Source organism: Pseudomonas sp. LBUM1673 (assembly GCF_059695645.1).
Map to the genome: position 1 here is coordinate 1770965 of NZ_CP166780.1, position 56929 is coordinate 1827893.

Below are 56929 nucleotides of genomic sequence, written 5' to 3' on the forward strand. Positions count from 1 at the left end.
TGCGCGGTTGTTGGTGAGTGGGCGCGGGATGCGTACGTAAGGAACGACCGCGTCGCCTGCATCGCGAGCAGGCTCGCTCCCACATTGGTTTTGTGTCGATCGCAAAATAGGTGGGCAACGCCAATCAGTGTGGGAGCGAGCCTGCTCGCGATGGCGTCAGCATAAACACCGCAAAAAGAAACGGCCTCCCAAGCGGAGGCCGTTTTTCATTCTTGCATCCGGCTTTTCTTGCGCCGCTTCCACTGCCTACTCACCCACCAGCGCCAATACATCATCACCAGGCAATAAGCGAGGGCACCCAGCACCAGTCCCGTTACCACCGAACCGAGCAAGAACGGTTGCCACAGGCTCGAGAGTTCGCCGCTGATCCATTCCCAGGTCAGCTCGTCCGGCAGGCTGCGGGCGGGGACGTCCATCAGCCAGGCGCCCGTCTGGTAAGTGCAGAAGAACACCGCAGGCATGGTGATCGGGTTGGTCAGCCAGACCAGGCTGACGGCAATCGGCATGTTGCCGCGCATCACGATGGCAAGGGTGGCCGCCAGCAGCATCTGCAACGGGATGGGCAGGAATGCCGCGAACAGACCGACCGCCATGGCCCGCGCGACGGAGTGGCGATTGAGGTGCCAGAGGTTCGGATCATGCAGCAGGGTGCCGAGAAAGCGTAAGGATTTGTGTTCCCTGATGCTGGTCGGGTCTGGCATGTAACGTTTGAATAAGCGCCGGGGCATAAGGCTTCTCGGTCGGTTCAGGCGGCAAGTATGTCTGGATTCTACGAACCGCCCATTCAGACTTTGTGACAATTGATAACGACGTCCGTGCGACGCACCGGCTAAGCCTAGGAAGGGGACTCTCAAGGACGGGCTTATGCGCAAAGGGATGATGGCGCTGGCGTTGGGTTTGCTGGCCCTGCGTTTTTTACCGGTATTACCGCCGGCAGGGTTGTGGTTGTTGTTGCCGGTAGTGGGTTTGATGTTGTTGCCGTTTCGAACTTTTCCCTTGGCATTTTTTCTGTTCGGTTTCAGTTGGGCATGCGCGAATGCGCAGTGGGCACTGAGTGATCGCCTGGCGCTGAAGCTCGATGGCGAGACTCGCTGGGTCGAAGGTCGTGTGACCGGGTTGCCGCAGCAGGCCGAGGGGGTGGTGCGTTTCGAGCTGACGGACAGTCAGTCGCGTCGCACCAAACTACCTCGACACCTGCGCCTGTCCTGGTATGGCGGGCCGCCTGTCAACAGCGGCGAGCATTGGCGGCTGGCCGTCAAATTGAAGCGTCCTGCCGGGTTGCTCAACCCGCATGCTTTCGATTACGACGCCTGGTTACTGGCCCGGCACATTGGCGCCACCGGGACCGTCAAGGATGGCCAGCGTCTGAGGGACGCGCAGTGGGCCTGGCGCGACGGCATTCGTCAGCGTTTGCAGGCTGTGGATGCCCAAGGGCGAACGGGCGCGCTGACGGCGTTGGTGCTGGGGGATGGCGCCGGGCTGAGTCGTGAGGACTGGCAGGTGCTGCAAGACACCGGCACCGTGCATTTGTTGGTGATTTCCGGGCAGCACGTTGGTTTGCTGGCGGGGCTGGTGTATCTGCTGATCGCCGGGTTGGCGCGTTATGGCTTATGGCCCAAGCGCTTGCCGTGGCTGCCATGGGCGTGCGGACTGGCGTTCGCGGCGGCGCTCGGTTATGGGCTGCTGGCCGGCTTCGAAGTGCCGGTGCGGCGGGCCTGTCTGATGATCGGTCTGGTGCTGTTGTGGCGACTACGGTTTCGTCATCTCGGGGCATGGTGGCCGCTGTTGCTGGCGCTTGACGGCGTTCTGCTGCTGGACCCGCTGGCGAGCCTGCAACCGGGTTTCTGGTTGTCCTTCGCGGCGGTAGCGGTGCTGATTTTCACTTTTGGCGGGCGATTGGGGCCGTGGCGCTGGTGGCAAACCTGGACCCGTGCCCAATGGCTGATCGCGATCGGTCTGTGCCCGCTGCTGTTGGTGCTGGGGTTGCCGATCAGTCTCAGCGGGCCGCTGGCCAACCTGCTGGCGGTGCCCTGGATCAGTCTGGTGGTTTTGCCACCGGCCTTGCTCGGGACACTGTTGTTGCCCGTTCCTTATGTGGGCGAAGGGTTGCTGTGGTTGGCCGGTGGTCTGATCGATCTTTTGTTCATGGGCTTGGCGTCGATGGCCGGGCAATTGCCCGCGTGGGTGCCAGTGGCAGTCCCGTTGTGGGTATGGGCGCTCGGCACACTGGGGGGCTTTCTCCTGTTACTACCGCGAGGCGTGCCATTGCGCCCGTTGGGCTGGCCGATGTTGCTGTTGCTGGTTTTTCCGCCCCGGCAAACGCTGCCTGAAGGCGTGGCCGAGGTCTGGCAGCTGGATGTTGGTCAGGGTTTGGCAATCCTGGTGCGTACCCGCCATCACACCTTGCTGTACGACGCCGGGCCACGGTTCGGCGATATCGACCTGGGTGAGCGGGTGGTGTTGCCGTCATTGCGCAAACTGGGGGTGGACGGACTCGATCTGATGCTGATCAGCCACGCCGATGCCGATCACGCCGGCGGTGCAAGAGCGATTGCCAGGGGCTTGCCGGTGAGGCGGGTACTGAGCGGCGATCCACTGGCCCTGCCCGACGAGCTGCACGCCGAAGGCTGCGAGAGCGGTCAGCAGTGGGCCTGGGACGGCGTGAGGTTCCAACTCTGGCAATGGCCGTTCGCCCGCGAGAGTAATCAGAAATCCTGTGTGCTACAGATCGAAGCCAGCGGCGAACGGTTGCTGCTGACCGGCGATATTGATAGTGCGGCCGAGCGGGCGCTGCTCGACAGTCCATTGGCGGTGCCGACGGATTGGTTGCAGGCCCCGCACCATGGCAGTCGCAGTTCATCTTCGATGGCGTTGCTCAGCGCCTTGCATCCCAAAGCGGTGCTGATTTCCCGTGGCAACGGCAATTCTTTCGGTCATCCCCATCCCACGGTCGTGGCGCGGTATCAAAAGCGCGGTGTGGCGATCTACGACAGCGCCGAGCAGGGTGCCATTCGTCTACAACTGGGACGCTTCGAACCGCCCTGGACGATGCTTCAGGAACGGCGTTTCTGGCGCGATCCGCCACCATTGAGCCAGTAACCTGCGTTATTAAGCCCGACCGGATGCGACATCGCGGTCTTCGGTGCGTCCACCCCCTATGTTAGAGTGGCGCACTTTTTCGAGGGGACTGTCACTGTGTGGGAATTGGTCAAATCCGGCGGCTGGATGATGCTGCCGATCATTCTGAGTTCCATCGCGGCCATGGCGATCGTCGCCGAGCGTCTCTGGACCCTGCGCGCCAGCCGCGTGACCCCGCAGCACTTGCTCGGGCAAGTCTGGGTCTGGATCAAGGACAAGCAACTCAATAAAGAAAAACTCAAGGAACTGCGCGCCAACTCCCCGCTGGGTGAGATTCTGGCCGCCGGTCTGGCGAACTCCAGGCATGGTCGCGAGATCATGAAAGAGTGCATCGAAGAGGCCGCTGCGCGGGTGATTCATGAACTCGAACGCTACATCAATGCCCTGGGCACCATCGCCGCCATGGCTCCGTTGCTGGGGCTGCTGGGTACGGTGCTGGGCATGATCGATATTTTCAGTGCGTTCATGGGCACGGGCATGGGCACTAACGCCGCGGTGCTGGCCGGTGGTATTTCCAAGGCACTGATCACCACTGCCGCAGGCCTGATGGTCGGTATCCCGGCCGTGTTCTTCCACCGCTTCCTGCAACGCCGGATCGATGAACTGGTGGTGGGCATGGAGCAGGAAGCGATCAAGCTGGTGGAGGTAGTGCAGGGCGACCGCGACGTGGACCTGGCCGAGGGCAAAGCGTGAAATTCCGTCGTAAACCGCGGGAAACGGTAGACATCAACCTCGCGTCGCTGATCGACGTGGTGTTTATCCTGCTGCTGTTTTTCGTCGTGACCACCACCTTCACCCGTGAAACCCAGTTGCGCGTCGACCTGCCGGAAGCGGTCAGCGGTTCCCCGGCCGAAGACCAGCAGCTCAAGCAACTGGACATCGCCATCAGCGCGGAGGGGGTGTTCTCGGTCAACAACCAGTTGTTGCCGAAGAACGACCTGACCAGCCTGATGGAAGCGCTACAGAAAGAATCCAACGGCGACACCAACCTGCCGCTGTCGATCAGCGCCGATGGCAAGACCCCTCATCAGTCTGTCATCACTGCCATGGACGCTGCCGGCAAGCTCGGCTTCAGCCACTTGCGCATGACCACTGTCGAGGCGGCGCCGGCGTCCTGATGGCCATGTCCGACCGATTGCTCGCCGCGTGGTATGCCGGTCACCCGGCCTTGAAGCTTTTACAGCCGCTTGAGTGGTTGTATCGGCGTGTGGTCACCGGCAAGCGCAAGCGTTTTCTGGCCGGGGAGGGGGAGATCTACCAACCGCCGGTGCCGCTGATCGTGGTCGGCAACATCACGGTGGGCGGCACCGGCAAAACGCCGCTGATTCTGTGGATGATCCAGCATTGCCAGCGCAGCGGTCTGCGGGTCGGCGTGGTCAGCCGGGGTTATGGCGCCAAACCTGCGCAATTGCCGTGGCGGGTCGAGGCGGATCAACGCGCGGACGTGGCGGGCGATGAGCCGCTGTTGATCGTCCAGCGCACCGGCGTGCCGCTGATGATCGACCCGGACCGCAGCCGCGCGGTCAAAGCCTTGCTGGCGAGTGAGCCGCTGGACCTGATTCTCTCCGACGACGGCATGCAGCATTACCGGCTGGCCCGGGACCTGGAACTGGTGCTGATTGATGCCGCCCGTGGTCTGGGCAACCAGCGTTGCCTGCCTGCCGGGCCGTTGCGCGAACCAATCGAGCGTCTGCAAAGCGTCGATGCGGTGCTTTACAACGGTGCCACTGCCGACCGCACCGACGGTTTTGCCTTCCAGCTGCAACCCACGGCGCTGGTCAATCTGCACAGCGGCGAACGGCGTCCCCTCGACCACTTTCCTGCTGGCCAGGCCCTGCACGCCGTGGCCGGGATCGGCAATCCCCAGCGTTTCTTCACGACCCTCGAAACGCTACACTGGCGACCAGTCCCGCATGCATTTGCCGATCACGCCGAGTACAGCGTGCAAGCCTTGAATTTCACACCGTCATTGCCAGTGGTGATGACGGAAAAGGACGCGGTGAAGTGCCGTGCCTTCGCCGCCGCCGATTGGTGGTACCTGGCGGTCGATGCTGCGCCTTCGCCGGCCTTCGTGGCCTGGTTCGATACGCAGCTGATGCGCCTGTTGCCGGCTCGTCTTTTGCCTTAACTCCGTTTCTATCCAGGGAATGTTCATGGACACCAAATTGCTCGATATCCTCGCTTGCCCGGTCTGCAAAGGCCCGCTCAAGCTCAGCGCCGACAAAACCGAGCTGATCAGCAAGGGCGCCGGTCTCGCGTACCCGATTCGCGACGGCATCCCGGTGATGCTCGAAAGCGAAGCGCGCACCCTGACCACCGACGAGCGCCTGGACAAATGACTACAGCCTTTACCGTTGTCATCCCATCACGTTTTGCCTCCACCCGCCTGCCGGGCAAACCTCTGCTGCTGATCGCCGGCAAGCCGATGATCCAGCACGTCTGGGAACAGGCGAGCAAAAGCAGCGCCCAGCGAATTGTTGTGGCCACCGACGATGCGCGTATCGTCGAGGTCTGCAAAGGCTTTGGTGCCGAAGTGGTGCTGACCCGCGAAGACCACAATTCCGGCACTGACCGTCTGGCCGAAGTTGCGGCGAAACTGGGCCTGGCCCCGGACGCCATCGTGGTCAACGTGCAGGGCGACGAGCCGTTGATTCCGCCGAGCGTGATCGATCAGGTCGCCGCCAACCTGGCCGCCCACACCGAAGCGCGCATGGCCACGCTGGCCGAGCCGATCGAAGACGTGGAAACCCTGTTCAACCCCAACGTGGTCAAAGTGGTCAGCGACCTCAATGGCCTGGCACTGACCTTCAGTCGAGCCACCTTGCCATGGGCCCGGGACGCGTTCGCCAAGAGCCGCGAGCAATTGCCGGAAGGCGTGCCGTATCGCCGCCACATCGGCATCTATGCTTACCGCGCCGGTTTCCTGCAGGACTTCGTCACCTGGGGCCCGTGCTGGCTGGAAAACACCGAGTCTCTGGAACAGCTGCGGGCGCTCTGGCACGGCGTGCGGATTCACGTCGCCGACGCGCTGATCGCACCGCCTACCGGCGTCGACACCGTTGAAGACCTCGAGCGCGTTCGTCGCCTGCTGGAGGCCTGATGCGGGTTCTGTTCGTCTGCCTGGGCAACATCTGCCGTTCCCCCACGGCCGAAGGCGTATTGCGGCACAAACTGCGTGAGGCAGGGCTGGCCGAGCAAGTCGAAGTGGCTTCCGCCGGCACCGGTGACTGGCACGTCGGCAAGGCCCCGGACAAGCGCAGCCAGGCCGCGGCGAAACTGCGCGGCTACGACCTGTCCGCCCAGCGCGCCCAGCAGGTAACCCGCGCCGATTTCGCCACCTACGACCTGATTCTGGCGATGGACAACAGCAACCTGCGCCACCTCCAGGCGCTGCAACCGATCAAGGGCAAGGCCGAGCTGGACCTGTTCCTGCGTCGCTACCAGTCGCAAATCGATGAAGTGCCGGATCCTTATTACGACGGCGACCAGGGCTTCGAGCAGGTGCTGGACCTGATCGAGCGCGCCAGCGATCTGCTGGTGATCGAATTGAAGGGACGGTTATGAGTTTGCAGGTTCAACCCCGGGTTTCGCTCAAACCGTTCAACAGCTTTGGCGTGGACGTTCAGGCCCGGCTGTTTGCCGAGGCCCATAGCGATGCCGACGTGCGCGAAGCTCTGGCCTATGGGTTGGAGCATGATGTGCCCGTGCTGGTGATCGGCGGCGGCAGCAATTTGCTGCTGACCGCCGATATTCAGGCGCTGGTGTTGCGCATGGCCACTCGCGGGATTCGCGTACTGAGCGATGACGGTAACCAGGTGGTGATCGAGGCCGAGGCGGGTGAGCCTTGGCATCCGTTTGTGCAACACACACTGGCACAAGGGTTGTCGGGGCTGGAAAATCTCAGCCTGATTCCCGGCACCGTGGGCGCGGCGCCAATGCAGAACATCGGCGCTTACGGCGTCGAGATAAAAGACGTGTTTGCCGGCCTGACGGCCCTCGATCGCCAGACCGGTGAGCTGCGGGACTTCGCGCTGGCCGAGTGTAACTTCGCCTATCGCGACAGCCTGTTCAAACAGGAACCGGGGCGCTGGTTGATCCTGCGGGTGCGTTTCACCCTCACGCGCACCGCGCATCTGCATCTGGAATACGGCCCGGTTCGCCAGCGGCTGACGTCGCAGGGCATCGATCACCCGACGCCCACCGATGTCGGCCAGGCCATTTGCAGCATTCGCAATGAAAAGCTCCCGGACCCGGCGGTGCTCGGCAATGCCGGCAGCTTCTTCAAGAACCCCTTGGTGCCGGCGACACTGGTGGCGCAACTCAAGGAGCAATACCCGGAGCTGGTGGCCTACGCGCAACCCGACGGGCAAATGAAACTGGCGGCGGGTTGGCTGATCGAACGGGCCGGCTGGAAAGGCTTTCGCGACGGTGATGCCGGTGTGCATAAATTACAGGCGCTGGTGCTGGTCAACTACGGCGCCGCAACGGGTCTGCAATTGCTGAACCTGGCGCAACGCATTCAAAAAGACATTTCAGAACGTTTCCACGTCGACCTGGAAATGGAGCCCAATCGGTATTGAGGCTACGCTTTCAAGGCTGATTCCAAAGCCCTGCACAACCTCCATTGTGCAGGGCTTTTTTGTTAATGCTGGGTTAACTTAGCGACCTAACGATGTAAGCATTTGCTCCATCAAAGGCCCGGTGCAGACGTCGCCGTCCGCAGAAGAGAGCCTATTAGCCTGAGTCGATCTGCGTGTAGTAAACCGCCAACCCCAAGCGGCAGATTGCTCGACCCCATAACCTCTATCACTATGCGGGCGTGCCCATGATTACCCTGAAACTCAATGGTCAAGATCATCAACTCGATGTCACCGAGGACATGCCGCTGCTCTGGGCGATCCGTGACGTGGCGGGTTACAACGGCACCAAATTCGGCTGCGGCATGGGCCTGTGTGGTGCCTGCACCATTCATATCGACGGCGCGCCTGCGCGCAGTTGCATCACGCCAATCGGCTCAGTAGTTGGCCAGAGCGTCACCACCATCGACAACCTGCACGCCGACCCGGTTGGCAAAGTCGTCCAGCAAGCCTGGCTCGACAGCGCCGTGGCCCAGTGCGGTTATTGCCAGGGCGGGCAGATCATGTCGGCCACCGCGTTGCTGAAAACCAACCCGAACCCCAGCGACGAGCAGATAGAAGAGGCGATGGTCGGCAACATTTGCCGTTGCGGCACCTACAACCGGATCAAGACCGCCATCCGTCAGGCATCCACTCACCTGAAGGAGGTCAAGGCATGAGCCAGTTACCGAACGATTTTGCCCTGAGCAACCTCAGCCGCCGCGGTTTCCTCAAAGGCGTGGGCGCCACCAGTGCGCTGGTGCTGGCGGCAAGTTGGGGCTGGCAGGATGCGTTCGCCGCCGAAAAAGAGAAGAAGTTCGGCGCCGAGGGCATGCCCAACGGCTGGATCGATGACCCGAAGGTTTACGTCAGCATCGCCGCCGATGGCAGCGTGACCGTGGTCTGCAACCGCTCGGAAATGGGCCAGGGCGTGCGCACCAGCCTGACCATGGTGGTGGCCGATGAGCTGGACGCCGACTGGGCGCAGGTCAAAGTGCAACAGGCACCAGGCGACGAAGTGCGCTTTGGCAACCAGGACACCGATGGTTCGCGCAGCATGCGTCACTGGTACGAACCGATGCGCCGCTGCGGTGCTGCCGCGCGGACCATGCTTGAACAAGCCGCCGCCGAGCAGTGGAAAGTGCCGGTCAGCGAGTGCCGTGCGCAACTGCATAAAGTCATTCACCAGCCCACCGGTCGTGAACTGGGCTACGGCGCGTTGGCCGCAGCTGCCAGTGCGCTGGCGGTGCCGGCCCGCGACAGTCTGCGGCTCAAGCAGCCAGCGGAATTTCGCTACATCGGCAAAGAAGGCACCAAGGCTATCGACGGTGCGGACATCGTCAACGGCCGCGCGGTCTATGGCGCCGATGTGCATTTCGACGGCATGCTCTTCGCCACCATCGCGCGTCCAGCGGTCTACGGCGGCAAAGTCAAATCCTTCGATGCCAGCGCCGCGATGAAAGTCCCGGGGGTGATCAAGGTTCTGCAAGTCGAAAGCCGTCCATTGCCGTCCGAGTTTCAGCCTCTGGGCGGTGTGGCCGTGGTGGCCAGCAATACCTGGGCCGCGATCAAGGGCCGCGAAGCGTTGAAAATCGAGTGGGATGACGGCCCTCACGCCAGTTACGACTCGATCGCCTACCGCAAAGAGCTTGAGGCGGCGTCCCTCAACCCCGGCAAAGTGGTGCGCAATACCGGCAACATCGACCAGGCCATGAGCAGTGCCGACAGCACCCTCGAAGCCTCTTACTACTTGCCGCACCTGGCGCAATCGCCGATGGAGCCGATGGTCGCCATCGCCCGTTTCAAGGACGGCGTGTGCGAGGCCTGGGCACCAAGCCAGGCGCCGCAGGTCACCCGCGAACGGATTGGCGAACGCCTCGGCATTCCATTCGATAACGTCACGTTTAACGTCACCTTGCTCGGTGGCGGTTTCGGTCGCAAGTCCAAGCCAGACTTCATCATCGAAGCGGCAATCCTGGCCAAGGAGTTCCCGGGCAAGGCGGTGCGGGTGCAATGGACCCGTGAAGACGACATCCACAACTCCTATTTCCACACCGTGTCCGCCGAATACCTGAAGGCCAGCCTGAACAAGGACGGCCTGCCGTCTGGCTGGCTGCATCGCACGGTGGCGCCGAGTATCACCGCGCTGTTTGCGCCGGGCATGAACCATGAGGCGGCTTTCGAGCTGGGCATGGGCTTTACCAACATGGCTTACGCGATCCCCAACGTGCGCCTGGAAAACCCTGAAGCGACGGTCCACACGCGGGTCGGCTGGTATCGCTCGGTCTCGAACATTCCCCACGGCTTTGCGATTCAGAGCTTTGTCGATGAACTGGCCCATAAGGCCGGTCAGGATCCGCTCAAGTACCAGATCAAACTGCTCGGCCCGGACCGTCAGATCGATCCGCGCACCTTGAGTGAAGAGTGGAACTACGGTGAATCCCCCGAGCGTTACCCGATCGATACCGCGCGGATGCGCGCCGTGCTGGAAACTGCCGCCAAAGCGGCCGGTTGGGGGCGTGAGTTGCCCAAGGGCCGGGGCCTGGGCCTGGCGGTGCATTACAGCTTCGTCACTTATGTGGCGGCGGTGATCGAGGTCGAAGTCAAAGACGACGGCAGCTTGATCGTGCACAAGGCCGACATCGCCGTGGACTGCGGCCCGCAGATCAACCCCGAGCGGATTCGCTCGCAGTTTGAAGGTGCCTGCGTCATGGGCCTGGGCAATGCGGTGCTGGGGGAAATCAGCTTCAAGGACGGCAAGGTTCAGCAGGACAATTTCCACATGTACGAGGTGGCGCGCATGTCCCTGGCGCCGAAAGAAATCGCCGTGCACCTGGTCACCCCGCCGGGCAATGTGCCGTTGGGCGGTGTCGGTGAGCCGGGCGTGCCGCCGATTGCGCCAGCGCTGTGCAACGCGATCTTCGCCGCCACCGGCAAGCGCATCCGTAACCTGCCGGTGCGCTATCAGCTGCAAGGCTGGCAAAAGGCGCAAGCCTGATGGACAGCGTCGATCTGAACGTCCTGCGCAGCGTGCTGCAATGGCGCCGCGCCGGTCAGCGGGTGATGTTGTACAGCGTGGTCCAGACCTGGGGCACCGCGCCCCGAGCCCCTGGCGCCATGCTGGCCTTGCGTGAAGACGGCGTGGTGATTGGCTCGGTGTCCGGTGGCTGTGTCGAGGATGACCTGATTGCCCGGCTGCACGATGGCCGTATCCCCATCGATGGGCCGCCGGTGCAGTTGATTACCTATGGCGTCACCCGCGAGGAAGCCGCACGGTTTGGTTTGCCGTGCGGCGGCACACTGCGCCTGACCGAGGAGCGCGTTGGCGATCCGGCGTGGGTCGCGCAATTGCTGGTGCGCTGCGAGGCCCATGAAATCGTTGCGCGTGAGCTGAACCTGGAGACCGGTGATGTGGTTTTGCAGGCGGCGAGCAAAACCGATGCGCTGGTGTTTGACGGGCAGACCTTGCGCGCCATTTATGGTCCGCGCTGGCGGCTGTTGCTGATCGGCGCCGGCCAACTGTCGCGATACGTTGCCGAGATGGCGCGGCTGCTGGATTTCGAAGTGCTGATCTGCGATCCGCGCACCGAGTTCGTCTACGGCTGGGAAGAGCAACATGGTCGCTTCGTCCCGGGCATGCCCGATGAAGCGGTGCTGACCATCCAGACCGACGAGCGCACAGCCATTGTTGCGCTGACCCACGATCCACGCCTGGATGATATGGCGCTGCTCACGGCCCTGGACTCCAAGGCGTTTTATGTCGGTGCGCTGGGGTCGCGGGTCAACAGCCAGAAGCGCCGGGACAACCTGGCTCAGCTAGGCTTGTCACAACAGGCCATCGAGCGTTTGCACGGCCCGATCGGTTTGCACATCGGCAGCCATACACCGGCGGAAATCGCCTTGTCGCTGCTGGCCGAAATTGTGGCGATCAAGAACGGCGTCGAGCTGAAACAGGAGAGGCCGTTGCAGGAGGGCGTATGAGCGACTCCATCGGCGTTATCGTGGTGGCCGCCGGGCAGGGCAGTCGGTTTCGACAGGTGGCGGGTGCCGATAAGGACAAGCTGCTGGCGGACTGCACCGGTCGTGACGGCGTCACCGTGCATTCAGTGATCGAGCAGGTGCTGGTGAATCTGCCGGCCGTGCTTGAGAGGCGCGTGCTGGTGACCACGGCGGACCGCCCGCAAGTCATTCGCATGGCTCAGGCTTATGGTTGCGAGATTGTGCGGATCGAATCGAGCGGCCTGGGCGACAGCATTGCGGCGGGTGTGGCGACGTGCTCGCAGCTCGGTGGTTGGCTGATCATGCTGGGGGATATGCCGTTTATCCTGCCGGCCAGCATTGAGCAGGTCGTTGCCGCCATTGCGGAGGACGCCATCAGCGTGCCGGTGCATGAGGGGCAATATGGGCATCCGGTGGGGTTCGGGCGAAGCTTTGGTCCGGGATTGATGGCGCTGACCGGCGATCATGGCGCCAAGTCGCTGTTTGCACAGGCGAGGGTGGTCGAGGTGGCGGTGGAAGATCCCGGGGTGTTGTGGGATGTGGATGTTCCAGAGAAATTAGTGTTTGCCTGACATACCGTCTTCGCGGGCAAGCCTCGCTCCTACAGGATCTATGTCGTTCGTAGATGCTGTGATCGGCGCAAAACCTGTAGGAGCGAGGCTTGCCCGCGAAGAACGATAACTCGGTCCACCTGCCTGACCGTCGACATAAAAAAAGCCCCGCCTGAATCACCAGGCGGGGCTTTTTAGTGGCCGATGGAATCAGACGAGGGGTTTAGGCTCGTGCTCTTTTTCCTGGGCTTGCTCGTGTTGCTCTACCGCTTCCTGAACGGAGCGCGGTGCTTCGTCGATCACGGATTCAGCCGGCTCGGCAGGGACTTCAGCAGCCGGGGCAGGAGCTGCCTCGACAACGTCAGCAACAACCGGTGCTGGCTCGGCAGCGGCCGGAGCAGCAGCGGCAGCCTGTTCGGCTTCCTTCTGCAGGCGCTCGGCTTCACGCTTGCGGCGACGCACTTCACGTGGGTCGTTCGGCGCACGGCCACTTGGGGTCAGAGCGCTGACTGGGGCGGCTTCAACCACTGGGGCGGCTTCGGCAACAACCGATGCTTCCACCTCCGGAGCAGGTTCGGCAGCAGCAACCACTGGCTCGGAGACCATGGCTTCAGCAACCGGGGCTTCAGCGACGGGCGCTGGAGCTTCGACCGCTACGGGTGGCTCGGCAACCCAGTTGAACGCGGTTTGTTCTTCGCGAACTTCCCGTGCCGGTTCAGCCACTGGCGCTTCAGCCACAGGCTCAGCGGATACAGCAGGCTCGGAAGCACCGGCCGATTCAGCGCCAGCTTCAACTTCAACTTCAGGCTGTGCTTTACGAACCGGTGCCACTTCGATTTCCGGAGCGGCGGTGACTTCTACCGGGGTGGTCGCTTCAACCACTGGTGCTTCAACCGGAGCAGTTTCCAGAGTAGCGGCAGTGGCGCGTTCGGCTTGCTCGTTGGCTTGTGCTTCAGCAGGTGCGCTGATCACGGAGCTGGCAACGGCAGCGGTAACCGCCAGGCCGGCGGCCAGATCGGCAGTGCTTGGCGCTTCGGCGTTTTCAGCCGATTCGGACTCTTCCGAACCTTCGATCACGTTGCCGTTGGCATCGCGCTGACGCTCACGACGGTTGCTGCGACGACGCTGGCCACGGGAGCGGCGGCGTGGACGATCGCCTTCGGCGCCTTCCTGACCGTCTTCCTGCAGTTGCTCTTCGTTGGTTGGCAGTTCTTCTTCGGCAATGGCGGCAGCGGCTTGCTCGGTACGTGGCTGACGTTCTTCACGCGGTGGGCGTGGAGCACGTTCTTCACGTGGCTGGCGAGCTGGACGCTCTTCAGCGGTAGCAGCAGCAGCTGGAGCGGCGTCCAGAGGCTCGCGCAGTTCACGAACCGGGCGTTCTTCACGCTCGCCACGTGGCTTGCGATCTTCACGCGGGGCGCGCGGAGCACGTTCTTCACGAGGGGCGCGTGGTGCGCGCTCTTCACGCGGAGCACGTTCTTCGCGGGCGACTGCCGGAGCTTCTTCGCGGGCTTCGCGCGGCTCACGTGGGGCGCGTTCTTCACGCGGAGCACGTTCCTCACGAGGCTTGCGTTCTTCATCGCGGCGACCGTTACGGTTTCGGCTCTGCTGACGACCGTTGCGGCGCTCTTCGTTGCGAGCAGGGCGTTCGGTGGCTGGTTTTTCAACCACAACCGGCGCAGCAGGCTCTTCCTTGGTCGCGAACAGGCTGACCAGCGACTTCACCAGGCCTTTGAACAGGCTTGGCTCTGGTGCGACGGCCGGTGCAGCCACCGGAGCGGCAACGACTTCGGTCGGAACCGGAGCATTGGCGCGGGCCGGAGCCGTCTTGACCGCGGCTTCCTGGCGGACCAGGGTGCGGGTCGCGGCGGCTGGCTGGACTTCTTCGACTTCGGCAGCGGCGGCAGCGATTTCGTAGCTGGACTGGTTGATGCTGGCTTCCGGGCTGTCATCACGCAGGCGCTGTACTTCGAAGTGCGGCGTTTCGAGGTGATCGTTCGGCAGAATGACGATGCGGGCACGGGTGCGCAGTTCGATCTTGGTGATCGAGTTGCGTTTTTCGTTGAGCAGGAACGCAGCCACCGGGATCGGCACTTGTGCGCGAACTTCAGCGGTGCGGTCTTTCAGGGCTTCTTCTTCGATCAGACGCAGGATCGCCAGCGACAGCGATTCAACGTCACGGATGATGCCGGTGCCGTTGCAGCGCGGGCAGACGATGCCGCTGCTTTCGCCCAGGGAAGGACGCAGGCGCTGACGGGACATTTCCAGCAGGCCGAAGCGCGAGATGCGACCGACTTGCACGCGAGCGCGGTCGGCTTCCAGGCATTCGCGGACTTTCTCTTCCACGGCGCGCTGGTTCTTGGCAGGGGTCATGTCGATGAAGTCGATGACGATCAGGCCGCCGATGTCGCGCAAGCGCAACTGACGGGCGATTTCTTCGGCGGCTTCAAGGTTGGTCTGCAGAGCGGTTTCTTCGATGTCGCTGCCTTTGGTGGCGCGCGCCGAGTTGATGTCGATGGACACCAGGGCTTCGGTCGGATCGATGACGATGGAGCCGCCGGAAGGCAGTTCGACGACGCGCTGGAAGGCGGTTTCGATCTGGCTTTCGATCTGGAAACGGTTGAACAGCGGAACGCTGTCTTCGTACAGCTTGATCTTGCTGGCGTACTGCGGCATCACCTGGCGAATGAAGGTCAGGGCTTCGTCCTGGGCTTCAACGCTGTCGATCAGCACTTCGCCGATGTCCTGGCGCAGGTAATCGCGGATGGCGCGGATGATCACGTTGCTTTCCTGGTAGATCAGGAACGGCGCGGAGCGATCCAGCGAGGCTTCTTTGATGGCGGTCCAGAGTTGCAGCAGGTAATCGAGGTCCCACTGCATTTCTTCGCTGCTGCGGCCAAGGCCGGCAGTGCGAACGATCAGACCCATGTCGGCTGGTGCAACCAGGCCGTTCAGGGCTTCACGCAGTTCGTTGCGCTCTTCACCTTCGATGCGACGGGAGATACCGCCGGCACGCGGGTTGTTCGGCATCAGAACCAGATAACGACCGGCCAGGCTGATGAAGGTGGTCAGGGCGGCGCCCTTGTTGCCACGTTCTTCTTTTTCGACCTGAACGATGACTTCCTGGCCTTCGCTCAGGACGTCCTTGATGTTGACGCGGCCTTCGGGGGCCTTCTTGAAGTATTCGCGGGAGATTTCTTTGAGGGGCAGGAAGCCGTGGCGCTCAGAGCCGAAATCGACAAAGGCAGCCTCAAGGCTTGGTTCGATGCGAGTAATCCGGCCTTTATAGATGTTGGCCTTCTTCTGCTCGCGTGCACCGGATTCGATGTCCAGGTCGTAGAGGCGCTGGCCATCTACCAGTGCAACACGCAACTCTTCGGGTTGAGTTGCGTTAATCAGCATTCTTTTCATGTAGTACCGTCGGTTTCCGGGCTGCCGGAAACGGCGTTCGGCACACACGACTTCTCATGGTCGGTGTCAGGTGCGTCAGGAGTGGTTGGCCACTCCAGTGTCTAGCGAACCCCGACCAATTGGGCCGGTGTCGCGACGTACGCGTCCTGCTTGCTGTGGCTACTTAAGCACTCAGTCAGGAGGAGGAATCAACCGGCGGCTGTGGACGAGATGAAGCGTCTTGATAAAGCCTATTGCTACACAGTCCAGCGGTTGTGCATCTCCACCCTACACGTATCCCTGATAATTCGGGTGCTGCCGCGCGCAGAATCCGCAGCGGGTTGGCATTTACCGTGAGCTCCGAAAGGGGAGGTCACGCATCATGGCTAATTTAGGCGTTGTTTCCGAAGCGTTCGCTCGGGATCGCTTGTAGCTGACTGCACTTTGTGAACTGGCCGTGAATATTTGCTCGCAAGGCGAGTGAAAACTCTGCTTTGCGGCATGCTTCAGGCCTCATGTCACCTGCGCTCGTTACAACTGCAAACTCTACCGTTACGTAGCGAAAGCCCCGTAGGACGGCCTCTCGTCCTCGTGAATTGCGTTGGTCAGGGCCGGTTTTTGACCGTTAGTCCGCTGTCCAGGCCACTTTTGGCGGCGTTCGCGACTATAGCAGCAATGATTAAGTGCTTCAATTCCATAAAAAATTGTTATCATCCGCGCCATGACGACTACTGCCCCTTCGACCCCAGCCGTACAACTGCTGGAGGTCTCGCCGGAATATGCCGGCCAACGTATTGATAACTTCCTTCTCGCTCGGCTCAAAGGCGTGCCCAAGACCTTGATTTACCGCATTTTGCGCAAAGGCGAAGTGCGGGTGAACAAAGGTCGGATCAAGCCCGAATACAAGCTGCAGGCGGGCGATATCGTGCGCGTGCCGCCGGTTCGCGTGCCTGAGCGCGACGAACCCGTGCCGCTGGCCCAAGGGCTGCTGCAGCGGCTCGAAGCCTCGATTGTCTTCGAGGACAAGGCGTTGATCGTGATCAATAAGCCTTGCGGTATCGCGGTTCACGGTGGCAGCGGCTTGAATTACGGCGTGATCGAAGCCTTTCGTCAGTTGCGTCCGGATTGCAAGGAGCTCGAACTGGTTCATCGTCTCGATCGTGATACCTCCGGCCTGCTGATGATTGCCAAAAAGCGCAGCATGTTGCGCCACTTGCACACGGCATTGCGCGGCGATGGCGTCGATAAGCGCTATATGGCGCTGGTGCGCGGCAACTGGGCGGCCTCGATCAAGCAAGTCCGTGCGTCGCTGGGCAAGAGCAATCTGCGCTCCGGCGAGCGCATGGTCGAGGTGGACGAGGAGGAGGGCAAGGAGTCTGTGACCGTGTTCAAGGTCCTGCGTCGTTTTGGCGACTTCGCCACCCTGATCGAAGCCAAGCCGATCACGGGTCGTACTCACCAGATTCGCGTCCATACTCTGCATGCGGGACATTGCATCGCTGGTGATACCAAGTACGGCGATGAGGGTTTTAGCAAAGAGATTCGTGATCTCGGCGGCAAGCGTCTGTTTCTGCACGCCTACATGCTGACTGTTCCACTGCCTGATGGTAGTGAGCTCAAGTTGCAGGCGCCGGTCGACGAGATGTGGGCCAAAACCGTGGAGCGCTTGAGTGCACCCTACTGATTACAAGCTACTGATTTTCGATTGGGACGGCACGCTCGCTGACTCCATTGGTCGGATTGTCGAGGCGATGCATGTCGCATCCGAGCGGTCCGGTTTTCAGTTGCGTGATGATTTTGCCGTCAAAGGCATTATCGGTCTGGGCTTGCCGGAAGCGATTCGCACCCTGTATCCCGAGATTGGCGACGCCGAACTGGTAGCATTCCGTCAGCACTATGCGGATCACTACATTGCGGCGGAGGCCGAGCCTTCCCCACTGTTTGAGGGGGTTATCGAGTCTCTCGAAGCGTTTCGTGTCGAGGGGTATCATCTGGCAGTAGCGACCGGCAAGGCTCGTCGTGGGCTGGATCGGGTGCTGAAGTCTCACGGTTGGGAAGATTATTTCGATATCACCCGTGCCGCTGACGAAACCGCCAGCAAACCCCATCCGCTGATGCTTGAGCAGATTCTCGCCCATTGCGAGGTTCGCCCGGAGCAGGCGCTGATGGTCGGAGATTCGTCGTTCGACCTGCAGATGGCGCGTAATGCGGGCATGGATTCGGTGGCGGTCAGCTATGGCGCTCAATCGATCGACGCCTTGAAGCTATTTGGGCCGAGACTGGCCATTGATCGTTTTTCAGAGTTGCACGCCTGGCTGAGTCAGCGGGTTTAATTGGTTTTTTTGCTGGGGTACATGGCATGACCGACGAATGGAAAGCGCCCGCCAAGGCGAGTGCGGAAAGCGGTGACGAGAAAAGCTGGAAGCTGCTGGAAAAGACCCTGCTGGCCGGTGTGCAGGAGCAGCGTCGGTCCCGTCGCTGGGGGATTTTCTTCAAACTGCTGACCTTTGTGTATCTGTTTGTTGCATTGATCCTGTTCACGCCATTGATGGACGTGGAAAAAGGCGCCACGCGCGGTTCCGGTTACACGGCGATGATCGACGTGACCGGCATGATCGCCGACAAGGAGCCGGCGAGTGCCGATAACATCGTCGGCGGCCTGCGTGCAGCCTTCGAGGATAAGAAGGTCAAAGGGATCATCTTGCGGATCAACAGCCCCGGCGGCAGTCCGGTGCAGTCGGGTTATGTCTACGACGAGATCCGTCGTTTGCGCGTCCTGCATCCGGATACCAAGGTTTACGCGGTGATCTCGGATCTGGGCGCTTCCGGTGCCTATTACATCGCTAGCGCAGCGGATCAGATTTACGCTGACAAGGCGAGTCTGGTGGGTTCCATCGGCGTGACAGCGGCCGGTTACGGTTTTGTCGGGACCATGGAGAAGTTGGGTGTCGAGCGTCGTACCTACACCTCCGGCGAGCATAAATCGTTCCTCGATCCGTTCCAGCCGCAGAAGCCTGCGGAAACCCAGTTCTGGCAGGGCGTGCTCGATACCACTCATCAGCAGTTCATCAGCAGCGTCAAGAAGGGCCGTGGTGATCGCCTCAAGGACAAAGAGCATCCGGAGCTGTTCTCCGGGCTGGTCTGGTCCGGCGAACAGGCGTTGTCGCTGGGCTTGATCGATGGTCTGGGTAGTGCCAGTTCGGTGGCGCGTGACGTGGTTGGCGAGAAAGAGTTGGTGGATTTCACTATCGAGGAATCGCCGTTCGATCGCTTCTCGAAGAAGCTCGGCGCCAGCGTGGCTCAACAACTGGCGATGTGGATGGGCTTCCAGGGGCCGGCGTTGCGTTGATTCTTCTGGTTGCATAAAGAAACCGGCCTGCGTGGCCTGATGCCGGTCAGTCAAGCGCAATCCCGCAGGTTTCGCTCCTTAACTGATCAGCATTACCTGCGTGGCCGGTTTTTTTTGTGTGGGCGCGGTCTCTGCTGCATAGGTGCGGTTCAGGGGATTTGCACGCCTTCGGCCAGTAGCATGTCGACCAGGCGAATCAGTGGCAGGCCGATCAGGCTGGTGGCGTCAGGGCCTTCGGTGCTTTGAAACAGACTCACTCCCAAGCCTTCGGCTTTGAAACTGCCTGCGCAGTCGAAGGGCTGCTCGGCGCGCAGGTAACGTTCGATGTGTGCTGCGTCAAGTGCGCGCATGTGTACGGTAAATGGCACGCAGTCGACCTGGCAGTGGCCGGTCTGGCTGTTGAGCAGTGCCAGGCCGGTCAGGAAGGTCACGCTGGCGCCGCTGGATGCCAGTAGTTGTTCGCGGGCCTTTTCGAAGGTGTGAGGTTTGCCGATAATCCGGTCGCCGAGTACCGCGACCTGATCCGAACCGATGATCAGGTGGGCGGGATGGCTGCCCGCAAGGGCGCGAGCTTTTTCTTCGGCGAGGCGATTTACCAGTGCGATGGCTGACTCGTCCGGGCGATGGCTTTCATCGATATCCGGCGAGCTGCAAGTAAACGGCAGCTGCAAGCGGGCCAGCAGTTCCCGGCGATAAACCGAGCTTGAAGCGAGTAATAAAGGCAGCATGCGCATCTCCAAAGGGCAGGGGCGAATTCTAGCGGAGGCTTGCAAGTGACGGACAGGGCTGAATTTCCTTTGACATGGCCGGGGGCATCCCTATAATGCTGCGCCTATGTTGAATGACCCGATTCCACCTCACGTTGACCCGCGCAAATTGGCTGACCGTGGCACCACCCTTCAAGGTGAACTGCTGCTGGCCGATTTGGAGAGACTCTGCGACCCGCTTTCCGATACTGTCGGTACGGTGCAGGCTAAATTCGTTTTTGAACGAGATGAACGTAAATCTGTGGTAATTCACAGCTTTATCGACACCGAAGTCAAAATGGTTTGCCAGCGTTGTCTTGAGCTGGTCACCCTGCCGATCCATAGCGAATGCAGTTATGCTGTGGTGAAGGAGGGTGCGAATACCCAGTCGTTGCCGAAAGGTTATGACGTGCTGGAACTGGGCGAAGATCCTTTGGATCTGCAGTCACTGATCGAGGAGGAGCTTCTGCTCGCCTTGCCCATTGTGCCTGCTCATCATCCGGAAGAATGCCAGCAGCCGGCGGGTCTCGATGAGCCCGAACCGAGCGAGGACGAGGTAACGCGGTCCAACCCGTTCAGTGTATTGGCGCAGTTAAAGCGTGACCCAAACGTTTAGGAGTTAATCAATTATGGCTGTTCAGCAGAACAAAAAATCCCGCTCTGCCCGTGACATGCGTCGTTCGCACGACGCTCTCGAGGCTAGCACCCTGTCTGTAGAAAAAACCACCGGTGAAGTTCACCTGCGTCACCACGTATCGCCAGAAGGCGTATACCGTGGTCGTAAAGTGATCGACAAGGGCGCTGACGAGTAATCCTTGTCCGCTCAAGTCATCGCGATTGACGCAATGGGCGGGGACTTCGGTCCCCGCAGCATTGTTCAGGCCAGCCTTGCTTGTCTGTCTGCTACGCCCTCGCTGCACCTGACCCTCGTCGGTCAACCTTCCCTTCTTGAAGAATTGATTGCCAGTCATTCGGCTGTGGATCGCTCGCGCCTGTCGATTGCACCGGCGTCTGAAGTCATCACCATGGACGAAAAGCCTGCTCAGGCCCTGCGTGGCAAGCCTGATTCGTCGATGCGCGTGGCGCTGGAGTTGCTGCGCGATGGCAAGGCCCAGGCCTGCGTCAGTGCCGGCAATACAGGTGCTCTGATGGCGTTGTCGCGGTTTGTGCTGAAGACCTTGCCGGGCATTGATCGGCCGGCGATGATCGCGGCCATTCCGACGCAGAAGGGCTACTGTCAGTTGCTCGACTTGGGCGCCAACGTCGATTGTAGTGCTGAACACTTATTGCAGTTTGCAGTGATGGGGTCGGTTGCGGCAGAAACCTTGGGTATCGTTCGTCCGCGGGTCGCGTTGCTGAATATCGGTACCGAAGACATCAAGGGTAATCAGCAGGTCAAGCTGGCGGCCACCTTGTTGCAGAGTGCCCGTGGCATCAACTACATCGGTTTTGTCGAAGGTGATGGTTTGTACCGTGGCGAGGCGGATGTGGTGGTGTGTGACGGCTTTGTCGGCAATATCCTGCTCAAGTCCAGCGAAGGCCTGGCGACCATGATTGCCGGGCGCATCGAGGCCCTGTTCAGGAAAAATTTCGCGTCGAAAGTGGTGGGCGCCCTGGCGCTGCCGCTGATGAAACGCTTGCAGGCCGATCTGGCGCCGGCAAGGCACAACGGCGCAAGTTTCCTCGGTTTGCAGGGGATTGTCGTGAAAAGTCACGGTTCGGCGGGGGTTCAGGGTTTCCAGAGCGCGATTCAGCGAGCCTTGATCCAGATCAGGGAAAACTTGCCGGAGCGGCTTCACGGGCGCCTGGAAGATTTGTTGCCTTAGGCGTTTTCGTCGGACAATGCTTAAATGTGACCGCTCAGTTCAATTGGCCATCCAACTGTCAGTTTCTTGCGTTCCACAAGCGGGACGTCAATTTTTCGACGACAAGATCATTAGGGGCTTGTTACATGTCTGCTTCCCTCGCATTCGTCTTTCCAGGACAGGGTTCGCAGTCCCTCGGCATGCTGGCCGAGTTGGGCGCGCAACATCCGGTGGTCCTCGAAACATTCAAAGAAGCTTCCGATGCCCTGGGTTACGACCTGTGGGCACTGACCCAGCAAGGGCCGGAAGAGCAACTCAATCAAACCGATAAAACCCAACCGGCCATTTTGACCGCCTCCATCGCCTTGTGGCGTCTGTGGCTGGCTGAAGGCGGCGCGCGTCCGGCTTACGTTGCCGGTCACAGCCTGGGCGAATACAGCGCCCTGGTGGCTGCGGGCAGCCTGAGCCTGGGCGACGCGGTGAAGCTGGTAGAGCGTCGTGGCCAGTTAATGCAGGAGGCCGTTCCGGCCGGGCAGGGCGGCATGGCCGCTATCCTCGGCCTGGAAGATGCCGACGTGCTGGCGGCCTGCGCAGAAGCGGCGCAAGGCGAAGTGGTCAGCGCGGTCAACTTCAACTCCCCGGGTCAGGTGGTGATCGCCGGCGCCAAGGCGGCGGTCGAACGCGCCATCGAAGGCTGCAAGGCTCGTGGTGCCAAGCGCGCCATGCCGTTGCCAGTCAGCGTACCGTCCCACTGCGAATTGATGCGCCCAGCCGCTCTGCGGTTCGCCGAGTCGATCGCAGCGATCGACTGGCAGGCGCCGCAGATCCCTGTGGTACAAAACGTCAGTGCCGACGTGCCGGCCGATCTGGAAACCCTCAAGCGCGATCTGCTTGAACAGCTCTACAAGCCTGTACGCTGGGTCGAGTCGGTCCAGGCGCTGGCTGCAAAGGGTGCGACCCAACTGGTCGAGTGCGGCCCTGGCAAAGTACTTGCCGGTCTGAACAAACGTTGCGCCGAAGGCGTGTCGACCTCTAACCTCAATACCCCAGACGCTTTCGCTGCCGCCCGCGCAGCGCTGGCCTGAACAAGGAGAAGCTTGCATGAGTCTGCAAGGTAAAGTTGCACTGGTCACCGGCGCCAGCCGTGGTATCGGCCAGGCTATCGCCCTGGAGCTGGGCCGTCAGGGTGCCATCGTTGTTGGTACCGCGACGTCCGCCTCGGGTGCCGAGCGTATCGCCGCTACCCTGAAAGAAAACGGTATTCAGGGCACCGGCCTGGAACTCAATGTCACCAGCGACGAGTCCGTAGCGGCCGTGCTGTCGAGCATTCAGGAGCAGTTCGGTGCGCCGGCGATCCTGGTCAATAATGCCGGTATCACCCGCGATAACCTGATGATGCGCATGAAAGATGACGAATGGCATGACGTCGTCGATACCAACCTGAACAGTCTGTTTCGCCTGTCCAAGGGCGTTTTGCGCGGCATGACCAAGGCTCGTTGGGGACGAATTATCAGTATTGGCTCGGTTGTGGGTGCCATGGGCAACGCAGGCCAAGTAAACTACGCTGCCGCCAAGGCCGGTCTGGAAGGTTTCAGCCGAGCACTGGCGCGTGAAGTCGGTTCGCGTTCGATTACGGTAAACTCGGTGGCCCCAGGGTTCATCGACACCGATATGACCCGCGAACTGCCGGAAGCGCAGCGCGAAAGCCTGGTGACGCAGATTCCGCTGGGTCGTCTGGGGCAAGCTCAAGAGATCGCGTCTGTGGTCGCTTTTCTTGCATCCGACGGTGCGGCTTACGTTACTGGGGCTACAATCCCGGTGAACGGCGGGATGTACATGAGTTAAATGTGACGGATTGCTTCAAAAAAATGTCATACGAGCTGTCTAAAATCCGTTATAAAGCTGCAATCTATTTATAGTCAGAGGGCCGCAGGGTTTGAGGAGTGAAGCTTTCAGTTGAAAAGCTGAAAAGTCTTTCTATACACTTACCCACTGGCCAGCTGCCTGAATTTGTCCATTAGGAGTGAAAACAAGGTATGAGCACCATCGAAGAGCGCGTCAAGAAAATCGTTGCTGAGCAACTGGGCGTTAAAGAAGAAGAAGTGGTCAACACTGCTTCCTTCGTTGAAGACCTGGGTGCCGACTCCCTTGACACTGTTGAGCTGGTGATGGCTCTGGAAGAGGAATTCGAGACCGAAATCCCTGACGAAGAAGCCGAGAAGATCACTACTGTACAAGCAGCAATCGACTACGTTACCAGCCACCAGGCGTAATAGTTTTTAGTCGTCGCTCGCTGTCATGGAAAAACCGCACTGCCATCATGGCGTGCGGTTTTTTCTTTAGGCCTGATGCAAAGTCGTCATTTGAAAAAAAGGAGAGTGCTGTGTCGCGTAGACGCGTCGTAGTCACCGGTATGGGTATGTTGTCGCCACTGGGCACGGATGTGCCGAGCAGCTGGCAGGGCATTCTGGCTGGCCGCAGTGGCATTGGTCTGATCGAACACACCGACCTTTCTGCCTATTCCACCCGTTTTGGCGGCTCGGTAAAGGGCTTCAATGTCGAGGAATACCTGTCGGTCAAGGAAGCTCGCAAACTCGACCTGTTCATTCAATATGGTCTGGCTGCAGGTTTTCAGGCCGTGCGTAACGCAGGTCTTGAGGTTACCGACGCCAACCGCGAGCGCATCGGCGTGGCCATGGGTTCGGGTATTGGCGGTCTGACCAATATCGAAGAAACCAGCCGCACGCTGCATGATTCCGGCCCGCGACGGATTTCTCCGTTTTTCGTGCCTGGCTCGATCATCAATATGATTTCCGGTTTCCTGTCCATTCACTTGGGTGCACAGGGGCCTAACTACGCCATCGCCACGGCGTGTACCACCGGTACGCACTGCATCGGCATGGCGGCACGCAACATCATGTACGACGAAGCCGACGTAATGATCGCCGGTGGCGCCGAGATGGCCGCGTGCGGGCTGGGCATGGGCGGCTTCGGTGCCTCCCGCGCATTGTCGACCCGCAACGATGAGCCGACCCGTGCCAGCCGTCCATGGGACAAGGGTCGTGATGGCTTCGTGCTGTCCGATGGCGCCGGCGCACTGGTTCTCGAAGAACTGGAACACGCCAAGGCTCGCGGCGCGACCATCTACGCCGAGCTGATCGGTTTCGGCACCAGTGGCGATGCTTACCACATGACCTCGCCACCGGCCGATGGCGCGGGTGCTGCGCGTTGCATCACCAATGCCTTGCGCGATGCGAAGATCAATTGCGATCAGGTTCAGTACATCAATGCCCACGGCACTTCGACCTCGGCTGGCGATCTCGCCGAAGCCTGTGCGATCAAATCCGTGTTCGGCGATCACGCCTACAAGCTGGCGGTCAGCTCGACCAAGTCCATGACCGGCCACCTGCTGGGTGCGGCAGGCGCGGTCGAGGCGATTTTCAGCGTTCTGGCAATCAACAGCCAGGTAGCCCCGCCGACCATCAACCTCGATGAGCCGGACGAAGGCTGCGACCTCGACTTCGTACCCCACACCGCGCGAGGCATGGATATCGATGTGGTGCTGTCCAACTCCTTCGGATTTGGCGGTACCAATGGCTCGCTGGTGTTCCGCCGGTTCGCTGACTGATGGACAGCTGGGTCGACGGTCAACCGGCTGACGCTTTGTCGCTGAAGGATCGCGGCCTGGCTTACGGTGATGGTCTGTTCGAGACCATCGCAGTCAAGGGCGGGCAGCCGCTGCTGCTGGACCGACATCTGTCGCGTCTGGTGGAGGGTTGTTCGCGCCTGGCGATTGCCGCCGATCATGAACTGATCCGCGCGGAGCTGCTGGCCTATGCTGCCGCGCTGGGCGAGGGCGTGCTCAAACTTATCCTCACCCGCGGCGACAGCTTGCGTGGTTACGCTCCCGATCCTTCGGCTCAGGCTCGACGCATTCTGCAAGGCAATCCTCCTGCGGCTTATCCGGCTGTTCATGCGGAGCAGGGCGTTCGTCTATTCCCCTGCTCGACACGGCTGTCCAAACAACCATTGCTCGCCGGGCTCAAGCACCTGAATCGCCTGGAGCAGGTTATCGCCCGTTCCGAATGGCAGGACACCGAGCATGCCGAAGGCTTGATGCTGGATCAGGTCGGGCGGGTGATCGAAGGTGTATTCAGCAATTTGTTTCTGGTGCGCGATGGCGTGCTGGTGACCGCCAACCTCAAGCGCTGTGGCGTGGCGGGCGTGATGCGTGCCGAATTATTGTTTCAAGCCGAGTCATTGGGGATTCCCACACAAGTCACCGACATTACCCTCGAGCAGCTGCAATGGGCTGATGAGGTCTTTGTCTGCAACAGCGTGTATGGCGTTTGGCCGGTGCGCGCCTATGCCGCACTGAGCTGGCCGGTTGGGCCGCTCACCCGTAAACTCCAAACCATTGCCCGTGCGCTACTGGATGCTTGATTCGTGAGACGTAAATTCTTGCTGCTGCTGGAAACCGGACTGGTTCTGGCGGGGCTGCTGTCGGGTGCTAGTGCCTGGAAAATTCATTCTGCGCTGGAACAACCGCTGAACATCGCCCAGGAAGAGCTGCTGGAGGTGCCCAAAGGCACTACGCCGAACCGCACTTTCCTTCGACTTGAAACCGATGGTGTCATCAAGGACGCTTTCTGGTTGCGCGTGTATTGGCGCTTCAATCTGGCAGGGCAACCGCTGCACAGCGGCGAATACCGTATGGTGCCCGGTATGACAGTCAACGGGCTGATCGATCTGTGGAAACGCGGGGAAATGGTGCAGTACAGCCTGACGCTGGTTGAAGGCTGGAATTTTCATCAGGTTCGCGCAGCCCTGGCCAAGGACGAAAAACTCGAGCAGACCCTCAACGGTCTGAGCGACAGCCAAGTGATGGACAAGCTCGGGCACAGCGGGATTTTTCCTGAAGGACGATTCTTCCCCGACACGTATCGTTTCGTGCGTGGCATGACCGACGCCGATCTGCTCAAGAAAGCTTATGACCGCCTCGACGAGGTCCTCGCCAAGGAATGGATCCAGCGCGCTGCCGACGTCCCCTACACTGAGCCCTACCAGGCTCTGATCATGGCCTCACTGGTGGAAAAGGAAACCGGTGTGCCGCAGGAACGTGGGCAGATCGCCGGCGTGTTCGTGCGTCGCATGGAGATGGGCATGCTGTTGCAGACCGATCCGACCGTGATCTATGGTCTGGGCGATCGTTACAGCGGCAAATTGACCCGCGCTCATCTCAAGGAACCGACGCCGTATAACACTTACATGATTGCTGGTCTGCCGCCGACGCCGATTGCGATGGTGGGCCGCGAAGCGATCCATGCGGCGTTGAATCCGGCGGGCGGCAACAGCCTGTATTTTGTCGCGCGCGGTGATGGCAGCCATGTGTTCTCCGATGATCTGGATGCCCACAATAATGCGGTGCGCGAGTTCCAGATCAATCGACGTGCCGATTACCGTTCCAGCCCGGCGCCGGCTATCACGCCGCAAACAGAGGATACCCAGGCGCCAATCCCGGCGGCTTCGCCTGATACGGCGCCCGAAGACATGTCTCCAGTAGCGCCGCAAGACTCCGTGCAAGATCCCGTACAAGACCCTGCGCCAGCACCCGAAGCGGATGCGCCCGCGCCGCAAAGCCCGCAATGACTCTGACTAAGGACTGCCTGTGACTGGCTTGTTTATTACCCTGGAAGGCCCGGAAGGTGCCTTACATCGCTATTAGATTTTATGTCAACCTTGACAGTTACATCGCTCCTCCCCAATATGTAAACCATTAGGAGTGCTAAGAAAAGTACCCAAAAGCTGATGGGGAGTGGAGTGATGGGCAAGGGCTGCATGATCGTATGCGACGGGAACAATGGTGCGGGTAAGACCACCGTCATCCGGGAGATCGAGAAACAGTTGCTGGCTGCCGGGAAAAATGTCCTGGTTACCCGCGAACCCGGCGGTACCCCGATCGGCGAAAAAATTCGGGAAGTGGTATTAAGCCCCGAGACCCCAGAGCTTTGTCCAACCACCGAACTGATGCTGTTCGCTGCTGCTCGTGCGCAACATCTCAAAGAAAAGATCTGCCCTGCGATCGACGCGGGGACGATCGTCGTCTGTGACCGCTTCACTCCAGCCACCATTGCGTTCCAGCACTATGGTCGTGGCATCCCCCTTGATCTGGTGCGCACCATCAACGATCTCGCGTTGGATGGATTTTCTCCTGATCTGAACATCATCTTGGACGTTGACCCTGTCATTGGTATGGCACGAGTCACTTCGAGGGGAGAGGGGCTTGACCGTATGGAGCAGGAAAAACTCGATTTCTTGGTGCGGGCACGAGACGGATTTCTTGTTCAAGCGCAAGAGAGTCCAGAGGATTTTACGGTTGTGGACTCCTCACAGCCTCTTGAGGACGTGATCGCCCAGGTTAGCCTGGCAGTGCAGGCGTTATTGAATAAAATCGGCTGAGGCGGGCTCCCATGCGCTATCTGCAGATGAACCATGAAGTCACAGCCGTGATTTCGCTGGATGGTAACTCGATCCCCTGTACTTACCTGAAGCACTCACTATTTTCGTTTTCCAATCATTTGTGTGCCGGCTTTCACTACGTATTCACGAAGTATGTTCCCGAGCGCTCATATTCCAAGGGCTATGGCATCAGGACGGCAATCAATCGGTTTCTTGATTTCGTCGTCGAGCACAGCGGTCAAAGTCATCCGGAATTGCATATTGTTTCGTTTGAGCGGATGGGGGCAGAGGAATACCGTTCGTTTGAACAATACCTCCAACGCAACAACCTCTCTACTGACCTTGCGGTTCGTCTAAAAGGCGCCTTGGTCAATACGGCTAAATCCTTCAACGATGGCATGCCGCTGCTGACGTTGCCGCTCATCGCAGCACCTGTGTCAGTACCAAGGGAGCCGTTGAGTGAGACAGCGTACGAGCAGTTAACGGCTTTCTTGAAAGACTACATCGATAAGCTACGGGTCAAGCTCGAATTCAGAAATACGGTCGAGCAAGGCGTGCCTTACGAAAAGTATGAGGTGCGAGAATTTTGCAGGGAGCTTGCTGAACCTCCCACCGAGAAGAACACGAATCAGGAGTGCAATAAAGCCGCCCATCGCCCAATCGCTTGGACAATTGATCCTGTGCGAGCGTTGGCGACGTTGCTGCAGTACGGCCATCCTTTTTACGTACCGCTCAAGAGTTTCACTGCGCGCTACGACGATGCGCTGAGCAAAGCTTTAAGTTCTACCGGTCGAGAACCAGTCGACTTCGTGTATTCGGTTTGTCGAGAACGCGGAGCACTCAGACAGTTCTCTCCAGACTCCATCGAGTTTGAAGATCTTTTAAGCCTGTACTATCCAACTCTGACCGACCAAGTGGCGATTGCAGTTTTTTTAACGCTGCAAACAGGTTGGAACAAAGAAACAGTTTTGGCTTTAAACAAGGATAAATATCAGCACGTCCTGACCACTTCGATTACGAGTAAAAAGCTACTCATCGTTTCTGAGAAACAAAAGTCGCAGAGCAATAAGTTACCCTATTTTAGTCCAAAACAATTTTCTGCATTCACTGATAAGGCTGATAAGTACTCAAGCTATAACCTTATTCAATTAGCCAAGGCGCTATCCGAACCTCTTGGTAAGCAACCTCGTGACGCACACACACCAAATCCCAGAAAACCGGCAAACCCCCTTTTTCTGGGCATTCGAAGTGTGCGCGGGTGGATGAATGAATCGGAAAAGCATCCTGGTAGAATTGTTTCGCTTACAACCCAGGCAGGATGGAATGACGCCGTCAGAGAGTTGTTAAACGCAGCAAATATTATTGATTTGGGAAACCGCCTGGAGTCGGCTGAGGATATTGAGGGAAGGCTGCGGGTTACCTGGATTCAATACGTCAGGAACAACCGTGGGCACCCTCTGAGCTTGATTGCGCTAGCGCAAGGCCATAGCGAGGTCGAAACGACTGATGTCAGTTATGACAGCTCAGGAGCTGCAATGGCTCGTCGCCGTGTGAGGCTACGCGCTGCTCAAGAGGAACTGATGGATATGTTTCGTAATGGTGAGTTTCAAGGCCTGCTCGCGAATCATAACTTCGACGTAGTCAAAGTCTCCCAATTTCGGCTCTTTACGATTCCAGGTCATGAGAAGCCGCTGTGGGCTTGCATGGATTCGAATAATCCAACATATCCAGGAGTTATTCCGATTAAAGATGCGCGCTGCTCAAGGATTGAAAAATGCCTATTTTGCAGCCAAATCTATATTTTGGAAGATTCGTTGCCCTACTTAATGGAGCGGTTAGCTCTGTTGCAGCGCAATGCCGAGCGTAATCCTGACTTCGATCCGGATGCCAATGCAGAGATGACGATCATTCAATATGTACTGGACAGCTGGGGGGATCAGGAGGCATTGAAGACCGCTCGTGGCTACTTGCGCCGTTACGATGCGCTTTTACCTGTGGACATGCGTTCCTTGCGTATTTTCTTCGAAGATTAAATGAGGATTGAAGGATGACAGAAAAAGACGAATCCTTTGATGCGCTCATCGAAGAAATTGAAAACCAAGCGCGTGATGCCGCTAAGGCGTACTTCGCAGAACTGAACGAGGTTTCCCAAGGTACCAAGGTTCGGGTTGTCAGTGGGTTGCTATCCAAGCTGCAGTTGAATCCAAGGTGCGATTTTCCGGTATCACAGTATGCGCAGTACCATGAGGATCGTTGGATTTTGTTGCGTCGGCCCGGTCAGACTATCGTTCAAGTACTTTTCAATAGCGCCATAGCTGGCAGTAATGATCTCAAAAAAGCGATGGTCTATCACCTTATCCCCAATTTTCATCCATTTGGGACTGTTCGTAGTTTCATTTCAACGCAAACATATGCGACGTCTCATGGCTATCTTGAACAGTTTCTCTTGCGGGAAAACGATCTCACTGCGAGGCCTGAAGACCTGCAAGTGATTACGACTCAGATGGTCAATCTTGCGTTGGACGATGCGCGAGATAAGGGTGCTGGACGCGCCTATTGGTTGTTGTTTTTTTATATTAACTTTTGGATCTCCTTGTCAGAGCAGAAGTTGATTCCACAAGAGTATCGTTTGCAGGTCAAGGCTGTGGACGTGAATACGAAGGAGAGACAGCAGGATGTGTACGCGAGAATTGAATCGCAAAGTACTGGCTGGACTCCCTTTTCTGAAGATGACTTAAAATCTTTACTGATATACGCGTTCTATTGGACTGAAAAAGCCATTCCAGTGGTAGAGCAGGCACGCGAGTTTCTTGAAGGGTGGGGAGCGCTAGAAAGAGTCTCGGCGACAAATCGAGCGCATATTGATGAAGAGTTTGAAGCGGCTTTAAGTAAAACCATTGACGGAGAGTCACCAGTCGTAGGTTATTCCAGAACTCAAAGCGCTACGGGATACTACACTTACTTCTGGCGGGCGTCATATGGCTTAGCGTTGGATAAAATTCGGAATGGTATTTTTATATTGTTTTCCCTGATGACAGGGCTGCGTGTTAGTGAACTTTCATTAATCGAGTTTGATGACGTTTTCCAGAAGGCGGATGGTCTTTGGTATGTCAGTATCACCCGATTCAAAACCGCGTCGGATCCGAACTACTTTGGAGAAGCGGATGAAATCTCCATTCCAGATTTTCTAGGAGAGCAAATTTTTTCGTATCGAGCTCTTCGGGAGTTTGGCGGGTTCTTACGCAAAGGATATTTGTTTCAGCCAGTCAGTAAGCCTAAAGAAGTTAATTTTGTCGACCGTATGATTAAGAATTTGGCGTCGAATCTCAGTGCGGAGGTTGGTGTCGATTCGATCCATCCTCACAGGTTCCGGAAAACCATTGCGGAAATGCTCATCAACCGTTCTGAGCGCAATATTGATCTGATCCGCATGTTGTTTGGACACAAGTCCTATAAAATGTCGTTAAGGTACATCGCGCGCAACCCGTACTTGGTGGCTTCAATCGTTGAGGCTATGAAAGAGCATTACACGGCCGACTTCGTGAATGTTGTTCGGGAGATCCAAGCGGGAAGGTATTCAGGGAATTCGGTCGATAAGCTCGCAACGGACGTACTGTCCCGTCCTGAACTGTTCACAGGCAAGATGCTGCGTTTGACGGTACTGGATTACGTCTCCCACATCCTGGACGGGGGCGGAGCGTTTTTCATTCAGCGTACAGTACTCAATACGTTCTGCCTGACTGGGGACTCGCTCGATGAAGGGCCATTGCCTCCTTGTTTGGAAGGCAAGGTTGACTTGATTTACCCGTTAAAACCGGATGTCTCCAACTGTAAAGTTTACTGCCAATACGTCGTAGCGACGGGCGAGTCCGAAGAATCCCTTCAGCACAATATTAAATTCTATCGCTCAGTAATGGCAGGCCAGTCAAAGCTAACCAATGCGGCCGCGTTTGAGTTGCAGAAAAAAATTGAGGCCAATGAGCGTCTGTTGGCAGACTTCGAGCGTCATAAACAATTGAACAATATGGCTATTAATAAAGGCGTTGAACATGGCCGCTAGTGACACTGAAGCGAAGATCGTGCAGATCATTACCGATCATTATTTGGGCGGTGCTCAGGAACGGTTGACCATACAGATCGTGTCCGAGCGAGCGAAAATATCTCGGCAGGCATTTCATAAAAACTACCTTCATCTGAAGCCTTACATTACCGGTGAAAAGCCGGTTGATGAGCTTTTGGTAAGGGAGACGTTGCCGGCAGAGCACGTGATTGTTCAAAGTCAGCAATTGATACGTAGTTTACAAGAGACGATAACCAACCTTCGCTCTGGCATGCAAGTGGAGGTGGAAAAGATAAAGCAGAGTTACATCACAACTTTAATGAATCGTGACCTCAGCATAAAATACTCTGATTTATTACGTGAAGAGTTAAAGAAGAAGGCGCTGCAAGTCGAGATTCTTAAGGGGGAGAAGGATGAACTCAAGAACCAGCTATCCTTGGTATCCAGTGGTGTCCACTTGAACGAAGCTAGAAATGAGGATGAGATCAGGGCTGATGTGGTTCTGACGTTCGAAGTCGATTTGAGTGGCGCGAAAGCACTTTATGCCAAAGATCAAGATGTTGAAAATTATCTTGAACTCAAGAGAGTGGCAATACAGAGCACCCTGGAAAAAATTAACAAATTTCTTCGAAAAGAATCCGTGCCAGTGGTTGTTTTTCAGGAGCGATATCTAAACCGATTTGATAAGTTTGTAGGTGGTGAGTTTGCGCGCGCGACCAGCCCCAAAATTGTAGCGTGCATTCCCTTATTTTCTAGAAGTGAAATGAAAGTGTTCGTGGCCGGTCTAAAAGGAGCCACGACGATAGAGGTTTACGCGCCGCACAATGATAGCGATGTTGTTATAAAGGCTCAGCGCAAGTTTTTATTTCATGATGTTCCGGCATTTGAATTCAAGACTGCCGATAAGGAGCCGTTCCCTACGGTGTACGATGGTTTTAGCCGTGTAACTGTTTTTAAAGTGGAGCAGGGTGATTAAATGCTCCAGATATCCCGCGAGTTAGTATCGTACAAGACGGTTAGAGGCAAAGACGTCTCTCATTACATTTTGATCGCCGATGAGGGCAAAAAAAGAGTTTTAATCAGTCACGTAAACTTGTACTTGTACGACATAACACGTTCCTCAAAGGCGACTTCAAACAAGTATTCAAGCATTCTTTCTGTGTTTTATTCTTATTTGTCAACGCTCGATAAGTTTAAGTTGGTTGGCGTTGGTAGTTATCATAATATTGCTGATAATGAGGATATTAAGAGCTGGCAGGAGGCGAGGCAAACTGCTCGTGTTAAAGCGCAGAAAGCGTTTCCTACTTCCGAAACCATATTCAATGATGCGCAGCGTGTTCTCAATTTTTTTTCGTGGCTAAAGTATGAACATTATGAAATCTGTGTTGATGTGCAATACAAAACGTGGGTAGCCAATTTCAAAAGTGACCATTTATTAAGTCATATTCAGCGCAAGGCAGAGGTTGCCGTTGACTCTAAAAACATCACAGTGCTTGATCGTGAAAGTCGACAACGTCAGTCGTATTCGTTGATCACGAATGACGAAATCAAATCCCTGATTCAGAGCTATCCAGATCCGGTATATGCGGCGCTCTTCAAGCTGTCGCTGGGTACTGCGATGCGACCTTCAGAGCTTTGTAAGTTTCCATACATAGGCACCGGAGCGAACAGCCATATCCAGCCATATGAAAATATGGCAAGAGAAGGCGCCACTGTCCCTTATCTTATAAGTTTCAGTAAGGGAAACAAATCCCGCACCATCCGGGTCAACATGGCCGATTTGAAAGCTTTGGAAGAGCATTATATCAAACCGCATTATCAGGAGCGTGCTAGGTTGTACAAGGAAAAGTACGGAAAAAAATGCCCGCCCTCCATATTGTTTTTGACAGCGCGAGGGGTGCCCATTACATCTAAAATGATTTCAGATCGAACACTAGCGGCGAAAAAACTCGCGATGGCTTCTAACAGACAATTCCGGGAGTCCGTAGTGTTCTATGATGCCAGGCATTGGTGGCCAACAATGTTTTTGATAAAGCGATTCAAGCAAGGCCTGCTTGAGGACTCTACCGTTGTGAGAGATATGGCTGCTATTCAAGCTATCACTCAACAGATGGGGCACGATAATTTTAGTACAACCTATAACCATTACATCGACCAAGCCAGGCTGCTTCTATTGGCCCAAGAAGGTTACGTAAACGACCTGGTGACGAATCCCGACCAAAGTGTGCAAGAATTTATTGAGTGTTCTTCGTGATGGTGTGACGTAGGCGCCTTTCACTCAGCTATCATTTGTCCGTGCTCCGTGCTCCGTGCTCCGTGCACTGGAGAGTTGAGGAGCTTTATATTTTTTGTGTCCTGTGCACCTATAACGCAGACGCTGATGATTCAAAACGTCGCAATCAGCGACGCCTGCTGCCGTGCGTACAGGAGGTACCCTATGACTAAGCAATTCCCCAAACGAAGTAACCACAACGCCGACATCAGCAATCGCAACAAAGGTACGCCCGGTACGAATGTTACCGTGGACAAAAACCAGGGCAATCGCAGCAAACAACTGACTGAAAATCGAAATAGAAAGTTATCAGCGAGGGGAGGCGGGCACGAACTGGCCGCCGTTATGAAAGAGGCTTTCCGAGGAGAGCCCGCGCCTTTCGAAACTCGTCAGCGTAAGTGTCAAACACCTCCTGAATGTGCCAGCAGGGAAAATCCTTCTGAATCATTTCTCGAAGCAGCACCGCGTTGAGCCAGGCAAGCTTGAATTTTCTGTTGTGTGCTGAGGCGCTGCTCCACAGACCGCCATGTTGATCAAGCAGGGGTTGCACAGCCTCCAGCAGAGTCTCCAACACTGAATCGCGAGGTTTGCCAGGGTGAGCTTCTTCCCAACGCCTCAGTGTCCGTTGCTTATCGGAAATATCCAGGTAGCGGCCGGCTAAAACCTTCCCCAAAAACGCGCTTGCCCTCCTGTTACTACTAAGGCCGCTGTCCTGCGCCAAGCCACGCAACTGCTCGGCAATGGGGCGGCTCCAATGGCCTGATTGCTCATTAAACTGAGGCACTTGATTCTTCAGTAGAATTTCGTTTGCTAGCCCGGCGTCAACAACGGCCGCCCAGTCCCGCACGCTGATTTCCGCGACAACCCGTGCACAGAATCGGATAACGACGGCAAACATGTCAGCGATTCTATTGTCCTCAAACAAAGGCGAGTCGAGCAGACCTGGCTCATTATTTCTCCAATCGTAAGCCGACATCCTGGATACGCTACCCAAGCACCCCAGCTCCCGAGTCAACGTGGAGAAAACGACCGTGCGAACCTTCTCGCCAGTGGTAATGCAGGCCGGAAGTAGCTCGCATCCGAACTTTCTATCGAGCTCTATCCAAGTCCTCCAATAAGCAATTGATCGTGGTTCTGGTAGAAGTTGTGCGTGAAGAAGGCCATTCCATTCATGCTCTGATTGCCAAAGAGCGTCCGCGTCGGCCGGGAGATCAAGCGCCGCGTTGTCCTCTACCATCGAGTTGATAGACGCAATGCTCGAAGGTCTCACGGGAGACTGTGCGTCCGAGGAGAGAAACCATTTGTTCAGGCTCTTCCAACTGGGCCATTCAGGCTTTTTTAGGTCTGAGTTTTCATAGGTGCTTTCAAGCGCCGTAGTCCCGTACACGAGTGTGATCAGTGTGGACACGGGGATAAAAAACAGAAAGCCAGGGACATGGGGAAGCTGCCGATCAAGCGATTTATTGGCGTCCATATTATTCCGCATCCGTGGGGGCGATCAGAGGCAGGGGTGAGCTCCGACTAGGATAGGTGACGGTGCTTTCCAACGGCTGGCGGCGGGAATAGGATGGCTTTTGGGCATCCCACAGCCAAGGATAGCGTCATGATAAAAAATATCATCCTACGAGGTGTGTCGAGCTATTCACCTGACAAGAACTCAACCATTGGCCCGTTGACGAAGGTCAATGTGTTCTACGGACACAACGGCACGGGTAAGACCACCATTGGTAACTACCTCCAAGATCCTGCAGATCTGGTCTACCACCAATGCAGCGCATTGCCTTCAGATGCAGAACGTGAGGTGCTGGTTTACAACCACATCTTTACGGAAAGCAATTTTCACGCTAGCTCTCAACCAGGCGTTTTTACACTGAACGAAGGCAACATCGAAGCAGGGAAGGCCCTAGAAGCTGCCGAGTCTGCACTCAAGAAGCTCACAGAAGAACGCCAGGCTGTGGTGGTGTCAGGGAATTCGCTTGGTGAGGCTCAGAAGGTCAACAAGGGTGAACTACAAGACCGCATCTGGGCATTGAAAAAGCCTTTCGACAACGCGCCCTTGAAGTACTGTTTTGCCTCCCTGAATACCAAGGAAAAACTGACAGAGAAAGTCGTCGCGCTCAATCTGGTTCCGACTTCCGATACATATGAGTCACTCACGGCAGAGGCTGAGCAACTGCAACTAGCCGGTGATGCTGTGCTGCCGGGGGTGCCCGTACTGAGTTTTGCTGAGGGTGAAATAGAAGGCCACGCCTTACTCATGGAGACCATTAGCGGGTCAGGTGACTCGTATTTGTCGGCCCTGATAAGCGAATTAGGCAATTCCGATTGGGTCAAGCAAGCCTTGGGTTTTGTATCCAAAGGGGAGGAGCGCTGTCCCTTTTGCCAGCAACAGCTGCCTTTCCAGTTTTATGATGAAGTCAGAAGGGTTTTCGATAAAACGTATGAGCAACGAATTGGGCAACTCACTTCGCTAAAAAGCCGATACGAAGCTGGCGTAGCTCGCCTGCAGTCCCAGTATCGTCGCCCTGAATACCAGCTGCCTGCATTCCAACCGCACATCGCGAACCTGGAAGCGAATCTGCGTCTGAACATTCAGAGCCTCTCAGCTAAAGTTGCTAGTCCATCTGTCCCGATCATGCTGACATCAACTGCAGATGCCCTTGCAGACCTCAATGCCCTGATAAGGATTGAGCAAGCAAAAATTGATGTGATCAACCTCAAGGTAAGGGACAAGAAAACCCATTTGGAGCAGATCAAAACGCGCTTCTGGAACTGCTTTCGCTCGAACTGCGATGCGTTGATAACCTCGGCAAGAAAGGTACACAACGACTATTCATTGCAACGGGAAGAAAAGCGCAACGCATTGGAAACCATTCGCGCGCAGGAACAATTCCATCAGGACATCATCAACGACAGCAGATCAAAAATCACGAACATCGATCAGTCCATCGATAGCATGAATGCCTCCCTCCACATGCTTGGACTGAAAGGTTTTACGGTGGTGAGAGAGGAGGGCGAGCTTCCTCGGTATCGGCTCCAACGACCGGGTCAGCAGGCGGGTGTTTTCCAGACGCTCAGTGAGGGTGAGAAAACCCTCATCTCCTTCCTCTACTTTCTGGAGGTCTGTAACGGTGAGCTGGACGGCAAGGGCGGCAAGCTTAAAAGCCACCGCATCATCGTCATCGACGATCCCATATCTAGCCTTTCTCACAACTACATCTACGATATCGCTTCGATGATTTATCGTCGCGTGCTCAGCCCCAAGGAACGTTTCAAGCAGGTATTCATCCTTACCCACAACCTGTTCTTCTTCCACGAAATGCTCAAGCACCTGAGGAAGTCAGACGAGTTTTCCCTGTTCAGGATTACCAAGGCGGTGTACAGCACGATCACGCCGATGAAGTCCACCGACGTGCAAAACGACTACCAGTCTTTTTGGCAGACAATCAAAGATGCCCAGGAAGGTCGCACCTCCGTGACAGTCATTCCGAACATGATGCGCAACATCCTTGAGTATTACTTCGCCTTCGTGCACCGCCAAGATGTATTACAGAACGCATTGCTGGAACTTGCTGACGAGGACGCAGAATTTAGAGCCTTGTACCGATACGTTAACCGGGAGTCTCATTCTGACGCTGTCAATATCACTGACTTCGGCGAAATTGCTCCTGAGCATTTTATAGAGAGATTTAAGCAGGTTTTCATCAAAACAGGCTTCGCTGAACACTACGAAAAGATGATGGACTAATTGTGTGACCGATCCTCCTCCTTGGCCTTCTTGGGGGGATCTATCACTGTTTGCAGGGCTGACAGCCAGTGACCGATAGAAAATTCATTTTAGTGATCTATATATATTTTCCAATAAAGATTGTACGAGTAATCTTCTGGCATTTTTATTAATATGTTCGGAGGATGGTTGTCATTATATTATCTATGTTGAATGCCGTAATTTTCTGTGAGTATGACAATATATCTAAAATGTTGTTGGCTGCTTGTCGGGTAACTTTGTTGAAGTGTTGTCATGAGATATTGTCAATTGATTGATATTATCTAGTGAGCAAGATTCGGTAAGTTTTTTTTGTTTTAGAAAGTTGTTGACATCGCTTTTTCAATCAAACATTCTCCCGCCCAGATTACCAAGAAAAATTCATCTTGATTCATCGAGTGAAAACTTGTTCGCCCCAAAAAAGGTACTGGAAGTTGAAGAAGCGCATCGTGGTAGTGATCCTGTTGCTCTCCCTCTGGCCCACCTCCTTGGATGAGCTCGCCGTCTGTAAAAGTGATAAGGAGAGTTCTGTGGAACACTGCAAGTCTGAGATTGAGCGCTTGAGACAGTTTAATCACTTGAGTTCGAAGTTGCCCACACTTGCTCCTGCACGTGATGTGGGAGGCATTAACTCATTGCTCCACTCGGCCAGTCCAATTTTTCCTAGGGCTGAATTTCCTTCTAGGGCAGGCGGCAGCAAAAGCCTTTATCAGCGTTCGATAGTGCGCAGCCTTGATGTTGCGAATACTCCCCGCTTGTCGCTAAACCCATACCCGGGGATCGATGGCAGTACCAGGTGGAAAGCATCTTCCGCTTTTCTACCGTGAGCCGTTGGATTGACCAGTGTATCAATAGCGTCCAAGAACTCGACAATCGATCCTGGCCAACTGTGGGTCATGATCAGCGACATTGCATCGGCATGAGGCGATTTGATGTGCAGGAAGTGGATCCCCAAGCCGTCAATTTCGGTCTTGAACTGAGGGTGACCGTTCAAGCGAGATTCCAGACGACGTCAGTCGTACTGGGTACGCCAGTATTCGACCAGGTCTTGTACCTTGGCCAGCTGTGCACCTTGAGGCTGATCAGGGACGGTTTCGCGATCTGGCCAGCGGGTACCGTCCAGACGACGCTGTAAATCGTCGAGTTCAGCCTGCGAAATCTCAATTCTGAAAGGATTCAATTGGGTGCTATCGGACATGATCGGTTCCTGCACTGATCGCTACATCAACAGCAAATGCGCCGTCGATTCATGTGAGATCACTATGCCGAAGCTCTCCGCGAAAATAAGCCAGCATAAGGGCAACGCTCTGTCGCCCTGATGGCGACAAAGTTGACGATGTCGGACACTTCACTCGCACATGTCGCATGCTGTTTTGCAGTTGATGTACATCTCCCCTGAAGCGCTATGAGCATCATGGATGTGAGCGGGGTGATAGTGACCTTTGATGCATTCTGGTGGGATGTTCTGACCAATGACGTAGCAAGGCGCTGACCCCATACTGAGCGCTCGTCTCGTCTGCAATTGTCCCCACGCAGCCAGGATGGTTTTGGCCAGCGACAACTGTTGACGATGAGTAAGGTAAGACACAGGAATATCAACTTCCAAGACGGTCGGGATACCAATGATGCGCAAGCGCTGCCTGTAATCTTCATCCGGGTTGGAGCGAGTAAGTTTTGTAGCGAGGCCTAACAGGTACTCACTTCCATGGATGACATAGTGGCCAAATCCATTGATCATTTTGCAGTCGTCAGCGGTGAGAAAAATTTTTCCTGGTTCGCCTCCAGGTTGACTCTGCTCTATAGCGCGGTCGATTTCAGCAGGACTAACATCAGCGAAAATCTCCCTGAATTTACTAGCAATGCGCTTACTGTCTTGCCCTAGAAGCCCATGCGAATAATAAAGCGCGAGGCTTTCAGGGCGACAGCCGTGGAAAGCTTTCACGTGGGTGTAATACTTGGACATCCGTTCGCAAAAGGCTGGCACGAGAGCTTCATGATTTGGCAACCAGGCCGGATCGTCAGCCCAACAGTTTGGTCGTTCGCGTTGCAAGTATTCGCGGGTTTGTTCCGGTAGTAGATCGTGAGCGTAAAAGCGAATCGAGTTGAGCCAACTGCGCCGTTTGCGCCAGTCGAGTATTCGTTCCTTCATTCATCGAGTCCTAGAAAATTGCTGTACACAGGGCGCTGAGTATTTCCGAAAAGCTGTGAAAGTAGGGCGCGGTTTCGTGATGACCCAGAAAATGGCCGGTCTCGGAGGCAGCTGTCAGTACAGTGAATTTTTGAGGCAGCGCGACGCGGCTTAATCCTGACGATGCCAATGACGCCGAACCGTCGATTCCGCCATCTCCAGTTCCCGCGCGATATCCGCTTGCGAGAAGCCTTTTTCCTTCAACGTTTGGACTTTCTCGCGGGTTTTTGCCGCTGCAGCGACACCCGGGTGCGGTTTTGCCTCGACCTCCAATGGAATCGCGACCTTTAGCAGCGAGATTGACTGAAGATCTTTTTTGGCGAGCTCCAGGACTTCGCTGGCCGTCAGCTCATCCTGCGCCGCGCACACGAGGGCCATCAGCGCCACAGGGCTTAACTTCATCACTCTGGCAAGCTCGATGATGGCTTCGAGGCTGGGCGAGGTTTTCCCATTTTCGATTTGGCTCACGTGTGACTGAGTGATATTTCCACTCAATGCTTCCTGCGTGAGTCCTCGCTTTTTTCTCAAGACCTTTAGCGCTGCGGCGAATGCGGTGCGCACAAACATTTTTCCGTTCCGTTAAAACAGAGTTGTATGCCCCGTTTGCCATCCGCCACTCAAATCTATATATTTATATTGGTGGCGGTATCGGTTCGGTGTGCCCGTTGATGGCTCGCGAAATCCGACCATACCTCTGGGTTCGCTCTTTCAATTTAGCTGTAAATCGAGATCAGGCCATTGATCAAGCTTCACGTGCTTTCAGACCTGCACAACGAATTTTCGCCCTATCAGCCAACGGCCAATGGCTATGACCTGGTGATTTTGGCCGGTGACATCGATCTGAAAGGACGGGGAGTGGAGTGGGCGAATGAGACGTTCGATTGTCCTGTGATCTACGTGTGTGGAAATCATGAATTTTATAAAGGACACATCGATCACACGCTGCGCAAGATGAAGGAAGTCGCCTTACCGCACGTCCACGTCCTGGAAAACGAGACCTTTATTTGGAATCAAACACGGTTCCTTTGCGCCACTGGGTGGACTGATTTTTCCGCTACCGGCGATATCGGGGCCGCGACGCGAATTGCATGGGAGTGGATGAATGATTTCCGGGTTATCCGTACAGGCGATAACTTTCGGCGGTTGCGTCCGACCGATGTGATTGGCCGTAACCACGCTACGCACGATTGGCTCGCTGAGGAGCTGGACAAACATTTTGACGGCAGAACAGTTGTCGTGACGCATCACTCACCTGTTCCTGAGGTCGCGGGTGGAAAACATGATGGTCATCTCATCGCGGCGTACACGAACCGCTGGCACGCGCTGGTTGAAAAAACAGATCTCTGGATTTTTGGGCATACACACCGTGCGGTTGATATCACGCTGGGCAGGTGTCGCGTGGTCTCCAACCCTCGGGGGTACCCAGGTGAGCAGGCGGGTTTCGATCCTGGCTTTGTGATTGACCTTTCCTAAGCGGGCTCATACACATGCGCGGTAAGCGGGCTCGACGCTGTTCTATGTTGAAAGATAGGGGAGAGGAATGATGTGTGGAGCAGACGACGAAATATGTACCCCGGCTGACCTTGCAGGCGCGACTGAGCAACAGCGTGCCCCATCCACTCCGGCAGAGGTCGCTGTGGCGATGGAAAAGGATTTCGGTATGCCCGTTACCGCGTTTTTGTTCGCCGCCGTCGACAGTCCACCCGTATTGATGGGGACGATATATGGCGACAGCACAGGGCGGTTTCGAGAGGGAGCAAGCATGCGCACGTCCAGGATAACGAACGTCACCTTCGTTGACGGTTATTCATTGTTTCGAACCATGGTAGGTAGCTGCTACGTGGTGGTTAGTTGGGCGCCTGGCGGCCACAACATCTACATGAACCGCATTTATCACTGAGGGGGCGGCGAACGCGGCGCGAAAAAAGGTTTTCGGGTTATCCAGGTGGAAACGGGGATCGGGAAAATGATTCCTGGTCTGGTACTCGCGGGAAGAGCAGGTTAAAGCGAGATTATGAATACAAGCGTCACAGATACAGACCTATTAAGCGATCTGCTGTTTGGGCCAGCACAACCCCTAAGGGGTTCAAAACTTGGTGACGATGAGTTGATCGAGTTGGTTGCAGGCACCTTCGGAGAAAAGCCTTTTTGCATCGTCCGAGGTTGGATGTTGTTGGATGTCATGCTTCCGGACTTTCGAGAGCGAGAAATCAAAGCGCAAAGCCTTGAGGCAACTGTCCTATATGCCCAAGCAGCGGTGTTCGACAGCCAGAATAGACGCCAGCCTGGCGACAGCGTCCTCAGCGATTTTCAGCGGGATTTTGATGGCTGCATTTTTGAGAGCAACCACACGATTTTCATTCTGGCCGGCCGTGGAGCGCGCAAGCATGTGAGCTTGCCCGCTGTGGAGGCAATAGCCGCTCAAATAAAGCGAGTAGGAGAACCCAATGGTTGAAAATCTGTTGCCGATCTTGCGGGATCGCTATCCGGAGTTTTTTTCAAGCGCTCCACTTCGCGAAATCGCGTGTTTGCCGGGATGGTTGAATCTGATCGATGAGCTGTGTGGCAAGTTGAGAACTCACATGGATGCTCACCCTGAGCTGCCGCCGATTCAGGTGCGTCAGGTCAAGGAAAAATTTGGGGGGTTACGCTTCTACTATTCTGGTGGTGATGCGGCGTGCCGTGAAACGGTTGCCTCTGCAGAAGAACTGTCGATGTCGACCTGCGAAGTCTGTGGACGAGCCGGGACTTTGGGAGGGGAGCACTGGCTCAGCGTAAGATGCCTTGATCACGTCAACTGGTCACCCTCAGGGGACTCTGAATGAGCTCACGGAAAGCACCTTGCTGAATCCATGAATACAGACATTTGGGCCACTGTGAATTTGCCTTCGCCAAGCATTGAACTTCACGATGTCGTTAGGCGCAGTATGCCTTTTGCCTCATTTCAATCTCTATCCGAGATGTTGTGTATCGATGAAGAGCTGCTTGGTAAGCACATGGGTATTTCTTCCGAACTCTTGTCGAACGCGACGACTGTAGGTTTTTTTTCTTTGTGCGAGAGCCGACGTCTGTATGGATTGATTGTTGCTCTACACGCGTCCTGCGAACTGTTCGAAGGCGATGTCCAGGCAGCCAGGGCTTTCTTACTCTCGCCGCTGCGATGTTTTAACTCAAAGGCACCTTTGGAAATGCTCATTACGGAGGAGGGCGCGTGCGCCGTGATCGATCTGATCGGACAGCTCGAACACGGCGTCCTCACCTGAAAGATGTCCATTTTACGGGGGAACGAACGCGGCATTGGGAGGGGGTTGAACCCTTGAAAGAAGATTGTGCGGTAATCCAGATGCTGGATTTCTTGGCAGCTGACATTCATCACCGCCCCGAACAATTGCAGCCTTTGAACTGGGAGTTGATCGCGCGTATCACCTCGTTAGTCGGTGATGTAGACATTGATCTAAACATGCCGCTCGTGTTCGATGATGAATCATGCAGGCGAGCCTCCGATCTTCGTCAAACTCGGATTTCACCTGATGGTATTGAGGTCGAGGTCAACATGGGACTCAAGGGGAAGCAAAAGACTGTGCCCTTTATGGGATCGACCTCGTTTCGTCTTCCCCTAACACTCCCTGTCCTGAGGTGCTCGATCAGTACTTCGCGAAGATCCGTCGGGCAAGGCAAAATCGTTAACCTTTACGGCTGTAAGCCGCTGCTTTCAGATTTGACTTCAAATAATGGGTGTTTATTTTGGAAAAATACCCGTGTGAACAACATGCCACGCAAAGCCACGTGATAAGGGGGCGGTGATGTATAGGGAGCGTGATTCAGCCATTTGGTGCTCAGTATATGACACATGCGGTGTCACTGAATTTGTGCGGCTGGTTGAAGAGGCGGTCACCACCTACAACCGTGTACCCATCTATGATTGGCCCACTCTAATGACCGTATCCGAATCCAGGTTACCTTGCGTTCAGGTTTTGCAAGGTGTAGTGAACAGTCGAGATTTGTATGCCAGCTTCTCAGAGAGTTACTTCGAGATCGGATCCCGTCTGACGAATCATCTGTCTCAGCACCTGCAACGGCATCTGGTGGACAATGATCTGGCCACCGACGACATGAAGGAGGATCAATTGTGCAGAGACTTAGGTCTGTAGCTGGGCCGCTTGCTGACGCGTAGCCGCACCTTCGATCCAAATTTGTTCATGGGTGTCCTAAACCTCAGTCCGCCCCCGGAAGCTCGGTATGAGCACTGTTGCTCGCCCAAAACATGTCGGATTTCAGAACTGTTTTTCATGTGCCACACGTTGCCGTGAGGAACGGATGGTCACTCCAGCAACCGAGTGGACATTAGCAGAACCGGTGAGCCGCTAAACGCTCCATGTCTCGAACCCAGGTTCTCAGAAATCGACGCCAGTCATGGGCATAGCTTCCTTCGGAAAAACGCTCAGCAAGTGCATTGGCCGCTTCGAATCTTGTTCGCCAGACTTGCGGGATACGCTGATCTAGAACGATCAAGAAACAGTGCCCATCGCTGCTTTCGTACGGTGTTTCCGGCACAGAGTCTCTCAACTCTTCGATTGTCATAAGCGGAGCATCCCCATGAGGTTGTTCGAGGTCTTGTCGATCAATTTCATCGAGAATGCTTAGGTGAGGTTTTGCGCGATCATCACCTGGTCGCAAGTCCTCCAGCCCCCACAAAGCGGCCCGCCTTGCGCGCTCTCGCTGCCACAGGCTTTTCAAATCGATCGCCATCAAATTTTCCTTACTACATCCACGTTCTGCGCAGCGTCATCGGCAGGAGTGAATTCAGCTGCTGCCACATTTTTCCTGGATGACCCGGGACACTTCAATCGGAAGCGCAATTGTACGCTGTTGGACGTTTGATTTTGAATGCACGCATGGCGCAGCCGTGAGCGCCTAGTCAACCAAAATATATTTTCAGAACGCCCCTTGAAAAATTTTTTGAGCGACGGATCTTTATATTTGAGGACAACAAAAAAGCAGCGATCTCAGCGCCCCACCTACCGCCGATCCTGCTGAGGAAACGGTGTGGGTTTTTGCTTTTGCAGTGCTTCTGCTTCTGGCCTTTTCTTGCGACGTATCCTGCTGGCGCTGATGTATGGCTGCCCTAGGGGCATAGCAAAGTCGTCACTTAGCGGCGTAAGCCGCTGCTATCCAGTTTGATTTCAAACAACGAGTCATTTTTTAAAAAATACCCGTGTCGGACAACATCTGGATGGGGCTTTCAGTGGGCGAGCAGTGAGGTATGCATGCAGAATGAACTCGAATCTATAGTGTGGCTATCGGTTCAGCAAACATGTGACGCCATAGCGTTCGAAGCATTAATTCTGCGGGCCGTGGATAGTTTCAAGAGGCACCCGGGATTTGATCCTCTAGTGCGATTGCATGCTTCCGACATTGGCCTGCAAGGTGTTGAGGTACTGCGTGCAGTACTTCGGCAACGAGGGAATTATCCTGAATCCTGTATTGATGTTCCTGGTTACCTTGAGCTGAGGTCTCGACTCAAAGACCACCTACGCTGTCAGCTTCAGTGGTATCTAGTGAGGGGTGGGCACGCAACTGAAGAGCTCCAAGAAGACCAACTCCACAGAGATTTGGGGCTGTAGAACGATCTATCATGTGCCCACACTACGTGTAATCCAAAAATAAGGAGCTTGCCCATGTCTCGTTTGGCTGAATTTCGTAAACTCGAACAACAACTGGCCGCCCAGCTCGCAGAGCTTGAGTCGATGAAAAGTGATTCCGGCCTTAAGAAGGAAATGGAGTTTGAGAGCAAACTGCGCGATTTACTTGGTGAGTACGGCTACAGCCTGAAAGATGTGATCAACCTGCTTGATCCACAAGCCGGTCGCCGTGCACCAGCTACCGAGGCAAAATCCGGTACGAGAAAGCCACGCGAGGTGAAGATCTACAAAAACCCTCACAGCGGCGAAGTAGTCGAAACCAAAGGTGGCAATCACAAAACTCTGAAAGAGTGGAAAGCAGAGCACGGCTCCGCCACTGTCGAGTCCTGGCTGACCAAGTGAGTTTGGTTTGAGTACAAGAGGGCCTGTGATGGCCCTTTTTTGGCTCAGCATTTGGCAGTTTGCTGCGTCGGCAGCGTTCCGAGCGGTAGCGCACTTCCTCCCAGCAGCGTGCCCAATTTTTCCTCAATGATAAGGGGAGGCCGTAATGTTTTGGCCGACTGGGTGATTTGGTTTGATCGTGAATGAGAGCACTTCGAGGGCCATTTGGACTTGGCGGACTCTCATTGCCTTGAGCGGTTGCGTACTACTCTGACCCCAAGAGCTTTCTAACTTCTGCGATGATCAAATCGATGCTGAATGGCTTTGCCAATACAGCATCAAACAAATCCGATCTCTGCATACCGATATGCGCCTGAGCACCGCTCATCAAGATGATCGGCAAATGACCAGCGGAAGGAAGGGCTCGGACGGCTGTGGCGAATTCTAGACCGTCCATGACCGGCATCATGAAATCGGTAATGATCAACGCAGGACGTTCTCTATCGAGTACCTCAAGCCCTTTTCGACCGTTGCTGGCCGTTACCACCATGAACCCTTCATCCTCAAGCGCGAAGCTGAGGATGTCAGCGATCAAATACTCGTCGTCGACGACCAAGATGGTGGTCATGTTAATTCAACCCACTCAAAAGCTTAAGAAATTGAACCGGGCGATGACTCAGTGGGGACTGATGGTTCATGTCTTGAAGCCTTTCTCAGGAAAACATCTTGATCACGGATCACGACCTCAAATCGCGAAGGGTCGTAAGAGCTGTCTCGTACTTTAAGAATGGAAAGCGTTCTGCTTAGTTCAGAGTGATTCTCACAGAATCGCATCAGCATCAGGTTGTCGACGATGCTCGACAGGTCAGAGTTTGGTGCGCTGACCTCGGAGCCAAAAAGATCGCGCATTTCCCAAGAGGCAAAAACCGTAACGCCCCTGGATCGCAGTTCGTTCATCAGAGCACTGAAGAAGTCAGTAATCCGCGCGGGATTTGTCGTGACTCGCGTCATGCCGCTCAAGCTATCGATGAACAAACGCTTGATGCCCTTTTCTTCAACAAGACTCAGTAGTCGTGCGCCCAACCCGTCCAGCAATCCCTCAGTAGTAGGTTGCCAGGCAATGCTCAAGGCACCGCTGTCTTCCATACCCTTGATATCCATACCCAGTGATTGGCCTTTGAGTCGCAACCGTTGTGGGCTTTCGTAGAAACCAAAATGTAGGCCCGGAGCTTCCACAGTCGACTCAGCTAGAAATTTGAGGCCAAGTGTTGTTTTACCGATCCCGGATGGGCCTATTACCAGAGACACACTGGAACTGTGCAGGCCTCCGCCTAGTATGTCGTCTAGTGATTCAATGCCACTGGCGATACGCGTCATGTCGGCGCTGTCGGGAGAGGACGGGTGGCTGTAGAGACTTTCGAGTCGCGGGTAAACCACCAAGCCATTTTCGGTAATTTCACACTCGTGAAGACCGGTCATTGCCGAGCTGCCGCGAGTCTTACGAAGCTGAATTCGACGCACCGAGCGAGTGCCGTATAGCTCCTCGCCCATCTCAATCACGCCATCAACCATGGTGTGCTCAGGGCTCCCGTCGTCGAGACGGGAACTGGTGAGAAACAGCACCGTGCAACCAGCGAAAGCGGCGTGCCCTTGCAACTCGGAAATGAATTTCTTGGTGTCGATTTGCGAATCAGCTTTTGAGCGCGCATTGAGCAAGCCGTCTACCACCATCACTGTGGCTTTTTGGCGGCTTATCTCGCGCCTAAGCAGTTTCACTACCTCGTCCAGGCCTTCGTTTTCCAAGGTATCAAACGCGCTGACAAACTGGATTTCAGCCCCGACCTTGGAAGCGTCGTAAAAACTCAGAGTCGAAAGAAATTGAAAAAGACGATCATGCGACTCGGCCAACAGCGTTGCGACTAAAACCCTGCCTCCATTATTCGCATGATGGAACCCAAGCTGGTTGGCCAGGATCGTTTTTCCAGACCCAGGACGCCCTTGGATTATGTATGAAGCGCCTGCTACCAGCCCGCCCTTGAGCAGAGCGTCGAGCCCTTCGATTCCACTTTGGAGGCGTTTTAGCTTTTCCACGATGCGACCCTGATCTGAAAACAGGCTGTTTAAGCCGAGTGAATGGAATGCTAACGCCATTTTCGCTTTGGGGCCATTCACGCCTAAAGCATGGTTTGCTAGGAGGGCTGTACTTCCGACATCAAGGCTGCCATTTACTCTCAGGAATCGGCGAAATGGCAACGCAGCATTCATTGGCTGGAGTTGTCCAAGAAGAGCGACTCAAGGTGAAGATGACTCAGCAGCATTTCGGAGCGATTGGAGGCGCGAATGCCGACGCTCAGTACAAATATGAGCGAGGGAGCCGAATTCCTAAAACAGATTACTTGGTGAGGGGCGCTCAGATTGGGTGGACACACCACTTTGCCACCGGCATTCGCCTTTCCGCGAAACTCGATGGTTGATGAGTTGAGCACCGCATTTGCGGAAGCATCTGTGTAAGGTTTCCTCATGATGTACAACCTACGAAGTTAAGTCGGGCCTGAGAAGCGGTGGCGATGAGATAAAAAAACCCGCCAAGGGGTGGGCGGGTTATAAAAGGTCATGAGGGGTAAGATCCCATTTTATACCAGCGCTAGAATTTCGCTAGGAATCGGCTGTTTCGCAGAGCGATACCGCCGGGTAAATAAGGTTGTTGATGTCTTCGGCAAATATGCTTTAGGATCAGACTAGGAGATGGCATTCCTCCTTTAACCGCCTTCGTGCTGATGATGTCTACGTGAACCCTGGACAGGGTGCGTAGGTGTGTCTCCCTGTCCTCCAATTTAGGACAGGATCGTGACTCAAAATCTTATATCAGCTCCCTCTCGTAATCTGCGGTTATCAGCACCTCCTCGGCTCTACGAGCCCAGAGGAGACTTGCAACCATGCTGAAATCACTTCTAGTTATCGCCATCGGCGCATCCCTTGGTGCCTGGTTGCGCTGGATCTTGGGCATGAAGCTCAACGCCCTGTTTCCTACGATTCCCCCAGGTACTGTGGTCGCCAACATGGTCGGGGGCTACATCATTGGCCTCGCCATAGCGTTTTTGGCCGCATCCCCCTCCCTAAGCCCTGAATGGCGGCTGCTGATCATCACGGGTTTCTGTGGGGGACTTACCACTTTTTCCACTTTTTCAGCCGAAACAGTCGCCCTGATTCAGGAAGGCAGATTGCTGTGGGCACTCGGCTCGATTTCATTGCACGTAGTGGGCTCGTTGGCGATGACGGCTTTCGGGCTTCTGTCCTATCAAATGATTGGCACGCGCTGAGGAGATGAAGATGAAAGGTTTTCTGGTGATTTTCTTTACCCAACAGAACCGTCGCTATCAAGGAAAGATGCTCGGCGACTGGATCGTTGATTTAGCCAAAGAAATGGGCCTGCGTGGCGCGACCCTCTCCACAGGTATCGAGGGTTTTGGTCACACCGGTCGGCTGCATTCCTCGCACTTTTTTGAGCTGGCAGATCAGCCGACGGAGATTCGAATGGCTATCACCGAGGAGGAATCCGAAAGGTTATTCAAGCGATTGGAAGCTGAAGAAATCTCTGTGTTCTACATAAAAACTCCCATCGAGATGGGCACCGTCGGCAAAAAGGCCAATCACCCGAACCCTTCCTGACCTTCTGGAGACAAGACTATGAGCTATGCGGACATCCCTGCTGGTAGTGCGATCCCCGATGACTTTTTCACCGTTATCGAAATCCCGGCAAACCACGCTCCGATCAAGTACGAAGTGGACAAACCAAGTGGGCAGATCTTTGTTGACCGCTTTCTTAGTACACCGATGTTCTATCCGGCCAACTACGGATTTATTCCGAACACGCTGAGCGACGATGGTGATCCGCTCGATGTACTGGTGGTTTGCCCTTATCCCATATCACCTGGCGTTGTCATCCGCAGTCGCCCGGTTGGTGTGATGTACATGACTGACGAAGCCGGAGCGGATGCCAAGGTGATAGCCGTTCCTCATGACAAACTCAGCTCTATGTATAGCAACGTAAAGGAGTGCTCAGACCTCCCTGCATTACTCCTCGCACAGATCCAACACTTCTTCGAAAACTACAAGGCGTTGGAGCCGGGCAAGTGGGTGAAGATGGGCCGCTGGGGGAGCGCAGATGAAGCGCGGGAAGAGATTCGCAAATCAGTGGCTGCTCATATCCAAAAATAGTCTTCTTCTCGGGAATTCAAGGGGGGCAAGTCACTATTGTCTGAGTCGCCCCGGATTCCGGGCTTCTAACTCGTGCGTTGGGCGCGCGATGTGTTTGACCATATCCCCCTGGGGGGGATAGGATGCAGGCGTAATTCATTGAGGCCTGAGGCTCAAGTCATGAGTGAGCACGAACACAGTCATCCCCATACCCACCAAAGTCATGAGGCAATCATCAAGCGTCTCAAACGAGCGGACGGCCATTTACGCGGGATCATCACCATGATCGAAGAGGGTCGTGAATGCGTGGACATTGCTCAGCAGTTGCATGCAGTTGAGAAAGCCGTATGTCAGGCAAAACGAACGCTCATCCAAGATCACATTGATCACTGCCTTGAGGACACCGTTTCGGCGCTGGGCAATGGCGAGCGTGCACCGCTGGAAGCTTTCAAACAAATCACCAAGTACCTCTAGGTCTGATATGCCCAACTTCGCTGAACTCTTGCAACAGGGTAGTTCGCACGCCTGGCTGTACTTCCCGAGCGCCATTCTGCTCGGTGCGTTGCATGGGCTTGAACCGGGCCATTCAAAAACCATGATGGCGGCATTTATCGTGGCCATCCGTGGCTCTGTAAAACAGGCCGTATTGCTGGGGCTGGCTGCAACGCTTTCGCACACCGCCGTAGTGTGGCTGGTCGCCATCGGCGGCATGTATCTGGGCAAAGGCCTGGACGCTCAAACCACTGAGCCATACTTCCAGCTTGCATCCTCCGCCCTGATCATCGTAATTGCGCTGTGGATGCTGTGGCGTACCTGGCGCGGGTGAGCAGATGTTCAAGTTCGAGCAAGGTGATGATCACCACCATGGCGAGCATGACCACGGCCATCATGATGAGACCCACCGAATCGATACTGGCCATGGCCGTGTTGAGCTGTCGATCTTCGAAGACGGTGTGCCACCGCACTGGCGCCTGAAGACATTGACCGGGCACGCTTGGGCAGCCTCAGATGTTCGTCTGATAACGACTCGTCCGGACGGCAGCACCCAGTCGTTCACCTTCGTCGAGCACGAGGGCTTCCTGGAATCAGCAGTCGATATCCCCGAGCCTCATGAATTCAGTGCTCGCTTGAGTCTTGGGCACGCGGGGCACTCCCATGATTATGACTTGGACTACCAGGAGCATAATCACGGCCATGCGCATTCCGAACTGGAAGGCCTAGAGTTGTCGATTGACGGCTATCAGGATGCGCACGAACGAGCTCATGCCAACGATATCCGTAAACGCTTCACTAACCGCGAAGTCACCACCGGCCAAATCGTCATGTTCGGTCTGACTGGTGGTTTGATTCCTTGTCCGGCTGCCATCACCGTTCTGTTGCTATGTCTTCAGGTCAAAGAGGTCGCCTTGGGTGGCGTGCTAGTCCTGTGTTTTAGCATTGGTCTGGCACTCACACTGGTGACCGTCGGTGCTGCAGCCGCCATAGGTGCCAAGCAGGCTTCCAACCGTTGGCCATGGCTGGGTACCGTTGCGCGTCGTGCGCCCTACCTGTCCAGTGTCTTGATAATCGGTGTTGGTCTGTACGTGGGCTTTCATGGCTGGATCGGCCTGAACGCTTGAGGCGACGCTTTAGTGTTTGAGCTCACCAGTTACGTTGGCCTTTTCATCGCGGCATTCGGTGCTCCACGCGGCATAGGCTCCTGAATGTCGCTTAACCCCTGCAGACCATATGTCATCGGTTAGTCAGAGCGGATACTGCATCCAGGCTATTTTTCGAGGGCTGGTAATAATCGGTGCTAGAAATTACATTGAGCGACAGAACTATAAGTAAGCGAGAAATACTCGCCAACGCCGACAGGGGCTAGTAAAGATGGACGCATACCAGCGCCGCCGACGCATCCAATTCTGGTTGGGCTCATTTCCAGTTTTAGTAGGCTTTACCATTCTAGTTCTCGCCTTGATTCTGGCTGGTGGAGGGGCCCCGTTAAGCCCTCAAGAACTCGATGGCTTAAGCTTGAGTCAGCCAACGAAATCGGCCCCTCAAATGACCAACCATAAAGCAGCTGCAATTCTGGCTGTGTCTCAATAGCCAAGCCTACAGATGCTGCAGATGTAGCAGCTGAGCCATCCGCATGCCTGGAAAACTCATCTCACGGGTATTAATCCACTTACCTTGATGGCAGTCCTAGCGGCCTTTGAGCTCAGGAACTTCAACAGCGCTGCCGCCTCCTCTTGCTGTCCGCCACCAGTGGTGATGGCCGCTGAATACATCGTCATTTTCTGCACCTGATCTGGAATAAGCCCAATCACATCGATGCCTTCCGTGTGCATCAGTTCACTCAGCTGTTGGAAGCCTATCTCTGCATCGCCACGGGCGACTGCTTCTCCGACGGGCTCGGCGGAAATCGTTCGGGTCTTGATCCTCAACCTTTCTGAGATGTGCATTTGAGGGAAGAGAATACGTGACAGGTATGTTCCGCTGGGCGTATCCGATAGAGCCAGAGACTTTGCGTTGAGTAACGTTTTTTTGAAGCTCTTCATGTTGCTTATATCGGGTTTTTTAGCACCTTTTTGGACGCCATGGCAATGAACGACTTGCCAAGATCAATGCGACTCGTTTTTTGCAGCTGCCCCTGATCGATCAGATTTCGAAGCGCCCAATCCTCCATGATTACGACATCTGCATTTTCACCGCGCACCAGCCGATTAGTGATTGCCAACGGGGTATTGCCGGTAGGTGGGGACTCTTTGATGGCCAGGCTGAATCCCGTCTCTTTTTCATAAACGGGGGCTAAGGATTGAATCGCCGCGATGAAGCCGCCAGACACAAATAGGGTAAGCGTTTTGGTGGAGGTGGCATCCTGTGCCTCAATGCCATCTGCCAAGAAAAACAAGCAGGCCAATGCGAGCCTCAGTAAGGTCTTCGTCATGACGGAGTATCCTGAATCCAGCGTAGATATGAGGTTTAGCGGTGGAGGCGCGAAAAAATAGTCACCTTTCAAGTTCCGGTAACGGCGGCCCTTGGTGGCATCTCGATGTTCAACCTCTCGAAAGCAGCGCATCGCGCTCGGCCAGAACAGGCATAGGTGCCAGCAGGGCGTGTAGAAATCCATTGCGCTACCTTATTCAATTAACCGCATAAACATTCCAGAACCGTAAGCCTGTCCAATTCTCAGGCGGGCATTCTGGAGATAGTTGTGCTGCATTACAGAAGGATCGAGGGAATGAAAGCCTACGAAAAATGGGCCTCTTTCTATGACATCGCCATGGTTGTAGCTCTGCGCTTACGCCATGGCAGTCATCCGTAATTCACGCGCGAACACACATCAGGTGATTGAAATGACCAATCCTAAACTCGAAGTGCTGACACCCAGCAATTGCCAAGTGATCTTCATCGATCAACAGCCACAAATGGCATTTGGGGTGCAAAGCATTGATCGGCAGACGTTGAAGAACAACACCGTCGGCCTGGCCAAGGCAGCGAAGATTTTTTCTATTCCAACCACCATCACCACAGTCGAAACAGAAAGCTTTTCGGGCCATACCTACCCTGAGTTACTGGCAGTGTTCCCTGAAGCACCGATCCTTGAGCGTACCTCGATGAACTCTTGGGACGACCAGAAAGTACGCGATGCGCTGAAAAAAAATGGCCGTAACAAGGTTATTGTCTCCGGCTTGTGGACCGAGGTCTGCAATACGACCTTCGCACTGTCAGCGATGCATGATGCCGGCTATGAAATTTATATGGTGGCCGACGCTTCGGGCGGTACCAGCCAAGCTGCACATGATTACTCCATGCAACGCATGATTCAGGCTGGAGTTGTCCCAGTTACCTGGCAGCAAGTGCTGCTGGAGTGGCAGCGTGACTGGAAAAATCGCGACACCTACGACGCCGTTATGGCCTTGGTCAAAGAGCACTCTGGCGCATACGGGATGGGCGTCGACTACGCCTACACCATGGTGCACAAGGCTCCAGAGCGCGTAACTCACGGACCGACGCTGGAGCCTGTTGCGGCGAAGATCTGACCTCTGTCAGGTCGATCCAACGGGTCGACCCGACTGCAAATCAATGGACTCCGGTAGCGGGTACACCATGGGTATACGTCGCTTAATACTCTCCGGAGTACTGCCAATGCATCCTCGCGACCCGGACGAATTTCACCGGGCATCCACACCTCTGGAGTTGCTCTTCGATCTGGTGTTTGTCATCGCCATCGCCTCAGCAGCTGCTGGCTTGCACCATGCGCTAACTGCCGGACACATTACCCAGGGCATTGTCACCTTCATCGCGGCTTTTTTTGCCATCTGGTGGGGGTGGATGAACTTCACCTGGTTCGCATCGGCCTACGACAATGACGATGCACTTTACCGAGCACTGACGCTCATCATCATGGCAGGTGCCTTGACCGTTTCGGCGGGCGTTGAGCGCGTTTTCGACTCGCTGGATCTAGACCTGATTGTCGTCGGATTCGTGATCATGCGAGTGCCGATGGCTGCGCTTTGGATAAGGGCGAGTCGACACGACAGGGGGAGAAAAACGACTACCCAACTCTATGCTACGGGCTTGCTGCTGGTACAAGGTTACTGGATGGCATTCATGCTAATGCAGCAGGGCGGGCCTGGATTTTTCTTCGTTGGTTTTGCCGTAGGTGCGTTGCTCGAACTCTGCGTTCCGGTCATAGCTGAAAGCAGAGGCGAAACACCATGGCACAAGAACCACATCGTTGAACGGCATGGGCTGTTCAATATCATTGTCATGGGTGAAACCGTACTAGCCGGCTCCATGGCTTTGTCAGCAGTCGACTCCGGCCACATCAGATCACCGCTGCTGCGTATTACGCTGTTATCGCTGCTTATTATATTCGCGCTGTGGTGGCTGTATTTTTCCAAGCAGGACCAAATAAAGGACAGGGCGTTACCTCACGCCTTGTATTGGGGGTACGGGCACGCGTTGATTTATATGGCTGGGGCCGCGATAGGCTCCGGTTTCGCAGTGCTCGTTGACCTCGATGCTGGCAGTCGCTCGACAAGCAACACGCTGGCGCTTTTCGCTATATGTGTACCGATAAGCATGTATATATTTGGCATCTGGCTCATACGTGACCTGTTCCTGTTCCGCGGGTTATCCAGATTCATACTGCCCGGCTTTGCCCTCCTTATCCTTCTGGCACCACTATTTCTCTCTTTGGAAATAGTCGCCGTGCTTACCATACTCAGCGTGATATTGCGCAACCGCTATGCCTCTGAAACCTACTGCCATTAGCCCTTGAGAAGCGCTGCCTGCATCCGCTTAGTCATATCCATGGCTTACACGCAGCAGTGCTGTCCCAGAATCGTACATTCGTACAATTTCCGCCCCGAGTCCTGCGCAAACATACCCTCCGTAATATGAAGCCACTTGTTGTGAGACCACCCCCTACTGCGTTGGATAACGAGCTCGGGCCTAGCCACTGCAATTGATCATTCCGTCTGTATTGGAAAATTGGAACATCAACTCATGAATTCCGGGCTTTAGTTTTTGGAGTGCTAACCATGTCCAGTATCAGCCAAGTTTTTGCTGCCGGCAGTGCCGGTGTTGAACGCAATACCCAGGCATTCCTGGAAGCACTGGCTGGCGGTGGGGGCAAGTCATTGCAGCAAATGAGCCCTAAAGATGCACGTGCCGTTCTGGTTGGTGCGCAGGCCTCTGTCGAAGTGGACATGTCAGGCATCAAGAGCGAGGACAAAACCATCAGTATTGGTGGACAGCCGCTCAAGCTAACCATCGTTCGCCCGGAAGGCAGCAAGGATGTACTGCCAGCATTCATGTTCTTCCACGGCGGTGGCTGGATATTAGGTGACTACCCGACTCATGCTCGCTTGATCCGTGACCTAGTAGTGACCTCCGGAGCTGCTTGGGTTTACGTCGACTACACCCCATCACCCGAGGCCCAGTACCCGGCTGCGATCAAACAGGCCTATACCGCTACCAAGTGGGTGGCCGAAAACGGCGCATCTATTGGTGTCGATGGCAGCCGCTTAGCGGTTGCTGGCAATAGCGTCGGGGGGAACATGGCTGCAGTGGTCAGCTTGATGGCCAAAGACGAAGGCACTCTCGCGTTGAAGTTCCAACTTTTGTTATGGCCCGTCACCGACGCCAACTTCAACAATGCTTCCTATAACCAGTTCGCAGAAGGTCACTTCCTTACCAAAGCGATGATGGAATGGTTCTGGAGTAACTACACCACTCATCCTAAGCAGCGTGATGACATCTATGCACCTCCACTCAGGGCTCCAACTGAGCGTCTCAAAGGGCTGCCCCCAGCCTTGGTACAGACCGCAGAAATGGACGTGCTGCTAGACGAAGGCGAAGCCTATGCACGGAAACTGGA

55 protein-coding genes, 3 pseudogenes and 1 riboswitch (2 of these 59 cut by a window edge) are annotated in these 56929 nt (G+C 55.7%); of the genes and pseudogenes, 46 read left to right on the plus strand and 12 right to left on the minus strand.

Going from position 1 to position 56929, the window contains the following annotated elements:
* On the plus strand, positions 1–40 hold the end of the coding sequence (locus ACA044_RS08005) for an ABC transporter permease (RefSeq protein WP_497445879.1). It extends 740 nt beyond the left edge of the window; the window shows 40 of its 780 coding nt (coding positions 741–780); its start codon lies beyond the left edge, outside the window; the stop codon is at positions 38–40.
* A gap of 166 nt (positions 41–206) precedes the next feature.
* On the opposite strand, the gene ACA044_RS08010 is transcribed toward ACA044_RS08005, so the two are convergent.
* Complete coding sequence (locus ACA044_RS08010) at positions 207–728, minus strand: DUF2062 domain-containing protein (RefSeq protein WP_497445880.1); 522 nt, start codon at positions 726–728, stop codon at positions 207–209.
* A 136-nt stretch (positions 729–864) separates the two neighbouring features.
* On the opposite strand from ACA044_RS08010, the gene ACA044_RS08015 reads away from it, so the two are divergent.
* From ACA044_RS08015 to ACA044_RS08070, 12 genes are all read left to right on the plus strand, one after another.
* The gene (locus ACA044_RS08015) at positions 865–3099 is read left to right on the plus strand and encodes a DNA internalization-related competence protein ComEC/Rec2 (protein WP_497445881.1); all 2235 of its coding nucleotides are present in this window, start codon (positions 865–867) and stop codon (positions 3097–3099) included.
* 96 nt (positions 3100–3195) lie between these two features.
* A complete protein-coding gene (gene pocA, locus ACA044_RS08020) occupies positions 3196–3831 on the plus strand; it encodes a flagellar polar localization protein PocA (protein ID WP_497445882.1) in 636 nt (211 codons plus the stop codon).
* Entirely contained in the window at positions 3828–4256 is a 429-nt protein-coding gene (pocB, locus tag ACA044_RS08025; RefSeq protein ID WP_008014393.1) for a flagellar polar localization protein PocB, read from the plus strand. The genes pocA and pocB overlap by 4 nt, the downstream gene beginning before the upstream one ends.
* Positions 4256–5266 carry a tetraacyldisaccharide 4'-kinase gene (lpxK, locus tag ACA044_RS08030; RefSeq protein ID WP_497445883.1) on the plus strand — a complete coding sequence of 337 codons (1011 nt, stop codon included), beginning with the start codon at positions 4256–4258 and terminating at the stop codon, positions 5264–5266. The genes pocB and lpxK overlap by 1 nt, the downstream gene beginning before the upstream one ends.
* 25 nt (positions 5267–5291) lie before the next feature.
* Entirely contained in the window at positions 5292–5477 is a 186-nt protein-coding gene (locus ACA044_RS08035) for a Trm112 family protein (RefSeq protein WP_003179363.1), read from the plus strand.
* The gene (gene kdsB, locus ACA044_RS08040) at positions 5474–6238 is read left to right on the plus strand and encodes a 3-deoxy-manno-octulosonate cytidylyltransferase (protein WP_497445884.1); all 765 of its coding nucleotides are present in this window, start codon (positions 5474–5476) and stop codon (positions 6236–6238) included. The genes ACA044_RS08035 and kdsB overlap by 4 nt, the downstream gene beginning before the upstream one ends.
* Positions 6238–6702, plus strand: a complete 465-nt coding sequence (locus ACA044_RS08045; RefSeq protein WP_497445885.1) for a low molecular weight protein-tyrosine-phosphatase — start codon at positions 6238–6240, stop codon at positions 6700–6702. Before kdsB ends, ACA044_RS08045 begins: the two co-directional genes overlap by 1 nt.
* Positions 6699–7718 carry a UDP-N-acetylmuramate dehydrogenase gene (gene murB, locus ACA044_RS08050; protein ID WP_497445886.1) on the plus strand — a complete coding sequence of 340 codons (1020 nt, stop codon included), beginning with the start codon at positions 6699–6701 and terminating at the stop codon, positions 7716–7718. Before ACA044_RS08045 ends, murB begins: the two co-directional genes overlap by 4 nt.
* Positions 7719–7963: 245 nt before the next feature.
* On the plus strand, positions 7964–8434 hold the full coding sequence (locus ACA044_RS08055) for a (2Fe-2S)-binding protein (RefSeq protein ID WP_497445887.1): 471 nt from the start codon (positions 7964–7966) through the stop codon (positions 8432–8434).
* The gene (locus ACA044_RS08060; RefSeq protein ID WP_497445888.1) at positions 8431–10752 is read left to right on the plus strand and encodes a xanthine dehydrogenase family protein molybdopterin-binding subunit; all 2322 of its coding nucleotides are present in this window, start codon (positions 8431–8433) and stop codon (positions 10750–10752) included. Before ACA044_RS08055 ends, ACA044_RS08060 begins: the two co-directional genes overlap by 4 nt.
* On the plus strand, positions 10752–11735 hold the full coding sequence (locus ACA044_RS08065) for an XdhC family protein (protein ID WP_497445889.1): 984 nt from the start codon (positions 10752–10754) through the stop codon (positions 11733–11735). Before ACA044_RS08060 ends, ACA044_RS08065 begins: the two co-directional genes overlap by 1 nt.
* Positions 11732–12325 (plus strand): nucleotidyltransferase family protein, encoded by a 594-nt coding sequence (locus ACA044_RS08070; RefSeq protein WP_497445890.1) that lies wholly within the window; start codon positions 11732–11734, stop codon positions 12323–12325. Before ACA044_RS08065 ends, ACA044_RS08070 begins: the two co-directional genes overlap by 4 nt.
* A 189-nt stretch (positions 12326–12514) precedes the next feature.
* Here ACA044_RS08070 and rne read toward each other — a convergent pair whose 3' ends face one another.
* Entirely contained in the window at positions 12515–15715 is a 3201-nt protein-coding gene (gene rne, locus ACA044_RS08075; protein ID WP_497445891.1) for a ribonuclease E, read from the minus strand.
* Positions 15716–16415: 700 nt separating this feature from the next.
* Here rne and rluC point away from each other — a divergent pair.
* The 3 genes from rluC to sppA are packed head-to-tail and all read left to right on the plus strand — an operon-like array spanning position 16416 to position 19043.
* Positions 16416–17378, plus strand: coding sequence for a 23S rRNA pseudouridine(955/2504/2580) synthase RluC (gene rluC, locus ACA044_RS08080; RefSeq protein WP_497445892.1), 963 nt, complete (start codon positions 16416–16418; stop codon positions 17376–17378).
* On the plus strand, positions 17365–18027 hold the full coding sequence (locus ACA044_RS08085; RefSeq protein WP_497445893.1) for an HAD-IA family hydrolase: 663 nt from the start codon (positions 17365–17367) through the stop codon (positions 18025–18027). Before rluC ends, ACA044_RS08085 begins: the two co-directional genes overlap by 14 nt.
* Positions 18028–18053: 26 nt before the next feature.
* On the plus strand, positions 18054–19043 hold the full coding sequence (gene sppA, locus ACA044_RS08090) for a signal peptide peptidase SppA (protein ID WP_497445894.1): 990 nt from the start codon (positions 18054–18056) through the stop codon (positions 19041–19043).
* 149 nt (positions 19044–19192) lie between these two features.
* On the opposite strand, the gene ACA044_RS08095 is transcribed toward sppA, so the two are convergent.
* Positions 19193–19771, minus strand: a complete 579-nt coding sequence (locus tag ACA044_RS08095) for a Maf family protein (protein WP_497445895.1) — start codon at positions 19769–19771, stop codon at positions 19193–19195.
* Between the two features lie 106 nt (positions 19772–19877).
* Here ACA044_RS08095 and ACA044_RS08100 point away from each other — a divergent pair, with 106 nt between their 5' ends.
* The 14 genes from ACA044_RS08100 (at position 19878) to ACA044_RS08165 (ending at position 34367) form a co-directional block, all read left to right on the plus strand.
* Positions 19878–20405: a YceD family protein gene (locus ACA044_RS08100; RefSeq protein WP_004371317.1), complete on the plus strand. Its 528-nt coding sequence runs from the start codon at positions 19878–19880 to the stop codon at positions 20403–20405.
* A gap of 13 nt (positions 20406–20418) precedes the next feature.
* Entirely contained in the window at positions 20419–20601 is a 183-nt protein-coding gene (gene rpmF, locus ACA044_RS08105) for a 50S ribosomal protein L32 (RefSeq protein WP_003179396.1), read from the plus strand.
* Positions 20602–20604: 3 nt separating this feature from the next.
* Entirely contained in the window at positions 20605–21615 is a 1011-nt protein-coding gene (gene plsX / locus ACA044_RS08110) for a phosphate acyltransferase PlsX (protein ID WP_497445896.1), read from the plus strand.
* Between the two features lie 125 nt (positions 21616–21740).
* Complete coding sequence (gene fabD / locus ACA044_RS08115; protein ID WP_497445897.1) at positions 21741–22679, plus strand: ACP S-malonyltransferase; 939 nt, start codon at positions 21741–21743, stop codon at positions 22677–22679.
* 16 nt (positions 22680–22695) lie between these two features.
* On the plus strand, positions 22696–23439 hold the full coding sequence (gene fabG / locus ACA044_RS08120) for a 3-oxoacyl-ACP reductase FabG (protein WP_497445898.1): 744 nt from the start codon (positions 22696–22698) through the stop codon (positions 23437–23439).
* A 191-nt stretch (positions 23440–23630) separates the two neighbouring features.
* A complete protein-coding gene (gene acpP / locus ACA044_RS08125; RefSeq protein ID WP_003175607.1) occupies positions 23631–23867 on the plus strand; it encodes an acyl carrier protein in 237 nt (78 codons plus the stop codon).
* 110 nt (positions 23868–23977) lie between these two features.
* Positions 23978–25222, plus strand: coding sequence for a beta-ketoacyl-ACP synthase II (gene fabF, locus ACA044_RS08130; RefSeq protein WP_497445899.1), 1245 nt, complete (start codon positions 23978–23980; stop codon positions 25220–25222).
* Positions 25222–26037 carry an aminodeoxychorismate lyase gene (pabC, locus tag ACA044_RS08135; protein WP_497445900.1) on the plus strand — a complete coding sequence of 272 codons (816 nt, stop codon included), beginning with the start codon at positions 25222–25224 and terminating at the stop codon, positions 26035–26037. Before fabF ends, pabC begins: the two co-directional genes overlap by 1 nt.
* 3 nt (positions 26038–26040) lie before the next feature.
* On the plus strand, positions 26041–27243 hold the full coding sequence (gene mltG / locus ACA044_RS08140) for an endolytic transglycosylase MltG (protein ID WP_497445901.1): 1203 nt from the start codon (positions 26041–26043) through the stop codon (positions 27241–27243).
* Positions 27244–27417: 174 nt separating this feature from the next.
* Positions 27418–28053 carry a dTMP kinase gene (gene tmk / locus ACA044_RS08145; RefSeq protein ID WP_497445902.1) on the plus strand — a complete coding sequence of 212 codons (636 nt, stop codon included), beginning with the start codon at positions 27418–27420 and terminating at the stop codon, positions 28051–28053.
* An 11-nt stretch (positions 28054–28064) separates the two neighbouring features.
* The gene (locus tag ACA044_RS08150) at positions 28065–30086 is read left to right on the plus strand and encodes a hypothetical protein (protein WP_497445903.1); all 2022 of its coding nucleotides are present in this window, start codon (positions 28065–28067) and stop codon (positions 30084–30086) included.
* Between the two features lie 14 nt (positions 30087–30100).
* On the plus strand, positions 30101–32113 hold the full coding sequence (locus ACA044_RS08155) for a tyrosine-type recombinase/integrase (RefSeq protein WP_497445904.1): 2013 nt from the start codon (positions 30101–30103) through the stop codon (positions 32111–32113).
* The gene (locus tag ACA044_RS08160) at positions 32103–33089 is read left to right on the plus strand and encodes a hypothetical protein (protein ID WP_497445905.1); all 987 of its coding nucleotides are present in this window, start codon (positions 32103–32105) and stop codon (positions 33087–33089) included. Before ACA044_RS08155 ends, ACA044_RS08160 begins: the two co-directional genes overlap by 11 nt.
* Positions 33090–34367, plus strand: a complete 1278-nt coding sequence (locus ACA044_RS08165; RefSeq protein ID WP_497445906.1) for a site-specific integrase — start codon at positions 33090–33092, stop codon at positions 34365–34367.
* A 361-nt stretch (positions 34368–34728) separates the two neighbouring features.
* Here ACA044_RS08165 and ACA044_RS08170 read toward each other — a convergent pair whose 3' ends face one another.
* Entirely contained in the window at positions 34729–35859 is a 1131-nt protein-coding gene (locus tag ACA044_RS08170) for a hypothetical protein (RefSeq protein ID WP_497445907.1), read from the minus strand.
* A gap of 129 nt (positions 35860–35988) precedes the next feature.
* Between ACA044_RS08170 and ACA044_RS08175 the strand changes: the two genes are divergently transcribed.
* On the plus strand, positions 35989–38133 hold the full coding sequence (locus tag ACA044_RS08175) for an AAA family ATPase (RefSeq protein ID WP_497445908.1): 2145 nt from the start codon (positions 35989–35991) through the stop codon (positions 38131–38133).
* Positions 38134–38860: 727 nt separating this feature from the next.
* Here the strand turns inward: ACA044_RS08175 and ACA044_RS08180 are convergent.
* From ACA044_RS08180 to ACA044_RS08190, 3 genes and pseudogenes are all read right to left on the minus strand, one after another.
* Positions 38861–39349, minus strand: a pseudogene (locus ACA044_RS08180) (epoxide hydrolase family protein).
* A gap of 150 nt (positions 39350–39499) precedes the next feature.
* Entirely contained in the window at positions 39500–40300 is an 801-nt protein-coding gene (locus ACA044_RS08185; protein ID WP_497445909.1) for a hypothetical protein, read from the minus strand.
* A 150-nt stretch (positions 40301–40450) separates the two neighbouring features.
* Complete coding sequence (locus tag ACA044_RS08190; protein ID WP_497445910.1) at positions 40451–40906, minus strand: helix-turn-helix domain-containing protein; 456 nt, start codon at positions 40904–40906, stop codon at positions 40451–40453.
* A gap of 174 nt (positions 40907–41080) precedes the next feature.
* Here ACA044_RS08190 and ACA044_RS08195 point away from each other — a divergent pair, with 174 nt between their 5' ends.
* The 5 genes from ACA044_RS08195 (at position 41081) to ACA044_RS08215 (ending at position 44129) form a co-directional block, all read left to right on the plus strand.
* Positions 41081–41812, plus strand: coding sequence for a metallophosphoesterase (locus tag ACA044_RS08195; RefSeq protein WP_497447182.1), 732 nt, complete (start codon positions 41081–41083; stop codon positions 41810–41812).
* A gap of 541 nt (positions 41813–42353) precedes the next feature.
* A complete protein-coding gene (locus ACA044_RS08200; RefSeq protein ID WP_497445911.1) occupies positions 42354–42794 on the plus strand; it encodes a DUF6957 family protein in 441 nt (146 codons plus the stop codon).
* Entirely contained in the window at positions 42787–43164 is a 378-nt protein-coding gene (locus ACA044_RS08205) for a hypothetical protein (RefSeq protein ID WP_497445912.1), read from the plus strand. Before ACA044_RS08200 ends, ACA044_RS08205 begins: the two co-directional genes overlap by 8 nt.
* A gap of 27 nt (positions 43165–43191) precedes the next feature.
* Positions 43192–43602, plus strand: coding sequence for an antitoxin Xre/MbcA/ParS toxin-binding domain-containing protein (locus tag ACA044_RS08210; protein ID WP_497445913.1), 411 nt, complete (start codon positions 43192–43194; stop codon positions 43600–43602).
* Positions 43603–43655: 53 nt separating this feature from the next.
* Complete coding sequence (locus tag ACA044_RS08215) at positions 43656–44129, plus strand: type II toxin-antitoxin system PrlF family antitoxin (protein ID WP_497445914.1); 474 nt, start codon at positions 43656–43658, stop codon at positions 44127–44129.
* 554 nt (positions 44130–44683) lie between these two features.
* On the opposite strand, the gene ACA044_RS08220 is transcribed toward ACA044_RS08215, so the two are convergent.
* Positions 44684–45088, minus strand: a complete 405-nt coding sequence (locus ACA044_RS08220; protein WP_497445915.1) for a hypothetical protein — start codon at positions 45086–45088, stop codon at positions 44684–44686.
* 929 nt (positions 45089–46017) lie between these two features.
* Here ACA044_RS08220 and ACA044_RS08225 point away from each other — a divergent pair.
* A complete protein-coding gene (locus ACA044_RS08225) occupies positions 46018–46383 on the plus strand; it encodes a histone-like nucleoid-structuring protein, MvaT/MvaU family (RefSeq protein ID WP_497445916.1) in 366 nt (121 codons plus the stop codon).
* A 58-nt stretch (positions 46384–46441) separates the two neighbouring features.
* Here the strand turns inward: ACA044_RS08225 and ACA044_RS08230 are convergent.
* The 3 genes and pseudogenes from ACA044_RS08230 to ACA044_RS08240 all read right to left on the minus strand — a co-directional run.
* Positions 46442–46525: pseudogene (locus ACA044_RS08230) on the minus strand (DUF2256 domain-containing protein); the annotation flags it as partial.
* Positions 46526–46627: 102 nt separating this feature from the next.
* Positions 46628–46990, minus strand: coding sequence for a response regulator (locus ACA044_RS08235; RefSeq protein ID WP_497445917.1), 363 nt, complete (start codon positions 46988–46990; stop codon positions 46628–46630).
* A 23-nt stretch (positions 46991–47013) separates the two neighbouring features.
* Entirely contained in the window at positions 47014–48456 is a 1443-nt protein-coding gene (locus ACA044_RS08240) for an ATPase domain-containing protein (RefSeq protein ID WP_497447183.1), read from the minus strand.
* Between the two features lie 638 nt (positions 48457–49094).
* Positions 49095–49156: riboswitch (Fluoride riboswitch) on the plus strand.
* Between the two features lie 142 nt (positions 49157–49298).
* Between ACA044_RS08240 and crcB the strand changes: the two genes are divergently transcribed.
* From crcB to ACA044_RS08270, 6 genes are all read left to right on the plus strand, one after another.
* On the plus strand, positions 49299–49682 hold the full coding sequence (gene crcB, locus ACA044_RS08245; RefSeq protein ID WP_497445918.1) for a fluoride efflux transporter CrcB: 384 nt from the start codon (positions 49299–49301) through the stop codon (positions 49680–49682).
* Between the two features lie 10 nt (positions 49683–49692).
* Positions 49693–50031 carry a DUF190 domain-containing protein gene (locus ACA044_RS08250; RefSeq protein WP_497445919.1) on the plus strand — a complete coding sequence of 113 codons (339 nt, stop codon included), beginning with the start codon at positions 49693–49695 and terminating at the stop codon, positions 50029–50031.
* Between the two features lie 18 nt (positions 50032–50049).
* Positions 50050–50580: an inorganic diphosphatase gene (ppa, locus tag ACA044_RS08255; RefSeq protein WP_497445920.1), complete on the plus strand. Its 531-nt coding sequence runs from the start codon at positions 50050–50052 to the stop codon at positions 50578–50580.
* A gap of 159 nt (positions 50581–50739) precedes the next feature.
* The gene (locus tag ACA044_RS08260) at positions 50740–51033 is read left to right on the plus strand and encodes a metal-sensing transcriptional repressor (protein ID WP_122209015.1); all 294 of its coding nucleotides are present in this window, start codon (positions 50740–50742) and stop codon (positions 51031–51033) included.
* Positions 51034–51040: 7 nt separating this feature from the next.
* Complete coding sequence (locus ACA044_RS08265) at positions 51041–51385, plus strand: nickel/cobalt efflux transporter (RefSeq protein WP_497445921.1); 345 nt, start codon at positions 51041–51043, stop codon at positions 51383–51385.
* A 4-nt stretch (positions 51386–51389) separates the two neighbouring features.
* On the plus strand, positions 51390–52178 hold the full coding sequence (locus ACA044_RS08270) for a nickel/cobalt efflux transporter (RefSeq protein ID WP_497445922.1): 789 nt from the start codon (positions 51390–51392) through the stop codon (positions 52176–52178).
* A gap of 525 nt (positions 52179–52703) precedes the next feature.
* On the opposite strand, the pseudogene ACA044_RS08275 reads toward ACA044_RS08270, so the two are convergent.
* Positions 52704–53671 (minus strand): annotated as a pseudogene (locus ACA044_RS08275) (substrate-binding domain-containing protein).
* Between the two features lie 226 nt (positions 53672–53897).
* Here ACA044_RS08275 and ACA044_RS08280 point away from each other — a divergent pair.
* From ACA044_RS08280 to ACA044_RS08290, 3 genes are all read left to right on the plus strand, one after another.
* Positions 53898–54584 (plus strand): hydrolase, encoded by a 687-nt coding sequence (locus tag ACA044_RS08280; protein ID WP_497445923.1) that lies wholly within the window; start codon positions 53898–53900, stop codon positions 54582–54584.
* A gap of 106 nt (positions 54585–54690) precedes the next feature.
* Positions 54691–55821, plus strand: coding sequence for a low temperature requirement protein A (locus ACA044_RS08285; protein ID WP_497445924.1), 1131 nt, complete (start codon positions 54691–54693; stop codon positions 55819–55821).
* 269 nt (positions 55822–56090) lie between these two features.
* Positions 56091–56929, plus strand: the 5' portion of a protein-coding gene (locus ACA044_RS08290) for an alpha/beta hydrolase (RefSeq protein WP_497445925.1). Its footprint extends 142 nt past the window's final position; only the first 839 of its 981 coding nucleotides appear in the window; its start codon is at positions 56091–56093; its stop codon lies beyond the right edge, outside the window.

Excerpts from the sequence above, each read along its gene's own strand:
- ACA044_RS08010 (WP_497445880.1), bottom strand. The coding sequence starts at position 728 with ATGCCCCGGCGCTTATTCAAACGTTACATGCCAGACCCGACCAGCATC.
- ACA044_RS08015 (WP_497445881.1), top strand. The coding sequence starts at position 865 with ATGCGCAAAGGGATGATGGCGCTGGCGTTGGGTTTGCTGGCCCTGCGT.
- lpxK (WP_497445883.1), top strand. The coding sequence starts at position 4,256 with ATGGCCATGTCCGACCGATTGCTCGCCGCGTGGTATGCCGGTCACCCG.
- ACA044_RS08035 (WP_003179363.1), top strand. The coding sequence starts at position 5,292 with ATGGACACCAAATTGCTCGATATCCTCGCTTGCCCGGTCTGCAAAGGC.
- kdsB (WP_497445884.1), top strand. The coding sequence starts at position 5,474 with ATGACTACAGCCTTTACCGTTGTCATCCCATCACGTTTTGCCTCCACC.
- ACA044_RS08045 (WP_497445885.1), top strand. The coding sequence starts at position 6,238 with ATGCGGGTTCTGTTCGTCTGCCTGGGCAACATCTGCCGTTCCCCCACG.
- murB (WP_497445886.1), top strand. The coding sequence starts at position 6,699 with ATGAGTTTGCAGGTTCAACCCCGGGTTTCGCTCAAACCGTTCAACAGC.
- ACA044_RS08055 (WP_497445887.1), top strand. The coding sequence starts at position 7,964 with ATGATTACCCTGAAACTCAATGGTCAAGATCATCAACTCGATGTCACC.
- ACA044_RS08060 (WP_497445888.1), top strand. The coding sequence starts at position 8,431 with ATGAGCCAGTTACCGAACGATTTTGCCCTGAGCAACCTCAGCCGCCGC.
- ACA044_RS08065 (WP_497445889.1), top strand. The coding sequence starts at position 10,752 with ATGGACAGCGTCGATCTGAACGTCCTGCGCAGCGTGCTGCAATGGCGC.
- ACA044_RS08070 (WP_497445890.1), top strand. The coding sequence starts at position 11,732 with ATGAGCGACTCCATCGGCGTTATCGTGGTGGCCGCCGGGCAGGGCAGT.
- rne (WP_497445891.1), bottom strand. The coding sequence starts at position 15,715 with ATGAAAAGAATGCTGATTAACGCAACTCAACCCGAAGAGTTGCGTGTT.
- rluC (WP_497445892.1), top strand. The coding sequence starts at position 16,416 with ATGACGACTACTGCCCCTTCGACCCCAGCCGTACAACTGCTGGAGGTC.
- sppA (WP_497445894.1), top strand. The coding sequence starts at position 18,054 with ATGACCGACGAATGGAAAGCGCCCGCCAAGGCGAGTGCGGAAAGCGGT.
- ACA044_RS08095 (WP_497445895.1), bottom strand. The coding sequence starts at position 19,771 with ATGCTGCCTTTATTACTCGCTTCAAGCTCGGTTTATCGCCGGGAACTG.
- ACA044_RS08100 (WP_004371317.1), top strand. The coding sequence starts at position 19,878 with ATGTTGAATGACCCGATTCCACCTCACGTTGACCCGCGCAAATTGGCT.
- rpmF (WP_003179396.1), top strand. The coding sequence starts at position 20,419 with ATGGCTGTTCAGCAGAACAAAAAATCCCGCTCTGCCCGTGACATGCGT.
- fabD (WP_497445897.1), top strand. The coding sequence starts at position 21,741 with ATGTCTGCTTCCCTCGCATTCGTCTTTCCAGGACAGGGTTCGCAGTCC.
- fabG (WP_497445898.1), top strand. The coding sequence starts at position 22,696 with ATGAGTCTGCAAGGTAAAGTTGCACTGGTCACCGGCGCCAGCCGTGGT.
- acpP (WP_003175607.1), top strand. The coding sequence starts at position 23,631 with ATGAGCACCATCGAAGAGCGCGTCAAGAAAATCGTTGCTGAGCAACTG.
- pabC (WP_497445900.1), top strand. The coding sequence starts at position 25,222 with ATGGACAGCTGGGTCGACGGTCAACCGGCTGACGCTTTGTCGCTGAAG.
- tmk (WP_497445902.1), top strand. The coding sequence starts at position 27,418 with ATGGGCAAGGGCTGCATGATCGTATGCGACGGGAACAATGGTGCGGGT.
- ACA044_RS08150 (WP_497445903.1), top strand. The coding sequence starts at position 28,065 with ATGCGCTATCTGCAGATGAACCATGAAGTCACAGCCGTGATTTCGCTG.
- ACA044_RS08155 (WP_497445904.1), top strand. The coding sequence starts at position 30,101 with ATGACAGAAAAAGACGAATCCTTTGATGCGCTCATCGAAGAAATTGAA.
- ACA044_RS08160 (WP_497445905.1), top strand. The coding sequence starts at position 32,103 with ATGGCCGCTAGTGACACTGAAGCGAAGATCGTGCAGATCATTACCGAT.
- ACA044_RS08165 (WP_497445906.1), top strand. The coding sequence starts at position 33,090 with ATGCTCCAGATATCCCGCGAGTTAGTATCGTACAAGACGGTTAGAGGC.
- ACA044_RS08170 (WP_497445907.1), bottom strand. The coding sequence starts at position 35,859 with ATGGACGCCAATAAATCGCTTGATCGGCAGCTTCCCCATGTCCCTGGC.
- ACA044_RS08175 (WP_497445908.1), top strand. The coding sequence starts at position 35,989 with ATGATAAAAAATATCATCCTACGAGGTGTGTCGAGCTATTCACCTGAC.
- ACA044_RS08185 (WP_497445909.1), bottom strand. The coding sequence starts at position 40,300 with ATGAAGGAACGAATACTCGACTGGCGCAAACGGCGCAGTTGGCTCAAC.
- ACA044_RS08190 (WP_497445910.1), bottom strand. The coding sequence starts at position 40,906 with ATGTTTGTGCGCACCGCATTCGCCGCAGCGCTAAAGGTCTTGAGAAAA.
- ACA044_RS08200 (WP_497445911.1), top strand. The coding sequence starts at position 42,354 with ATGAATACAAGCGTCACAGATACAGACCTATTAAGCGATCTGCTGTTT.
- ACA044_RS08205 (WP_497445912.1), top strand. The coding sequence starts at position 42,787 with ATGGTTGAAAATCTGTTGCCGATCTTGCGGGATCGCTATCCGGAGTTT.
- ACA044_RS08210 (WP_497445913.1), top strand. The coding sequence starts at position 43,192 with ATGAATACAGACATTTGGGCCACTGTGAATTTGCCTTCGCCAAGCATT.
- ACA044_RS08220 (WP_497445915.1), bottom strand. The coding sequence starts at position 45,088 with ATGGCGATCGATTTGAAAAGCCTGTGGCAGCGAGAGCGCGCAAGGCGG.
- ACA044_RS08225 (WP_497445916.1), top strand. The coding sequence starts at position 46,018 with ATGTCTCGTTTGGCTGAATTTCGTAAACTCGAACAACAACTGGCCGCC.
- ACA044_RS08235 (WP_497445917.1), bottom strand. The coding sequence starts at position 46,990 with ATGACCACCATCTTGGTCGTCGACGACGAGTATTTGATCGCTGACATC.
- crcB (WP_497445918.1), top strand. The coding sequence starts at position 49,299 with ATGCTGAAATCACTTCTAGTTATCGCCATCGGCGCATCCCTTGGTGCC.
- ACA044_RS08250 (WP_497445919.1), top strand. The coding sequence starts at position 49,693 with ATGAAAGGTTTTCTGGTGATTTTCTTTACCCAACAGAACCGTCGCTAT.
- ppa (WP_497445920.1), top strand. The coding sequence starts at position 50,050 with ATGAGCTATGCGGACATCCCTGCTGGTAGTGCGATCCCCGATGACTTT.
- ACA044_RS08260 (WP_122209015.1), top strand. The coding sequence starts at position 50,740 with ATGAGTGAGCACGAACACAGTCATCCCCATACCCACCAAAGTCATGAG.
- ACA044_RS08265 (WP_497445921.1), top strand. The coding sequence starts at position 51,041 with ATGCCCAACTTCGCTGAACTCTTGCAACAGGGTAGTTCGCACGCCTGG.
- ACA044_RS08270 (WP_497445922.1), top strand. The coding sequence starts at position 51,390 with ATGTTCAAGTTCGAGCAAGGTGATGATCACCACCATGGCGAGCATGAC.
- ACA044_RS08280 (WP_497445923.1), top strand. The coding sequence starts at position 53,898 with ATGACCAATCCTAAACTCGAAGTGCTGACACCCAGCAATTGCCAAGTG.
- ACA044_RS08285 (WP_497445924.1), top strand. The coding sequence starts at position 54,691 with ATGCATCCTCGCGACCCGGACGAATTTCACCGGGCATCCACACCTCTG.